Genomic DNA, 57,671 nt, shown 5'->3' with positions numbered 1-57,671 from the left:
TCGTACGCACCGAGCACCCGGGCCACCGCAGCGGCCCCGATGCCGGGCTGGTCGACGAGGCTCACCAGGGCCGCGCGCACGCCCGTGCCCGCGAGCGACGCCAGGCCCGCGCGCAGCGACGACCCCATCCCCTCGGCCCACTCCGGGTTGTCCACGAGCACGCAGCCGCTGAGCTCGGCGCGCCTTCTCACCTCGTCCGCCCGGGCGCCCACGACGACGTGGATCCGCCCGCACCCCGCCGCGCGCAGCACGCCGGCCGCGTGCTCGACCAGGGGCCGCCCCCGGTGTTCCAGCAGGGCCTTGGGCCGCCCACCGAGCCGTCTGCCCCCGCCGGCGGCGAGCAGCAGCCCGGCGACGTCCCCCCGATGATCCTGGTTGACCGTCATGGGTCCTGCATACCCGACGACGGCGGAAGCGTCCGGATTTCCGGCGCCGATTCCGTTGGGCTGAATTTCGGTCCGCGTGGTGGCGCTCCCGCACGGGGTGGCGTTTACTGACCCGCGCACGACGGCGTGTCAGGGGGGAGGGCTGTGTTGCGGAGCTTGGGGCAGAGGCCGGTGACCGGCAGCGGCGAGGACCCGAGAGTGGCGGAACTGCGGACCGCGGTGTCCCGGCTGCGCCGCGAACTCGCCGCGCACCCGGCGGAGTTCCCCGACCGGGCCATAGCCGAGGACGAACTGGCGGCCCTGGCCGCGATGGCCACGGGCGGTATACCCGAGATCCTCCGCCTGCGGAGGTCCCTGTTACTGATCGCGGGTGCGATCGGCTCGGTCAGCGCGCTGGCGAAGGGCTTGTCGGGGGTCCGGCAGGCGGTGGACTTGTTCGGGGGGCCACCGCAGCGGGGCTGAGTGTGCCTGCCCGGGGGTGCGGCGCTGTATCGATGGTGCGGCCCCGCCGCGTGGGCGCGACAAGCCGCAGCGGACCCGCAGCCGCCCGCGCACCGCTGATGGTCCCCCCTCAGGCGCCTGAACCGGCCAGAGCCTGAGACAGCTCAAGAGCGACCTGCTGCAGCACCGGCACGATCTTCTCGGTCGCCGCTTCCGTCACCCGTCCCGCCGGTCCGGAGATCGAGATCGCCGCGGCCGTAGGAGACTCCGGCACGGACACCGCGAGGCACCGCACCCCGATCTCCTGCTCGTTGTCGTCGACGGCGTACCCCATCCGCCGTACGTCCTCCAGCGCCGCCAGGAAGCCGTCCGGGGTGGTGATGGTCTTCTCCGTCGCCGCCGGCATCCCGGTGCGGGAGAGCAGTGCGCGCACCTCGTCGTCGGGCACGCTCGCCAGCAGCGCCTTGCCCACCCCCGTGGAGTGCGGCAGCACCCGTCGGCCCACCTCGGTGAACATCCGCATCGAGTGCTTCGACGGCGCCTGCGCCACGTACACGATCTCGTCGCCGTCCAGCAGTGCCATGTTCGCCGTCTCGCCGGTCTCCTCGACCAGCCGGGCCAGGTACGGCCGCGCCCAGGTGCCGAGCAGCCGGGAGGCGGACTCCCCGAGCCGGATCAGCCGCGGCCCGAGCGCGTACCGGCGGTTCGGCTGCTGACGGACGTACCCGCAGGCGACCAGCGTGCGCATCAGCCGGTGGATCGTGGGCAGCGGCAGCCCACTGGTCGCGGACAGTTCGCTCAGGCCGACCTCGCCGCCCGCGTCCGCCATGCGCTCGAGCAGGTCGAAGGCGCGCTCCAGGGACTGGACCCCGCCTCCGTTGGAGGACTTGGCGGAGTCGGTGGTGCTGGCGCTGGACGTCGGCACGGCGCGTTCCTTTCGGGGCGGGCGGGAGGGCAGAAGCCTACCCGGCAGCGGGTTGACTCCCTGTTTGTACGTAGCTGCATTCTGTCAGCCGGAATTATAATTCCGCCTTGTGGAAAGGTCCAGGGTGGCGCGGGTGGTGTCCCGTCCAGAAGTGTGCCTCTTGACGGCGGGGGAGCGGGAGTGAAGACTCCTTCAACAGAACGTTGAAATCCGTTACGTGGGTGTAAGTCCCGTTTCCTGTGCGTAAACGGCGGTACAGAGAGGGGTTCGGGTGTCCGACGCTGAGCTGGTACTGCGCTCGACGCGCGTCATCACACCGGAAGGGACACGGGCCGCCACGGTCACCGTGTCCGCCGGGAAGATCACGGCCGTTCTGCCGTACGAGGCCGAGGTCCCGGCCGGCGCCCGGCTGGAGGACCTCGGCGACCATGTCCTGCTGCCCGGCCTGGTCGACACCCACGTGCACGTCAACGACCCGGGCCGCACCGAGTGGGAGGGTTTCTGGACCGCCACGCGCGCGGCGGCGGCCGGCGGCATCACCACCCTGATCGACATGCCGCTCAACTCCCTGCCGCCGACCACGACCGTCGAGCACCTGCGGGTGAAGCGGCAGGTCGCCGCCGACAAGGCGCACATCGACGTCGGCTTCTGGGGCGGCGCCCTGCCCGGCAACCTCAAGGACCTGCGCCCGCTGCACGACGCCGGTGTCTTCGGCTTCAAGGCCTTCCTGGCCCCGTCCGGCGTGGACGAGTTCCCGCACCTCGACCAGGACCGGCTCGCCCAGTCCCTGGCGGAGATCGCCGGGTTCGGCGGCCTGCTGATCGTGCACGCGGAGGACCCCCAGCACCTGGCCGCCGCCCCGCAGCACGGCGGCCCCAGGTACGCCGACTTCCTCGCCTCCCGCCCGCGCGACGCCGAGGACACGGCGATCGCGGGCCTCATCGCGCAGGCCCGTCGGCTGCACGCGCGCGTGCACGTCCTGCACCTGTCCTCCAGCGACGCGCTGCCGCTGATCCGGGCCGCGCGCGCCGAGGGTGTCCGCGTCACCGTGGAGACCTGCCCGCACTACCTCACTCTCACGGCCGAGGAGGTCCCGGACGGCGCCAGTGAGTTCAAGTGCTGCCCGCCCATCCGCGAGGCCGCCAACCAGGACCTGCTCTGGGAGGCCCTCGCCGACGGCACCATCGACTGCGTGGTCACCGACCACTCGCCCTCCACCGCCGACCTCAAGACCGACGACTTCGCCACCGCGTGGGGCGGCATCTCCGGCCTCCAGCTGAGCCTGTCGGCGGTGTGGACCGAGGCCCGCAAGCGCGGCCACGGCCTGGAGGACGTCGTCCGCTGGATGTCCACGCAGACCGCCGCTCTGGTCGGCCTGGGGCACAAGGGCGCCATCGAGGCCGGCCGCGACGCCGACTTCGCCGTCCTCGCACCCGACGAGACCTTCACCGTCGACCCGGCCGGCCTTCAGCACCGCAACCGGGTCACCGCGTACGCCGGAAAGACCCTGCGCGGCGTCGTGAAGTCCACCTGGCTGCGCGGCGAGCGCATCACCGCCGACGGCGAGTTCACCGAGCCGAAGGGCACGCTGCTCAGCCGCCCCCAGTGAGCCACCGCCAACCTCTCGGCTTCTCCCCCGCTCTCGGATTCGCTCGAGCGGGGTGGCCCCCCATGAGCAGGGGAAACCCCCATGAGCAGGGGAAACCCCATGAGCAGGGGAAACCCCCTACCGCATCCGCACCCGCCGACTCCCGAAAGGAACCCCTGATCACCGTGACGGCGCAGCAACATCCGAGTTGGGCCGGCTTCACCGGCGACGCGAACCCCTACGGAGGCGGCGACCCGTACGCGGACTACCGCACCGCCGATTTCCCCTTCACCCGGTACGCCAACCTCGCCGACCGGCAGCTCGGCGCCGGTGTCGTCGCCGCCAACGACGAGTTCTTCGCCCAGCGCGAGAACCTGCTGGTCCCCGAACCGGCCGAATTCGACCCCGAGCACTTCGGGCACAAGGGCAAGATCATGGACGGCTGGGAGACCCGCCGCCGGCGCGGTGTCTCCGCCGAGCACCCCTGGCCGACCGCCGAGGACCACGACTGGGCGCTGGTCCGCCTCGGCGCGCCGGGCGTGATCCGCGGGATCGTGGTCGACACGGCCCACTTCCGCGGCAACTACCCGCAGGCCGTCTCGGTCGAGGGCGCCTCCGTACCCGGCTCCCCCTCCCCGGAGGTACTGCTCGGCGACGACGTGCAGTGGACGGCCCTCGTCCCGCGCACCCCCGTCGGCGGCCACGCGGCGAACGGCTTCGCCGTCTCCGTCGAACAGCGCTTCACGCACCTGCGCGTCAACCAGCACCCCGACGGCGGCATCGCCCGCCTGCGCGTGTACGGCGAGGTCGTCCCGGACCCGAGGTGGCTCGAGGCGCTCGGCACCTTCGACGTGGTCGCCCTGGAGAACGGCGGCACGGTGGAGGACGCCTCCGACCTCTTCTACTCTCCGGCCACCAACACCATCCAGCCGGGCCGGTCCCGCAAGATGGACGACGGCTGGGAGACCCGCCGCCGCCGCGACCAGGGCAACGACTGGATCCGCTACCGGCTGGTGTCCCAGTCCCAGATCCGGGCGATCGAGATCGACACCGCCTACCTGAAGGGCAACAGCGCCGGCTGGGCCTCGGTCTCCGTGAAGGACGGAGAGGACGGCGACTGGACCGAGATCCTGCCGCGCACCCGCCTCCAGCCCGACACCGATCACCGTTTCGTCCTGCCGCGGCCGGCCGTCGGCACGCACGCGCGTGTCGACATCTTCCCCGACGGCGGCATCTCCCGCCTGCGCCTGTTCGGCTCCCTGACCGAGGAGGGCGCGACCCGGCTCGCCGCCCGCCACCGGGAACTGGGCGGCTGACCCACCCGCGCGCGCGTGGGCGCCCCGGCCGGACAGCACCGGGGCGCCCGGTGTGCCACTCGCACGGACCCCGTTCCCCCGGTCCGGAACTCTTCCGTCCGTCTCCCGCGTTCTCTCCCACGTGACCCTTCAGCAAGAGATCGTCGGCAACGCCATGCAGATGGCGGTCGTCAACCTGAACCCCGGCCAGACCGTGTACTGCGAGGCCGGGAAGTTCCTGTTCAAGACCACGAACGTGACCATGGAGACGCGGCTGTCCGGCCCGTCGGACAAGGGCGGGCAGCAGCAGAACGGCTCGGGCGCCGGCATGGGCGGCCTGCTGCGTCAGGCCATGGGCACCGCCATGCAGGTCGGCCAGCGCGTGCTCGCGGGCGAGTCGCTGGCCTTCCAGTACTTCACCGCCCAGGGCGGCGAGGGCACGGTCGGCTTCGCGGGGGTGCTCCCCGGCGAGATGCGGGCCCTGGAGCTCGACGGCACGCGCGCGTGGTTCGCGGAGAAGGACGCCTTCGTGGCCGCCGAGTCCAGCGTCGACTTCGGCATCGCCTTCGCCGGCGGTCGCACCGGCAGGAGCGGCGGAGAGGGCTTCATCCTGGAGAAGTTCACCGGGCACGGCACGGTGATCATCGCGGGCGCGGGCAACTTCATCGACCTGAACCCGGCGGACTTCGGCGGCCGCATCGAGGTCGACACCGGCTGTGTGGTCGCCTTCGAGGAGGGCATCCAGTACGGCGTCCAGCGCGTCGGCGGCCTCGACCGGCAGGGGATCATGAACGCCGTGTTCGGCGGCGAGGGACTGTCCCTGGCCACCCTGGAGGGCAACGGACGGGTGATCCTGCAGTCGCTCACCATCGAGAGCCTCGCCAACGCCCTGAAGAAAGCCCAGGGCGGCGACAAGCAGGGCCCGGCCGGCGGACTGTTCTCCACACACGCCGGCTGAACCGATGAGTTGCGGGAGTCTGCGGGGTCTGAGGTGATGACAGCAGACCCCGCACCCGGAAGAAGGCACCCGCCATGGGCAAGCTCGTCTCCACCGTCTTCGTCACCCTCGACGGCGTCTACCAGGCGCCCGGCGGCCCCCAGGAAGACCCCAGCGGCGGGTTCGAACAGGGCGGCTGGAGCTTTCCGTACGGCGACGACGACTTCGGCCGGTTCGTCAGCGAGGTCTTCGACGGCGTCGGCGCGTTCCTCCTCGGCCGCAGGACGTACGACATCTTCGCCTCGTTCTGGCCGAAGGTGACCGACCCCGCCGACCCGGTCGCCTCGAAGCTGAACACCCTGCCGAAGTACGTCGTCTCCTCCACCCTCCGGGCGCCCGAGTGGTCCGGCACCACGGTCGTCAGCGGCGATCTCGCCAAGGAGGCCGCGGCCCTCAAGGAGCGCACGGACGGCGAACTCCAGATCCACGGCAGCGGCGCCCTGGTCCGCTCGCTGGTGGACCTGCGGCTCGTCGACACCCTGCACCTGCTGACCTTCCCGGTCGTCCTCGGCGCCGGCCGCCGCCTCTTCGTGGACGGCGCGGTCCCCACCCGCCTCACGCACAGGGGCGGGCGCGTCACCGGCATGGGCGTCTCCATCCAGACGTACGACGTCGCGGGTGGCCCGGAGTACGGGTCGTACGGCCTCCCCGAAGAGGCCTAGCCCACACGTCCTTCGTGGTGGCCTCGCCCCGCGGCCGAGGGCTGTGTGGTGAACGCGGGGCGAGGATCCGCGGGGCGCGGACGGTGCCGGTCGTACGCCGGACCGGCGGGCCTCAGCAGCCGAAGTCGACGAGCTTGAACGTGGCGTAGTGATCGGACGTGTAGTAGTCCTCCTTGGACTTCTCACCGGTGACGATGCGGCGCGCTCCTCGTGTGGGGCTGTCCGGCGTGATCACGGTGTACTCGTGGTAATAGCCGGACGCCTGGCCGGGCAGGACGCCTTCACGGTTCGAGAAGACGGTGCCGTCCTGCGAGGACGGGAAGGGACCGCCCTGCTCGATCAGATCGAGCGTGTCGTGGGCCTGGGAGGGCAGGGCGCTGTGGCAGATGCTGCCGACCGCGGCGTTCGCCGTGGTGGCGGAGACCGTGCCGCTCACGAGGAGGGCGGACAGAAGAGCGGCTGCGGCGCCGATCCGAGCGGCGCTGTGGGGGATTCGCATGCCCTCATGGTGACGCGCGTAGAGCCTGACATGTCAACGACAACATTGGAGTTTTGCCCGTCAAGTCCGCTCAATTTCCGGGAAGTTCACCTGGGCGCTCGGCGGCTCCATGGAACCTGCACGGGCTGTTCACGATGCGCGACCGTCAGCGGCAGGGCGGCGCACCCACTCAGCCGGACCCCCGGCCCTCCGCGGCGGCGAACAGCGCGAACGCCAGCACCACGAGCGCGACGCTCGCGTAGACCGCGTGGCCGTCGAGGAACCCGAGCCGCTGCACGAGCCCCACATGCCAGTGCGTGAACTCGTGCACCAGGCCCAGTACGCCCTGCACCAGGGCGAGGAATCCGAGAAGTTCCAGCAGCTGTCTCATGGCACGACTCTCGCCCTGCGGCGTCCCCCGGCATATCGGCCGTGGGGCGGTCCCGTACCGCCACAAGGCTGCTTCACCGCGGTGCCGCGCCATCGAAAGTCCATGGTGGTGCGACTTCGGTCGGCGATCCCGTGCGCGCAGCGGCCAAGGGGGCCTGCCCTGCGTAGAGTTGCCCACCGTGAGCAATGACGAGCCGGCCCGGGCGCCGCAGGGATTCGCGGGTCGCCGGTGGCTGTTCCCCTCCGCCCTGGTCCACGAGCTGGACCCGGACGCCCGCGCCTCCGGCCGGCGGCCGAGGCGCACCGCGCGCGACTGGGTCGTCGACTTCTCCTGCTTCCTGCTGGCCGTCGGCCTCGGCCTGGCGGCCGCACAGTCCCTGCCCGACGAACCCGACCTGCCGCACTCCCTCGCCGTCCTCGACCAGGCGCTCGGCGCCCTCGCCTGCGCGGCGGTCTGGGTGCGGCGCCGGTGGCCGGTCGGGCTGGCCGTCGCGATGGTCCCACTCGGCCTGCTGTCCAACACCTCGGGCGGCGTGGCGATGGTCGCCCTGTTCACGCTCGCCGTCCACCGGCCCTTCCGGTACGTGGCCTGGATCGGCGGCGCCGACCTCGCGCTGCTTCCGCTCTTCTTCTGGCTGCGGCCCGACCCCGAACTGCCCTACGCCGGAGTCGTCGCGTTCACCGCGCTGCTCACCGTGTCCATCACCGGCTGGGGGATGTTCGTCCGCTCCAAACGGATGCTGATGCTGAGCCTCAGGGACCGGGCCCACCGGGCGGAGACCGAGGCACGGCTGCGCGCCGAGCAGGCCCAGCGGCTGGCCCGCGAGGCCATCGCCCGCGAGATGCACGACGTCCTCGCCCACCGGCTCACCCTGCTCAGCGTGCACGCGGGCGCCCTGGAGTTCCGGCCGGACGCGCCCCGTGCGGAGATCGCGCGGGCCGCCGGGGTCATCCGGGAGAGCGCCCACGAGGCCCTGCAGGACCTGCGGGAGATCATCGGGGTGCTCCGGGCCGGCGAGTCCGACGATGCGGCGGGCGGCCGGCCGCAGCCGACGCTCGCCGCGCTGGACGTCCTTGTCGCCGAGTGCAGGCAGGCCGGCATGAAGGTCACCCTCGACCACCGTGTCGCCGACCCGGCCGCCGTCCCCGCATCCGTCGGCCGCACCGCCTACCGCATCGCCCAGGAGACCCTGACCAACGCCCGCAAACACGCCCCCGGCACCGAGGTCACGGTCCGCCTCACCGGTGCTCCCGGCGACGGCCTGACCATCACCGTCACCAACCCGGCCCCACCGTCCGAGGTCCCACCGGTCCCCGGCTCCGGCCAGGGCCTGATCGGCCTCACCGAACGCGCGACCCTGACGGGCGGACGCCTGGAGCACGGCACCACGGCCACCGGCGGGTTCGAGGTGCGGGCGTGGCTGCCGTGGGGGGAGGCGTGAGGGGCCCCGTCCGGGACCCGGACCCCGCCTCCGTCCCGGCCGGGACATCGGCGTCCCCTGACCGCTCCGCCGCCCCCATGATTACGTAATCCCATGACTGCGACGCCGATCAGACTTCTCCTCGTAGACGACGACCCCCTCGTGCGGGCCGGGCTCGCCCTGATGATGGGTGGGGCCGAGGACATCGAGATCGTCGGGGAGGCCGCCGACGGCGCGCAGGCCGAGGCGCTGGTGCGGCGCACCCGGCCGGACGTCGTTCTGATGGACATCCGTATGCCGTCGGTGGACGGTCTCACCGCCACCGAGCGGCTGCGCGCGCGGGCCGACGCACCGCAGGTGGTGGTGCTCACCACCTTCCACGCCGACGAGCAGGTGCTGCACGCCCTGCGCGCGGGCGCCGCCGGTTTCGTCCTCAAGGACACCCCGCCGGCCGAGATCCTGGCTGCCGTGCGCCGGGTCGCGGCGGGCGAGCCGGTGCTGTCGCCCGCCGTCACCCGGCAGTTGATGCGGCACGCGGCCGGCGGCGCGGCCGATGCCCGGCACGCACGCGCGCGTGAACGGCTCGCCGTGCTCAACGACCGTGAGCGCGAGGTCGCCGTCGCCGTCGGCCGTGGTCTCGCCAACGCCCAGATCGCCGCCGAACTCTTCATGAGCCTGGCCACCGTCAAGACCCACGTCTCCCGCATCCTCGCCAAACTCGGCCTCGGCAACCGTGTGCAGATCGCCCTGCTGGCGTACGACGCGGGACTACTGGAGGACGGGCACTAAGCGGCCGCCCCGGGCGTTGTCCCGGTACCGGGATGTGCCCGGTGAGCCTCGGGGGAGTCCGGAAGGGGAGCGATGGACAGGCAACTGGTGGTCGATCTGCGGGAGTTCGAGGACGCTTTGCGCCGCGATCCCCATGCGGTGTACGCCCGCCTGCGCGAGCAGGGCCCCGTGCACCGGGTCCGGCTGCCGGGAGGAGACGAGGGCTACGAGACCTGGCTGGTCGTGGGGTACGAAGAGGCGCGCGCGGCCCTCGCCGACCCCCGGCTGGCCAAGGACGGCGCCAAGATCGGCGCGACCTTCCTGGACGAGGAGATGATCGGCAAGCACCTGCTGGTCACCGACCCGCCTCAGCACACCCGCCTGCGCGGCCTCGTCACCCGCGCGTTCACGATGCGCCGGGTGGAGCAACTGCGCCCACGGATCCAGCAGATCACCGACGACCTGCTGGACGAGCTGCTGCCGCGCGGCCACGGCGACCTCATCGACTCGCTCGCCTTCCCGCTGCCCATCACCGTCATCTGCGAACTCCTCGGCGTCCCGGACATGGACCGCGCGGAGTTCCGCAAGATGTCCACCGAGGTGGTCGCACCGACCAACGGGGACACGGAGTACGACGCGATCGTCCGCCTCGCCGCGTACCTCACCGAGCTGATCGAGGACAAGAGGTCCGCCGGATCTGCCGACGACCTGCTGAGCGACCTGATCCGCACCACCGCCGAGGGTGGCGACCGGCTCTCCCCACAGGAGCTGCGCGGCATGGCCTACGTGCTGCTCATAGCCGGCCATGAGACCACCGTCAACCTCATCGGCAACGGCGTCCTCGCCCTGCTCACCCACCCCGACCAACTCGCTGCCCTGCGCGCCGACATGAGCCTCCTGGACGGCGCCGTCGAGGAGATGCTGCGCTACGAGGGCCCGGTGCAGAGCGCCACGTTCCGGTACGCCGCCGAGCCCCTGGAGATCGCCGGCACGGTCATCGAGCAGGGCGAGCAGGTGGTGGTCGGCCTCACCGCCGCCCAGCGCGACGGCGACCGCTACAGCGACCCGCACCGGTTCGACATCCGCCGTGACACCCGCGGCCACCTGGCCTTCGGCCATGGCATCCACTACTGCCTGGGCGCACCCCTGGCCCGCTTGGAGGGCCGAATAGCCATCGGCACCCTCCTGGAGCGCGCCCCCGGCCTGGCACTCGACGGCTCGCCGGGCGAGTGGCTCCCGGGCCTGCTGATGAGGGGGATGCGCAGCCTTCCGGCGCGCTGGTGAGCGGCCGGGGGAGTCAGTCGTACTACGGTCCCGCCCGGTCCGGGATCTCCGCCAGCGCCACCGGCCGCCGCTCACGCCGGGACATCTCGCAGGCCTCGGCGATCCGCAGCGCCTGCAACGCCTCCCGTCCGTCGCACGGGTTGGGCCGCTCGCCGCGCACCACCCCCACGAAGGCGGCCAGCTCGGCCTCGTAGGCGGGCCCGAACCGCTCCGGAAACCCCGCCCACGGCTTGTCCGCGGGCGGGGGCCCGCTGGGCTCGGTGGACGCGAGCGGCGTACGGTCGTCCAGGCCGACCACCACCGTGTCCCGCTCGCCGGCCAGCTCCATGCGGACGTCGTAGCCCGCTCCGTTCAGCCGGGTCGCCGTCGCCGAGACCAGGGTGGCGTCGTCCAGCGTGAGCAGCGCCGCGCCCGTGTCGACGTCACCGGCCTCGCGGAACATCGCGGGACCGCCGGCGGAGCCGGTGGCGTACACGTCGGCCACCTCACGGCCCGTCACCCAGCGCAGCACGTCGAAGTCGTGGATCAGCGTGTCCCGGAACAACCCGCCGGACAGCGGCAGCCACTGGGCCGGGGGAGGGGACTGGTCGCAGGTCAGGGCCCGTACGGTGTGCAGCCGCCCGAGCCGCCCGGTGCGCACCGCCTCCCGGGCGCCGGCATAGCCCGCGTCGAACCGCCGCTGGAAGCCCATCTGCAGCACCGTCCCGGCCGCCTCGACCTCGGCCAGCGCCTGCAGCGTGCCCGGCAGGTCGAGGGCGATCGGTTTCTCGCAGAAGACCGGCAGGCCCGAACGGGCTGCCCGACCGATCAGTTCGGCGTGGGCCGCCGTGGCCGTGGTGATCACCACCGCGTCCACGCCCCATCTGAAGACCTCGTCCACCCCCGGCGCCGCCGTCTCACCCAGCCGGTGCGCCAGCTCCTGCGCCCGCGCCGGGTCCGCGTCCGTCAGGATCAGGGATCCGACCTCGCGGTGACGGCTGAGCGTCCTCGCGTGAATGGTGCCGATACGGCCCGTACCGATGACCCCGATGCGCATGGAAACAAAGTGAGGGCGGACCCCGTACGCTGTCAATGTGTATGTCCGGACAATCGGACTACACAACTTCCCGTCAACCCGTCACGGGACTACGCTCGGGCCCGTGCCGAAACCAGATAACCCGACCGTGTCGCTCGACCTCCGCGTGGACCGTGGCTCCCCGGTGCCGTTGTACTTCCAGCTCTCCCAGCAGCTGGAGGCCGCCATCGAGCACGGCAGCCTCACTCCGGGCAGCCTGCTGGGCAACGAGATCGAGCTGGCCGCGCGGCTCGGCCTGTCCCGGCCGACCGTGCGCCAGGCCATCCAGTCGCTCGTGGACAAGGGGCTCCTCGTCCGACGCCGGGGCGTCGGCACCCAGGTCGTGCACAGCCAGGTCAAGCGCCCCCTGGAGCTGAGCAGCCTCTATGACGACCTGGAGGCGGCCGGTCAGCGCCCCGCGACCAAGGTCCTGGTCAACACCGTCGTCCCCGCCTCCGCCGAGGTCGCCGCGGCGCTCGGGGTCGCCGAGGGCGGCGACGTCCACCGCATTGAGCGGCTGCGCCTCGCACACGGCGAACCGATGGCCTACCTGATCAACCACCTGCCGCCCGGTCTGCTCGACCTGGACACCGGCCAGCTGGAGGCCACCGGCCTGTACCGGCTGATGCGCTCCGCCGGGATCACCCTGCACAGCGCCCGCCAGTCCATCGGCGCCCGCGGTGCCACGCCCGCCGAGGCCGAGCGGCTCGTGGAGGCGGAGGGCGCCCCGCTGCTCACCATGCAGCGCACCACCTTCGACGACACCGGCCGCGCGGTCGAGTTCGGCGATCACGCCTACCGTCCGACGCGCTACGCCTTCGAGTTCCAGCTGCTCGTACGCCCCTGACGTCGCCCGCGGTGTTCGTCGCAATGTCCGGACAAGGGCACCGGTATGCGGTCCCCGGTCGTGTCATGGGTGTTCCCTGTGTTCGATACTGAGGTGTTTGGGGCTGGTGAGGTCACCGCCGGGACGCGCCGACGGTGAGGTCGCCCGCCCCTTGCGCACGTCGGAGCAGACCGAGAGCACAGCAAGAAGGGCACGGCCTCGTGGCACGGTTTCGGACCTGGGTAGGCATAGCGCTGGCGGGGGCACTCTCCGTGTCGCTGGCGGGGTGCAGCAGCACCGGCGGCAAACGGGCCGAGGACGCCCGCAAGGCCGCCGCGGCCCAGGGCAGGTCGGCGGTGAACACGCCCCGCTGGACCTTCGCGATGATCACCCATTCGGGAGACGGCGACACCTTCTGGGACATCGTGCAGAGCGGTGCCAAGCAGGCCGCCGTCAAGGACAACATCAAGTTCCTGTACTCGCACGACGACGAGGCCCAGCAGCAGGCGCAGCTGGTGGACGCCGCCGTGGACAAGAAGGTCGACGCCATCATCGTCACCCTCGCCAAGCCGGACGCCATGAAGGCCGCCGTGGCCCGCGCCGAGAAGGCCGGCATCCCGGTGATCACGGTCAACTCGGGCTCCGGGGAGTCCAAGGCCTTCGGCGCCCTCACCCACATCGGCCAGGACGAGACCATCGCAGGTGAGGCCGTGGGCGGCGCGCTGAACGAGCGCGGCAGGAAGAAGGCCCTGTGCGTCCTGCACGAGCAGGGGAACGTCGGCCACGAGCAGCGCTGCGACGGTGTCGCCAAGACCTTCCACGGCACCCTGCAGAAGCTCTACGTCAACGGCGCCAGCATGCCCGACGTGCAGTCCGCGATCGAGGCCAAGCTCCAGGCCGACAAGTCCCTCGACGCCGTCGTCACCCTCGGCGCCCCCTATGCCGACACCGCAGTCAAGGCGAGGACGGACGCGGGCAGCAAGGCCGAGGTCGACACCTTCGACCTCAACGCCAAGGTGGCCGCCGAACTGAAGGACGGCACCCTCGGCTTCGCCGTGGACCAGCAGCCGTACCTCCAGGGCTACCAGGCGGTCGACCTGCTGTGGCTGTACAAGTACAACGGCGACGTCCTCGGCGGCGGCAAGCCGGTGCTGACCGGCCCGCAGATCATCACCAAGGACCAGGCGCCCGCGCTGGCGGAGTACACCGAGCGGGGAACCCGATGAGCGCCACCCCGGAACGGACGGCCGCCGGGGCGCCTCACAAGACGACCGACGAAAGGATTCTGCGGACCTCGCCGCTGCGAAAGCTGCTTGCGCGCCCGGAACTGGGCTCGCTCGTCGGCGCGCTCGCGGTCTTCGTCTTCTTCGCCTTCGCCGCAGACGGCTTCCTGCGGGCGGCCAGCCTCAGCACGGTCCTGTACGCCTCGTCGACCATCGGCATCATGGCCGTACCCGTGGCCCTGCTGATGATCGGCGGCGAGTTCGACCTGTCCGCGGGCGTCCTGGTGACGTCCTCCGCGCTGATCTCCTCGATGTTCAGCTACCAGATGACGGCGAACACCCGGGCCGGCGTGGGCGTCTCGCTCCTGGTCACCCTCGCCATCGGCGCCTTCAACGGCTTCATGCTCACCCGCACGGGGCTGCCCAGCTTCATCGTCACGCTGGGCACCTTCCTGATGCTGACCGGCATGAACCTCGGCTTCACCAAGCTGATCGACGGCACGGTCTCCACCAAGACCATCGCCGACATGGAGGGCTTCACAAGCGCCCGCGACGTCTTCGCCTCGACCTTCACCGTCGGCGGCGTCGACTTCAAGGTCACCATTTTGTGGTGGCTGGGCCTGGTCGCCCTCGCCTCCTGGATCCTGCTCCGCACCCGGGCCGGCAACTGGATCTTCGCCGCCGGCGGCAACGAGGACGCGGCCCGCGCGGTCGGCGTCCCCGTCGCCAAGACCAAGATCGGCCTCTACATGGGCGTCGCCTTCGGCGCCTGGATCTCCGGCCAGCACCTGCTCTTCTCCTTCGACGCCGTCCAGTCCGGCGAGGGCGTGGGCAACGAGCTGATCTACATCATCGCGGCCGTCATCGGCGGCTGTCTCATCACCGGCGGCTACGGCAGCGCGATCGGCTCGGCCGTCGGCGCCCTGCTGTTCGGCATGACCAGCAAGGGCATCGTCTTCGCCGAATGGAACCCCGACTGGTTCAAGTTCTTCCTCGGAGCGATGCTGCTCCTCGCGACCCTGCTCAACGCCTGGGTCCGCAAGCGCGCGGAGGCGACGGCATGACGCAGACCGAGACGCGTACGGCCCTGGTGGAGCTGTCCGGGGTCAGCAAGCACTACGGCAACGTCCGTGCCCTGGAGGGCGTCTCGCTGGAGGTCCACGCGGGCGAGATCACCTGCGTCCTCGGCGACAACGGGGCAGGCAAGTCGACACTGATCAAGATGATCGCGGGCCTGCACCGGCACGACGGCGGCACTCTGTGCGTCGAGGGCGAGGAGACCCGCCTCGCCTCCCCGCGCGAGGCCCTGGACCGCGGCATCGCCACGGTCTACCAGGACCTCGCGGTCGTCCCCCTCATGCCGGTCTGGCGCAACTTCTTCCTCGGCTCCGAGCCCCGAAAGGGCGTGGGCCCCTTCAAGCGCCTCGACATCGACCTCATGCGCCGCACCACCCGCGAGGCCCTGCTCCGCATGGGCATCGACCTCCGCGACGTCGACCAGCCCATCGGCACCCTCTCCGGCGGCGAACGCCAGTGCGTGGCGATCGCCCGGGCGGTCCACTTCGGCGCGAAGGTCCTGGTCCTGGACGAGCCGACGGCGGCACTGGGTGTGAAACAGTCCGGTGTGGTCCTCAAATATGTGGCGGCGGCACGCGACGAGGGCCTGGGCGTTGTGTTGATCACCCACAACCCGCACCACGCGTACCTGGTGGGCGACAGATTCGTACTCCTGCGCCGGGGCGCGATGGTGGGGAATTACACACGGGACGAGATGACGCTGGACGAGCTGACCAAGCAGATGGCGGGCGGAGCCGACCTGGACGCTCTGGTCCACGAACTGCAGCGGACCTGAAAGGGCGCGGGGCTGTGCCGACTCGGCGGCTCCGCCGCGTGGGCGCGACAAGCCGCCCCACGCAACGGCACCCCGCAGTGCTCGCGCATCCCTGCCCCTGCCCCACACGGCATCCGGGGTCACGGTGAGGCAGAATCGGGGCCGATGAGCACCTACCGCGACCTCACGGCCCCCATCGGCTCCCGCCGAGCCCCCGTCCTGCGAACGGTCGGTACCAGGGAACGCCGGTCACATCTGACTGCCCCCCGGGTCCCCACCGTTGGCATCGACATCGGCGGCACCAAGGTCATGGCGGGCGTCGTGGACGCCGACGGCAACATCCTGGAGAAGCTCCGCACGGAGACTCCGGACAAGTCCAAGAGCCCCAAGGTCGTCGAGGACACCATCGTCGAACTGGTCCTGGACCTGTCCGACCGGCACGACGTGCACGCGGTCGGCATCGGCGCGGCCGGCTGGGTCGACGCCGACCGCAACCGCGTGCTGTTCGCTCCCCACCTGTCCTGGCGCAACGAACCCCTCAGGGACCGCCTCGCCAGCCGCCTGTCCGTGCCGGTCCTCGTGGACAACGACGCCAACACCGCCGCCTGGGCGGAGTGGCGCTTCGGCGCCGGCCGTGGCGAGGACCATCTCGTCATGATCACCCTCGGTACCGGTATCGGCGGCGCCATCCTGGAGGACGGCCAGGTCAAGCGCGGCAAGTTCGGCGTCGCCGGCGAGTTCGGTCATATGCAGGTCGTGCCCGGCGGCCACCGCTGCCCGTGCGGCAACCGCGGCTGCTGGGAGCAGTACAGCTCCGGCAACGCACTGGTCCGCGAGGCCAGGGAGCTGGCCGCCGCCGACTCCCCGGTGGCCTACGGGATCATCGAGCGCGTCAAGGGCAACATCGGCGACATCACCGGCCCGCTGATCACCGAGCTGGCCCGTGAGGGCGACGCCATGTGCGTGGAGCTGCTCCAGGACATCGGCCAGTGGCTCGGCGTCGGCATCGCCAACCTCGCCGCGGCCCTCGACCCGTCCTGCTTCGTGATCGGCGGCGGCGTCAGCGCCGCCGACGACCTGCTCATCGGCCCCGCCCGCGACGCCTTCAAGCGCCACCTCACCGGCCGCGGCTACCGCCCCGAGGCCCGCATCACCCGCGCCCAGCTCGGCCCCGAGGCCGGCATGGTGGGCGCCGCCGACCTGGCCCGGCTGGTCGCCCGCCGCTTTCGCCGCGCCAAGCGGCGCCGGGTGGAGCGGTACGAGCGCTACGAACGGTACGCCCAGGCCCGCCGCGACCAGGACACCGCATGACCGCGTCGCTGCCCCGCCAGGCCGCCCCGCCGGACGAGCCGCGCCGGCCCACCGAGGACCCGCGCCACAAGGCCAGGCGCCGGGCGCTCACCCTGCTGATCATCGTCCTGCTCATCGGCGTACCGGCCGGCTACCTGGTGATCTCCGCGAACCAGAGCCGCGACAGCGGCAAGGACAAGGAGGAGAAGTACTCCGCGACCGGCCTCACCCCCGGCTGGCCGTCGAAGGTGCAGCGCCGCCTCTACCAGGTGACCGTCCCGCACCCCGCCGACCACATCGCCTACTACGAGACGAACAACTGGAAGACCAGCCGCCTCTACGTGCAGTTCCGCACCAACGCGGCAGGCCTCGACAGCTTCCTGGGAGCCATGGGCGTGCGCCGGGACCAGCTGAAGAAGGACGACCTCACCATCAGCGCCCGCGACCAGAAGGTCTCCGGCTGGCACTTCACCGGCCCCGGGCCCTGGTCGGGCCTCACCCACGAGCAGAAGAACCCGGCGCCCACCCAGGACGTGGTCGTGAACACCTCCGACCCGGACTTTCCGATGGTGTACGTCGTCTCCCGCACCGTCCCGTGATCGGTGCCCTGATCACAGGCCCGGCCGGTGCCCGGAGCCGGTTGTCAGACCCCGCCCGTAGAGTCGAAGACGTCTGATCCGACGCACGGGTGGGAGGTGGCAGGACGTATGAGCGGCGGCACGGCTGCGCCGGCCGAGCGCACGCGAGGTTCCGAGCGGAGCGGGAACCCGGTTCCGGTGCGTCTCGCGTCCGTCTACCTGCCCGCGCCCCTCCCACGTGAGGGCCGCATCGCCTTCTGGGACCCCGACGGCGGCCCCGCGCCCGCCGACGGCGGCACCGCAGGCGACCTCGCCGAGCTGACGGTCGTACGGCGCCACGGTGCCGGTGTACGCCGTCGGCAGGTGCCCGCGCTCACCCTGCCGCTCGCCGGGGCCCTGCCGCTGCTGGTCCGGGCCCGGCGCGACCCGGCCGCCCACCCGGCCACGGCCTGCTGGGGTGCCGCCGCCCTGCACGCCCTCCGCCTGGCCGCCCGCGGACGCCTGCTGCCGGGCCTGACTCCGAGCGGCCACGACGCCTGGCGGGCCGGCCCCCTGGAGCCCGACGACATCGCCCATCTGCGCGCGATCGCCGCCGCCCTGCCCCCAGAGGGCCACGCCGTGCCCCTCCCGGGCCCCGGCCCGCTCCGGCTGCCCGAGCCGGAGGCCCTGATCCGTTCCTTCCTGGACGCGGTCGCCGACACCCTGCCCCGCACCCCCGCGGCCCCGTACACCTCCGGCCGGCCCTTCGCCGCCCGCGAGCCCCAGGCCCTGCCGCAGGCCCACGAGTGGGCGGCCGAGGTCGCAGCCGGAATGGACGCGGGCGTGCGGCTCTCGCTCCGCCTGGACCTGGCCGCGTACGACGTCTTCGATGCCGGCGCGAGCGAAGGCGCGCGTGCCGCGGGGGCGGCGATCGTGCAGGTGCACAGCCTCGCCGACCCCACGCTGGTGGCCGACGCGGCGGCCCTGTGGGCGGGGGAGGCCGACACGGGGTTCGGACCCCGCGCCCGCGTGGACGCGGCCCTCGCCGTCCGGCGCGCGGCCCGCGTGTGGCCGCCCCTGGACCGGCTCGCCGAACAGGACGTACCCGACGTCCTCGCCCTGTCCGAGGAGGAGCTGGGCGAACTCCTCGGCGTGGCGGCCGGCCGGCTCGCCGCCGCCGGGGTGGCCGTGCACTGGCCCCGGGACCTCGCTCGCGACCTGACGGCCGCCGCGGTGGTCCGCCCGGCGCCCGGCTCGGCGACCGACGGCACCGGCTTCTTCGAGAGCGAGGACCTGCTCCGGTTCCGCTGGCAGCTGGCGCTCGGCGGCGAACCGCTCAGCGAGGCCGAGATGGACGCGCTCGCCGAGGCCCACCGGCCCGTCGTACGGCTCCGGGACCGCTGGGTCCTCGTCGATCCCGCCCTCGTCCGCAAGGCCCGCAAGCGCGAACTCGGCCTGCTCGACCCGGTCGACGCCCTGTCCGTGGCGCTCACCGGCACCGCCGAGGTCGACGGCGAGACCGTCGACGCCGTACCCGTCGGCGCCCTGGCCGCCCTCCGCGACCGCCTCACGGCAGGCCTCCGCCCCGCCGACCCGCCCGCCGGCCTGGACGCCACCCTCCGCGACTACCAGTTGCGCGGTCTCGCCTGGCTCGACCTGATGACCTCCCTCGGCCTCGGCGGCTGCCTCGCCGACGACATGGGCCTCGGCAAGACCGTCACGCTCATCGCCCTGCATCTGAAGCGGGCCCGCACCGAGCCGACGCTCGTCGTCTGCCCGGCCTCCCTCCTCGGCAACTGGCAGCGGGAGATCAACCGGTTCGCGCCCGGGGTGCCCGTCCGCCGCTTCCACGGGCCCGACCGTACCCTGGACGGCCTGGGCGGCGGCTTCGTCCTGACCACGTACGGCACGATGCGCACCACCGCCGCACAGCTGGCCGAACAGCCCTGGGGCATGGTCGTCGCGGACGAGGCCCAGCACGTGAAGAACCCGTACTCGGCCACCGCCAAGGCGCTGCGCACCATCCCGGCCCCCGCGCGCGTGGCGCTCACCGGCACCCCGGTGGAGAACAACCTCTCCGAACTGTGGGCGCTGCTCGACTGGACCACCCCCGGGCTGCTCGGCCCCCTGAAGTCCTTTCGCGCCCGGCACGCGCGCGCGGTGGAGAACGGCGAGGACGGGGCGGCGGTCGAGCGCCTGGCCCGCCTCGTCCGGCCCTTCCTGCTGCGCCGCAAGAAGTCCGACCCCGGGATCGTCCCCGAGCTGCCGCCCAAGACCGAGACGGACCACCCGGTGCCCCTCACCCGGGAACAGGCCGCGCTGTACGAGGCGGTGGTGCGCGAGTCGATGCTGGCCATCGAGACCGCCGAGGGCATCGCGCGCCGGGGCCTGGTCCTGAAGCTCCTCGGCGCCCTGAAGCAGATCTGCGACCACCCCGCGCTGTACCTGAAGGAAGAGGCACCCACCGAACGCCTGGCGCACCGCTCGGGCAAGCTCGCCCTCCTCGACGAGCTGCTGGACACCCTGCTCGCCGAGGACGGCTCGGCGCTCGTCTTCACCCAGTACGTCGGCATGGCCCGCCTCATCACCGCCCACCTCTCCGCCCGCGCGGTCCCCGTGGAACTTCTGCACGGCGGCACACCGGTCCCCGAGCGCGAACGCATGGTCGACCGCTTCCAGGACGGCGAGACCCCGGTCCTGGTGCTCTCGCTGAAAGCCGCCGGCACCGGCCTCAACCTCACCCGCGCCGGTCACGTCGTCCACTTCGACCGCTGGTGGAACCCGGCCGTCGAGGAACAGGCCACCGACCGCGCCTACCGCATCGGCCAGACCCAGCCCGTCCAGGTCCACCGCCTGGTCACCGAGGGCACCGTCGAGGACCGCATCGCCGAGATGCTGAGCGCCAAGCGGGCGCTGGCCGAGGCCATTCTCGGCTCCGGCGAGGCGGCGCTCACCGAACTGACCGACCGTGAGCTGTCCGACCTGGTATCACTGCGGAGGACGACGTGACGAGCGGCGAACAGCGTCCCGGGGACGCCGCCCGCCGGGCCCTGCGCGCGGTACGGGAACGAGCCGAGGCGGAGCGGGAGGGCACGGCTCCCACAGCGGAGGGTGCTGCTGGGGACGCGGTCTCCGACGAGGCCCAGGCTCCGCAGGGCATCGCCGAGGAGGAGACGGAACGCCCTGCCGGCACCGGGCCGAGGCCCGGTGCCGCGGCGCGAGCGGCACTCAGGGCCGCCGCTTCCACCCGGCGGGGCGACGGCGAAGCGCCGACGGCCGGCGCCGGTATGCCGACGGCCGGCGCCACCGCTCCCGCACCGGCCGTCCGCACCGAGGAGACCTCGCGTCCCGTGCCGGCCGGACCCACGGAGGCCGCGGGCGCTCGCCGTCCCGGCGACGTCGCCCGGGAGGCGTTGCGGGCGGCCCGGCGGGAGGCGCGGCGTGCCGAGGCGACGGAGCACCGGTACGACAAGCGCGTGCCCGGGCGGCCCGGTTCTCCCGCGCCCCGCACCTCGTCCGCATCCGCGGAGGAGACCCGGGCCGCCCGGGTCAAGGCCGCCGAGGACATGCGGCACTACTTGGCGAACGCCTTCCGCTTGCCGACTTGGTCCGAGACGCCCGAGGAGACGGAGGAGCCCGGTCGCGACACCCCCACACCCACCGAGCCGACCCCCTCGACTTCCGGGCCTGCGACCCCGGCGCCGGCTCCCGTACCTGCGGCTCCGGCGCCCGCGCCGTCGGACTCAGCGTCCCCGTCTCCGCCTGCGGCTCCCGTACCTGCGGCTCCGGTGTCCCCGTCCTCGGAGCCGGCGTCTTCGGCCCCGGCTCCCGAGCCCGTGGCTCCGGTGTCCGCGTCTTCGGACCCCGCCGCCGCGGCTTCGGTCCCGGCGTCCGGACCCGCGTCCGCGGTGTTCGCGTCAGTGCCCGCCGTCCCCGCGGCGCCGCAGGTGCCGCCCACCATGGCCACCCCCCACCGCGACACCGAACTCCGGCGCACCTTCCGGGCGTTCGCGCCCCGCCAGGCCGCCGCCGAGGAGTTTTCGTTCGCCGGGACCTGGTGGGGCAACGCCTGGGTCGAGGCACTGGAACAGGGCGCGCTGGACCCCAAGCGGCTGGCGCGCGGGCGCGGTTACGCGGACCAGGGACACGTGGACGCGATCACCGTGACACCGGGACTCGTGCTGGCGTACGTGCGCGGGAGCCGGCCGCGCCCGTACCGCGTGCAGGTACGGGTCCGGACGCTGCTGGACGACGACTGGGAGCGGTTCCTGGACGCGGCCGCCGACCGGCCGGAGTACATCGCCGCGCTGCTCGACAGGGAGCTGCCCCAGGCGCTCGCCGACTGCGGTGTCCCGCTGCTGCCCGGCCCCGGTGACCTCGCCCCACACTGCAGCTGCCCCGACTCCGGGCACCCCTGCAAGCACGCGGCCGCGCTCTGCTACCAGACGGCCCGTCTGCTCGACGCCGACCCGTTCGTCCTGCTCCTGCTGCGCGGGCGGGGCGAGAGGGAGCTGCTCGACGCGCTCTCCCGCCGCAGCGCCGCCCGTGCGGCCCGCGCCGCGCAGGAGCGGCAGCCGCAGTCCCTGCCCGGCGTACGCGCCACCGACGCCCTGGCCCAGCGTCGCCTCCCGCCGCTGCCCCCTCCGTTGCCGATGCCACCGCATCCCGGGCAGCCCCCGGTGTATCCGCCGGTGCCCGGCGGGCCGGACGCCTTCGCGCTGGACCAGTTGGCGACCGACGCCGCCGCCCGCGCCCACGCGCTGCTCGGCACCGGCCGCGACCCGGTCGGCGAGCTGACCCTGTGGCAGGACGCGGTGCGTCTCGCCGCGGCCCGCCCCGGTTCCGGGCTGACGGCGGCCACCCGCACGCTGTACGCCACGCTGGCCGACGCCGCCGGCCGCACCCCGGCCGACCTCGCGCGGGCCGTCGCGGCCTGGCGGCAGGGCGGCCCCGAGGGGCTGGCCGTCCTGGAGGAGCCCTGGGACCCGCCGGCCGGCCGCTTCGACCGGGCCCGTCCGCTGCTGCTCGCCGCCGACCTGCCGGCGTTCCGCCCCTGGCGCAACCGCCTCACCCACCCGCGCGGCCACGTCCAGCTCCGCCTCGGCCGCGACGGCCTGTGGTACGCCTACGAGTCCGAGCCCGGCCAGGACGACTGGTGGCCCCGTGGCACCCCGGACCTGGACCCGGTGGGCGCCCTGACAGGCCTCGGCACCCCGGACGACACCGTGTGAACAAGACCCGCCGTGCACCAGGCCGTTGCACCGACGCCCGTCTCCGTGCCCCCCGCCCAAGGCTCCACGGCGCTGGAAACGGTACTCCACCGTCCTTTCGAAGCGGGCGTGTTGACGAGCATGAGGAGCATCGCTTCGGCCGGCCGGTCCGGCAGTTCTCCCGTCATGAGCGCACCGGACCCTCTTCGCCCCCGGTTGCAGGGCATTCGGGGCAGAGTAGCCTGGAATTGATCGATCCCGCCTGATTCTGGAGCTACGTGATGTTTCTCCGATTGCTGCGGCGTCGTATGCCGCATCGGCTCGTCCTTCTCGGTAACGGCCGTCGCATCCGAGGCTTCAGCGGCGGACTCTACGACGGTCACGGATACCAGTCCTGACACCGTTCACGACCGGTGGAACCGGTGGAATCCTGGAGGATGTGCGGTGGCAGAGGACGCCGATGCCCTGGCAGCCATGTCAAGGATCCTGTCACCGCACTGCCGTGTCACCCGGATGTCCGACGGAGCGTTGATCGCGGACTGGAAGCGGACGCGTTTTCTCGGAATGACGACGTCGGACGTCGAGAAGTTCGCCGACGGAAGCCCTGAGGAACGCGCCGAACTCGTCACCGATCTCCTGCGCGCCGGGTGCGCGAGGGATCGCCGGAAGACGCGTTCGGACGGCGGTGTCGGGCTCTGGTTGCGTGGAGTGCACCTGCTGATCCGGACCATGGGTTTCGGGCGTGTCCTTCGGCTCCTGTCCTTGGCGGCCCCGGGTTACGCCCGTGCGGACCTCCCCTCCGCGGAGGAGGTCGGGCGGCTGAAACGCGCGGTCCAGTCGCACAGCCGCCGAAGCTGGTTCGTCAGCGGCGACTGCAAGTCCGAGGCCGTGACGGCCTTCGTGCTGCTGCGGCGGTGCGGCCTGAGAGCCGTACTCCACGTCGGTGTGCGCGAGCATCCGTTCGCCCTGCACGCCTGGACGGCCTCGGCCGGCCTGTGCATCCCGGACGCCGATCCGCGGGGGCACGCCTTCACCCCGGTGCTCTCGATCGACGGCGGAGGGCAGTGACGTGGAGGCGCTCCGCCTCGAATGGGCCGGCGGCGTACCGAGGCTCTGGACCGCCGAGGCCATGACGCGTCAGGGACTCGTGACGACGGTCTCCTCGCGGGCCGGCACGGCGGCCGTCGCCGGCTGGGTCGGCTCGGCCCGTGACCGACTGGCGGGCGCGCACGGCCTCCTCGACGACTTCGGCCGGCAGGGAACCGCCCCGCCGGTGCCGGCCGGCGACTACGCGGCCGTTCTGGTGTGCCGCGACCGCATCCTTCTGACCCGGGACGAGCAGGCACGCGTCCCCCTGTTCTTCAGGGAGTCCGGTGGCCGCGTGAGCGCAGTGAGCACCTCCGTCCGCTGCCTGGGGGGCGTCACGGAGCCGGAACCGCGCTACTTCTGCCGGTACCTCACCGGGAACATGGCGCAACCGCACTCGCACCTCACCCCGTTCACCGGCGTACACCGCGTCCTCGGCGGCGAGGTGGTGGAGCTTTCCCTCACCGGGCGGATGCGCAGCCGTACGCTGCGACGCGTCCGTCAGGCCCCCGACCCGCCCGGGCCGACGGCACACGGCTCCCACCTCGGTGAGGCCGCACAGGAGCTGCGCCTCGCACTGGAGCACGCTGTCGGACGCCGTATGGGCACGACGACGGCATGCCATGTCTCCGGCGGCACCGACTCCACCAGCGTCGCGCTCCTCGCCGCACGTCTGCTGGCCGCGGGACGGGTCGGCCCCGGGGATCTCGTCCTGCTCGCCGGGCGTTTCTCCCGCGGAGAGCTGGCCGGGGAGCAGCCGTACCTCGATGTCGCGATGGAGGAGATCCGCCGGCACGCACCCAAGGCCCGCCCGGTGATCGTCGATGCCGACGACGTGGCCGACTTCGACGACTTCCAGCACCACGCGGGTGACGCGGACGAGCCGCATGCGCACGCTTTCCGCGCCCCGTTCTGGAGCAGGCTGCACGCCGCGGCCGCGGAACTGGGCTGTGACACCCTCCTGACCGGCTGCGGTGCCGATCCGATCGCGGACGCCAACCCGTTCCACCTGCACAGGCTCGCCCGCACGGGCCGGCTCCGGCAGATGACCCGGCAGGCACGTGCCTGGGCCGCGGGAAGCGAGCGGGGCTTGCGGGACGTCGTCCGCGCCTACGTGGTCCAGCCGGCTCTTCCGCTCGCAGCCGAACGGATCACCGCGCTCGTCCGCGGCGGAACGGTGCTCGGCGGTCTCGGTACCTTCAACCGCCCCCCATGGCTGCGATCCGGATTCGCGCGCGCTCACGGCTACCGGGAGGCCGGCATCGCGGAGAGCCGCTTCGTGTTCGGGCGCGAGCCGGAACGGTCGCTCTACGACGCCGCCAACTACGTCGCCGCTCCCGACCTGCTCTCTTGGCACCGCGCGCCGCAGGACGGGTTCTTCCTCTCCCACCCCTTCCTCGACCCGGAGGTCATCGCCACGATGAGCCGCCTCCCCGCCGCAGCCGCGTTCCAGCCGGGCCGTCCGAAGGCCGTTCTCCGCGCGGCCATGGCGGACCTGCTGCCGGCGCCGATACGGGGCAGGGCGGTCAAGGTCCCCTTCGACGACCTCTACGCCCGCGGCCTGCGCAGACACGGCGACGAACTCATCGCCCTGTGCCGCTCCGCCCGGCATCCGCTGATCGCGGAGATGTTCGACGTCGAGACTCTGTGCCGGGCAGTGCGCGAGGCACAGCTCGGCACAGGGGACGCGCACTCCTGGGATCGTGTGAACAGCTCGCTCGCCCTGGTGGCCTGGCTGGAGCGACTGGACCAGCGCCCCGGCACGCCCGGCGCGGCGGTGCCCGTCAGCGCTGGCCCTTGATGTCCCACAGGTTCCGCTCGACCGGGCCCGTGATGAGGTCGACGAGGCCGTACCGGCTCACCAGCTCGCGTGTTTCCGCCGCAGGGGCGATGCGGTCTTCCTCGCCCTTTCGCGCAATGGATGTCTGCACGATGGAGCCGTGCGCGCCGAACCGCCAGTAGATGGTGACGTTCCGCGGGTCCCTCGTGTGCTCGTCGATCGCGTTGTTCTCGTGGACCCTGGCACGGTAGATCAGGGTGTCGAGGCCCGTCTGTTCTTGCTTCTTCACCCATCCGGGGACCTTGCCCCCACCCCAGGAGTACGTCATGAACTGGATCGGTGGCTCCAGCACGAGCCGGTCCTTGCGCGCCAGGCTCGCGGTGGCGTAGAACGACACCTGGTCGTAGGGCGTGTCGGTGGGCAGTTGCACGACCACTCGCGTGGCGAAGGTGTCGCTCGACTCGATCCACTGTCCATAGGGCATCCACGGTTGTGCCTCCACCAACTCGCCGGGCTGGTGAATCTCCCTCCGGGAGAGCGGGTTCACCTCCGAGGACTTGGTCCACTGCAGGGCATCGGCCCGCCACTGCTGGCGGAGCCGGTCCTTCTGGCTCAGCGGCACCCGTTGCCCCATGGCGTGGAACTCGGTGCCGAGCACGTAGAAACCGACGTCGGCCTGGTTCTGGAGGGTGATGTCGATCGGTACGGCGAATGCCTTGCGATCCTTGCTCAGCACCGCCTTTCCCAGGGACAAGGTGATGAGGGGCCGGGTTTCACGCCGATACGGCTGATAGAGGTTCTGGTAGCCGAAATTGCCGATCGCGATGACCGAGGAGACGATCACTGCGGCGGCCACCCGCTTGGGAGCGGGGATCGTGACCGACGTCCGCCACACCACGAAGGCAGCCCATGCCGAACCAGCCGCGAGCGCGCCGAAGAGCACCGGGTAGACCGTGGATTCGCCGTCCTTCACTGTCTCGGCCAGGAGCATGGCGTTGGTCAGCAGCGCCGCGAACGCGCCGATCAGCGCGACCAGGCCGGAGTAGGGGAAGGAGTGCCGCACCCAGTGGTCCAGGACCGCGGCGGCGCCCACCAGCGTCGTGAACGAGACCGCGAGAAGAACGGCACCGGTGATGCGCCCGGGGAAGGTCAGAGCCTGGACGAAGTCCTCGCGGCCGAACCGGGCCAGCAGCAACGTCGTCATGAGGAGGACCAGCAGGATCACCGCCAGCTCCACCCGCGACCGCCACGTTCTCAGCGAGGGCCGTCGCGCTTTCGGGCGCGAGCCGACGCGGGGCCTGGGGGGAGTCCGCACGCGATCGCCTCCTGAGGCCGCCGGTCGTGCCCTGCACGAGTACAGCGCGGACACAGGAGATCTGCCGCCGCGCCGAGGGTTCGAGCACCATCGTCCGTGGCGATCCAGCGGCTCGCCATCGGGACGCCCCCGGACGTGGACACACGGCCGTGGGGTCGTCGGCCGGCTCCTAGTAGGGAGCCGGTGGACGGTGGGGATCCGCCTGCTGCACCCGCGCGGCGAAATCGGAGCCGGAATGGTTCACGTGATGGCGGTCGCGGACGTAGGCGGCCTTGGTCTGCTCGCCGAAGTGGCCCGTGGGGCCGCCGGGGATGTCGTGGCCCTGTGCGATGAGGGCCTTCTGCACGGTGCGGACGTCCTCGTTGGTCTCCCCGAAGCGGACGCCGGACAGTGCGACCATGACGGCTCGCTTCCTTTCGTGTCGTCAGCCCCAGGGGGCCACGGTGAGCCGGATCCGTGCGCCCTCCCCGAGGATCGGGGCGGCGGCGGGCAGCCGGCCATGCCTCACCCAGACGCCGGGCGCGCGTCGCCTGCGGCAGCTGCGGCTGCACGCCCTCGACGCGCTGGCCGAATCAGTGGCTGTTCACCGCGTGGAAGCTTCCACAGAGTGGTGCGCAGGCTGCCCCTGGCGTGCTCTTCGGTGACCTCGGGCCACAACGTCCCGGCGAGGACCGTACGGCATACACGCCTGCGCAGCGCGACGAATGCCAGCAGGCGCTGCCCGTTGCGGCACAACTCGACGGGCTGGGCATCGCTTTCCAGCCGGAAGTGGCCGAGCAACCGCAACTCGGGAGGGGAAACCACCTTGATCGCCTCGCTCACCGTGGGCGGGTCGAGCACGCCCAGTGAAGGCCGTTCACCTGCCGCGAGCACCGCAACCGAGGCGTTTGCCGGGCCGGAAGCGGTCTGTCGCCGCGTTTGCGGACCCGGGGACCGGCGACCAGACTCGAAACTGTCCCCTGCGGCAGACGCGGGATGGTCACCGTTCCGCAGGTCTTCCAGGTTGCTGGGAGGACGGAACCATGGGAGTTCTCCGAGCGTGTTGCGCCGAGCCGCTCGGCGTCGCCGGACGGCGTTCCCGGAGGTCACACCTCGGCGAAGTGACGTCACGCCTCGTTGAAGACAAGGTCCTCGGGCGGCCGCGTCATCTGTACGGTCTGGCCGTTGGTGATCTCCACGATGCTGTGCAGGCCCGCGCAGCGCTTGCCGGTGGACATGATGGTGAAGTGGTCCTGCACTCCCGCCAGAAAGGCGGGGAAACACGCCAACGAGGGGTTGTCGAGCCTGAGGTAGTCGACGAGGCGCCGGAACAGCTTGGGAAGGATCACGGCGTCGTCGGTGAGCGAGGACAGTGCCGTGATCTTCGCTCCGGTCGTCGTCGCGTCGCTGGGCCACAGACCCTGGCCCGATGCCCGGGCCTGCTGGGTGGCGGCGGTCAACTCCGTGCGCAGGCTCGGGAACAGACCGCGGTAGAACGTCGGGTAGACCAGACCTGCGGTGAGCAGGTGATGGTTCGCCGTCTCCCTCAGCATGTCGACATCGACGTCGACGTCCACGCCGCTGACGCGCTGGAAGGCGCCGCGTCCCACCAGGGCGACACATCGGCCGTGGACATCGGCACCGCTGGTCAGGGCGAAGCCGGGAACGGTTTCGGGGGTCGCGGCGGTCACGGTCTCGTCCGGCCCCCGCTGGACGTCCGTGAATCCGAGCCAGGCAAGCAGTTCGTCGCGTGCGGCATGGGCGAACCGCAGAGGCTGGTGGACACGGTTCGGGCCGTAGTGCGTCTCCAGCGCGTCGATGGCGTCGAGGCGCAGCGTGGCGCGTCCGAGGACGTTGTGCTTGACCGCACGGCCCCCACTCCCGAGCAGGTCCCATTCGCCGGGGTCGTCGGGCGTGAAATGGATGGTGTCTCCGTCCGGCTGCGTTCCCTTCACCTGGAATGATCCCTTGATGAGTAGCATCGTCATGGCAGCTCCCGAAGAACGTGGGCGGATTGCTGGGAGAGGCGAGATGCCGGATGTCTCCACGCTATTCCCGTGCCGCCCGCCCCGCAATGGAAGCTGGCGTTTCGTCAATATGGTTGACCGATTCACGAGTTGACGGCAGGGACCCGAGGTGCCGTGCCGGGTTCCAGTGGTGCGAATCCACCGCCCGGATGAGAATGGTGGAGAGGTGAGCGGCGCCGTCGCGCGTCCGTCAACGATTCTCGCGACCTCGAACGAGGCGTTTTCTCATGGTTTTCCACACCGCCCGTCCTGCCGCCTTGAGACTCTGGGCAGAGCTGCACAACCATCCCGGCGAGGGCCACCACGGTGGGCACGGCGACGATGGAGGAGGCGACTTCCACGGAGGCTTCGGTGGGCGTCGGCGCCACGGCCCGCACGGTCCCGGCCCGGAGAGGCCGCCGGACCCCGGTCCGCAGGACGTCGAGGACGTTCCCGAGGGGCCGTTCCGGGTGGTGCGGTCGGCGGACATGCTCGTCGTCGACATCAGCCTGGTCAATCTGCGCTTCGACGGCCACCGCCTGGTGCCGCGGGATCCGGGCGCAGCGGCGTTCGTCCTGGCCGGACTGCCGCCGCAACATGTCCTGGAGCAGGCCTTCCCCGCGGGGACCACGCCCCCACCCGGTCCCGTCAACGCCTTCACCTCCGGTCCGACGACGCTTGTCTTCTCGGTGCCGGCCGACCTGGACGGCCTCGACCTGTCCCTGGAGGCGTTGCTCGACTGGGGGCGCCTCGTGCCGTTGACGGTTCCGGTCGGTGCGCAGAGCCCGGACACCGCGGGGTCGACGGTCTTCCAGGGAGTTCCCAGAAGCGTCCTCGAATTCCCCACCCGGCTGCTGATCACCTACGACGAGCCCGTGGACTGGTGGACCCGGCCGGAACCCCACCAGGTCGACGGACGTGCCGCGTTGTGGCACGCGCGGCTGCGCGGCACACAGGACGGAGACGTACTGCTGAGGGCCTTTTCGGCGGTGCGGGACCGGCGCGAGCTCCTCGTGCCCACCCCGCTCACCGCCGAGAACCTCGAGGACCTCGTCACGCTCACCAGCCGGGCCGAACTCGTCCCTCCGGGCGGCCCTCCCCTCGACGTCCCGAGCGCGCCGTTGCGCTCCGAGCAGTTCATCGTCACACCGCTCGGCGCGTCGGCCCACCTGCACGGCGCCTGGGAGGCAGCGGACAAAGACGACGAGACCCGGTACCCACTGGTCGGACGGCCCTTCCCGAATCTGGAGGCGTACGACCACATCACGGGTCTGGGACGCGACCAGTACGTGCGCGTGGTCACCCGCGGCTGCTTGTGCACCGGTCACCAGGCGTCACACGTGGCGGAGTTCCGGCGGGTGTTCATGGCGGGCCCGGATCATGAAATCGTCGCCTATCTGCGGCAGGAGGACCGCATCATCGTCAAGCAGCCGGAAGTCCAGTACGGACAGGACACCCGTTACACGTACGCGGGGCGGGAGATGCCTTTCCGCAGCCTGCGCATCACCGACCGCGTCACCCCGCTGATCCGGCCGCCGGGGGACACGGAGCGGCCGGCTGATCCGAGGAAGCCGTTCAGGGACCACCGTGCCTTCTGGGTGAAGCTCCAGAGTTCCGGCGCCGACCACCGGTTCACCCTGATCGGTACGGACCGCGAGGGCAGGAAGGTCAGCTTCAGCATGCCTCTGGTGTTCGTGCCGGACGGACTCTCCGACGCGGAGGCGAAGTTGGAGGCGCTGTACCTGGAAGTCCCCGACCGCATGAAATGCTCGCTGGACGGCCAGGTGATGGCCATGGCGCAACCACCGGCCGACGCTCCCGGCAGCACCAGTCACGCGGTCGGCTCCCTGACCTTCGGCCTCGGAATCATCGGGCGCACCCGGGAAGCGGACGGCACTCGGGAAAAGGACCGCTACGTGGTCGGCCTGCCCCACGTGCGGCAGGCGAAGGTACGCGTCCCCGCCGTTGAGCAGTTCACCCCGAACGCCGGTGATCTCGGCGTCGTGTTCAACGACACCTACCTCCAGCAGACCATGGAGAAGCACCCGGCCGGTGCCTATCTCCAGCTCCAGAGCCCGCTCGAGCTCACCCTCGGGAGGCAGCAGGCCGGGGGAGTCGCCAGCCCCCGGACGGCGCTGAAGCTGATCACGGCTCAGGCGGGCGTCGTCCCGGACCTCTACAAGACGAACCACGCCGGGGCGGTCGTCGGCGCCTCCGACCTCGCCGACATCAAGGCGGCGTTCAATGGAGCCAAGCTGCTCGGCAAGATCCCGCTGGACCAGTTCCTGACCGACATCCCGGCGGACCACCTCGACGCCATCCGGAATCTGGGCGACGAACAGATCGAAGCCATCCTGCATGCCCCCGACGGCCTGTTGCCCGCTCCGGTGCTGCGCATCCGTGACCTGGTGGACGGGCAGGGCAAGGAACTGCGCTATGTCTGGAAGACCAAGCTGGGCAAGCCGGAGGCGGGGAAGGCGGCGACGCTGCCCGTGGTTCTGGAGAACGCCACGCTGATCCTGGACGCCCGGACCGTCCGCTCGCAGGACGCCGTCGACAAAGCCACCGTGGAGGGCAGACTGAGCAACTTCGCGCTGGCCTTCGCCGGGATCGCCCGCGTGGACATCGCCGAGTTGACCTTCAAGACCGGCCCGGGGAAGAAGCCCGACGTCACGGCCAGCGGTCTGGAGCTGAAGTTCCAGGAGGATCTGGAATTCATCAACACCCTGCGCGACGCCCTGCCCGCTGACGTCTTCGGGACCGGCGCGTACGTGGACGTCGATTCCAGCGGTGTGCGTGCGGGCTACAAGTTCGCCCTCCCCTCCATCGTCATCGGTGTCTTCACCCTGTCGAACGTCTCGCTGGCGGCAGAGCTGGTGATCCCCTTCAGCGACGCGCCCGTCTCGTTCCGCTTCTCCGTCGCCGAACGGGAGCACCCCTTCAACGCCACCGTGTCCCTGTTCGGCGGCGGCGGCTATTTCTCCATGCAGGTCGACACGGAAGGTGTACGGCAGGTCGAGGGTGCCATAGAGTTCGGCGGCGCCGCGGCGCTGGACATCGGGGTCGCCAGCGGCGGGGTCTCGATCATGGCGGGGATCCGGTTCACGCTTGCGACAGTGAAAGAGGGAGGGAAAGAGACAGACAACGTCTCCCTCTCCGGCTATCTGCGCTGCCACGGTTTTCTGTGCGTGCTGGGCATCGTCACGGTGTCCGTCGACTTCTACCTGGAACTCACCTACGAGAAGCACGGCCGCCAGTCGGTGGTGCGCGGCAAAGGCACGCTCACGGTCAGTGTGCGGATCGCCTTCTTCAGCAAGTCCGTGACGCTCGAACTCGAACGGAGCTTCTCCGGCGCCCCGGGCGACCCGTCCTTCGCCGAGTGCGTCCCGCTGGAGCCGCACTGGCGCGAGTACTGCGCGGCGTTCGCCCCCAACCCCCACGGGTGATGTCCATGCCCTTCGAACAGCACATCAACTGGACGGTTCTCCCGGCCGGACTGTCGGACGACGGCACCCAGGCGCGGGTGTCGGTCTTCGTGGCCCCCCGACTGCACACGGACGACGGGGGAGACGGAACGCTGACCAGCTTTCCCGACTTCCTCAAATGGCCGGACAAGGTCAAGGCGGCCACTTTCGAGTTCGCGACCGTGGACGGCTCCGCGGCGCCGACCGCACCCGTACCCTTCACCGGTCCGCTCAAGCCGCAAGGCCCGGCGCCCGACACGGACCTGTGGACGAGTCTCTTCCACCACGACACCCCGCTGAAGCCCTACTCCTTCGACATGGGCGCACGGGACATGCGCACCTACTCGTCCGGACAGGTCAGCGACTACACCAAGGGGGTCTACGCCAAGGCGGCCAAGGACTCGCCCGAGACACCGCCTCTGACAAGGGACCTACTACGCCCTGGTCACGTCGTCTCTCCGGATCACCGAAGAGAGGACCGGGTACACCTCACGTCTGACTCCGCGGACGTTTTCGTCCCGCCGGAGCTGAAGGAGATGGACGCGTTCCACAGGCCGCCCGGACGGAGCACGTCCGCGACCGTCGTGGCGTTGGCCGGGAACGAGGCGCCGGCCGCCGAAGAGTCACCGGCCGGCCAGGAGCCGCTTCCGCCGGCGTCCTTGCCGCCTCCCGACTTCCACACGATGCTCACCTCACTCGGTGACCATCCCCGGCTGCTCGAGGGCCTCGGACTGGTTCTTCACTTCTCCCTGCCGATCGACCGGCTCCCCGCGTCCTCCGGCGAGCTGCTGCTGGCCGTCACTCCCCACTGGACCTCCGCACTGGGCGACAACTCGTTCAACGTCTCCTGCCGCACCCGCTATTTCTTCGGCGTGGATCCCCTCCCTTCCGATCCATCCGCGCCCGACCGCCGTATCTTCGTTCCCGCGGCGCAGCCGCCGACCGACGGCGACCCGCTGGCGTCACCGTCCCGGGGCCTCGTCGAGCTGGCGGCGAACTTCTCCGTCGAGCAGGCGGACATCGACGGTGCCGCACTCAAGATGATGTCGGTCCCCGTCGACGCCGTAGGGCTGTCCCCGCTGCGGACCCATGGGATCTCGCTGGTCAGGAAGCGGCGCAGGGACAAGTTGACCACCGAGTTCGACCGGGCGGCCGGGCACGACAGGGCCTTCGCCGAGGCGGTCGCGCAGCAGCGGGCGCAGGCGCAGGACCAACCGGCCGCTCCCGAACCGGCCGCTCCCGTGCTTGCCGCCGAGGACCTGGTCCGGGGCCACCGGATGGACATCTGGGACGAGCATCGCAAGGACTGGTTCTCACTGCACGCGCGCGAGGTGCAGTACCGGCGGCCTCATGACGGGCCGCTCCTGCTGACGGCCTCCGACGAGGGCTTCTTCCAGGCCCACTTGGCCTCACCACCGAACGACACCACGCTCTCCGTACCGGAGGCGCTGGCCGCCTGGCGCGGGTACTCCCTGTCCGCGCCTGTTCCGGGTCTGGTACTGGACACCGACGAGGGATCACTCGAAAGGCACAAGGCCCCCAACGCTCCGGTTCCCCTCAAGAACGAGGCCATGCCGGGAGGACTGCCACTGGAGATCACGATCGGGGTGCGGGGTGGTTCGCTGCCCACGTTGCGGTACGGCCATGCGTACCGGGTGCGGCTGCGCACCGTCGACCTGGCGGGCAACGGCCTCGACCTCGAAAAGGCCAAGACTCTGATGCACCTGCCCGGCGTGGCGCTCCCCGATCACGGGCTGCTGGTCTTCCAGCGGTTCGAGGCCGTCCCGGCGCCGGCGGTGGTGCCCAGATCACCGCTCGCGGAAGGCGCCTCGACCTTCCGGATGGTGATCCGGAGCAGCCCGGGGGCCGGGCCGCCACCAGCCGGTCCTTCGGCCCCCACGGGGGACACGACGACCGTCTCCCTGGCGCGTGTCCAGCCCCACCTGACCAACGACGACATCCGCGTCGTCCAAGAAGCCCTCATGGCCGAGGGCCACCACCTCCTGGGTGGCGCGGACGGGGACTTCGGTGAGCAGACGAGGGCCGCCTATGCCGAAGAACAACGGCACCAGGGCTTCTCCGGGAGAGACGCCGACGGCAGGCCCGGCTGCCAGTCGCTGACCGAACTGGGCCGGAAGCAGGGTTTCACGGTCGACTGCGGCCCCGGCGGGGAGACAGCGCCGCCGGCCGGCAGCACGGCGCAGCAGTACGCCGCGGAGTTCAACCGGTCGGCGCTGGTCACCGACGAAGGACACGTCCCCTACCAGGGTGCCGACGAGCGCCACGTGGTGGCACCGAAAGCACCGCTGCAGTGGGTGGAGTGGCACGGACTGCTGGACGAAGCCATCGGTTCCACCGACCACGCCGTACAGAACACGGTCTACGAGCTGGCCGTACGCGAGAGCGGTTCCCTGGACGACCCCGGCCCGGACGTACGACTGGAGCCCGTCGAATCCCCGGCGGCCGACCCCGACCACCCTGCGGTCCTCGCGCTGCACACGGGCGAACAGGTCGAGATGCGCGGTCTCCCCGATCCCCTGTCCCAGGGAGCCGCCCTGCTGGACCTGCCGGGAATGCCCGCCGGTCAGCCCTTCCTCATCCCCTGGGACGGCGATGTCTGGCACCGCCCCAAGTCCTTCAGGCTGCGGCTGGCCGAAGGAACGGCGCCGCCCCGGTTCGACGAGGCGTCCCGGGTGCTGACCGTGTCGCTGCCCAAGGGCGCCGTGGCCACCGTCCGCGTGTGCTCGAGCATCGACTTCGACGCGCACCTCATGGGCATGGCCTCGTGGTGCCGGAGGATCCCCGAGCCGGCGCCGGGAGTCGCGCCGGAGTCGGAGGCGGACGCAGAGGCGATGAGGGCGGCAGAGCTGCACAAAGCCGACCAGGTGCTGGAACTGGCCGCGGCCAGTCGCCATTGGATGTTCACGCCCTGGCACGAGCTGATACTCGTACACGCGGTGCAACGGCCCCTGAAGACGCCCGTTCTGAACCTGTCCTCCGCCACGGCCCCCCGTGCCGCCGGTGCGACGGCCGAGCACCTCGCCGGCACCATCGCGCTGGACGAGGACAGCACGGGCCGGATCGATCTGGTCGCGGAGTGGACCGAGGTGACGGACGCGGGCCCCACCGGCCGCGAGACCCGGACGATGAACGCACCCGTGTTCGGACTGCTGACCGCGAGGGCCGAAGAGACAGGCGTCCCCGGCACGGAACCCGCCCTCCTCCAGAACGGTGTCCTGACCTTCAGCACCAAGGTCGCCGAGGAGAAGGCCACGACCGAATCCCCGCCCCTCCTCGAGAAACACGAGTTCGGCGACACCAAACACCGCGTGGTGCGCTATCGCCCTCTGGCGGGCAGCAGGTTCGGCGACTACTTCCCTCCGCGGTTCGCCGATCCCGGACAGAGCGCGCTGACCGTGCAGGGCACCGCGCGGGAACACTCGGTGCTCAGCAGCGCACGGCCCACGGCACCGAGGGTCCTGTACTGCGTACCCACCCTCGCCCTGGAACGGACCGACGAGCCGTCCGGCACCATCGTCCAGCGCCGGCTCGGCGGAGGCATACGGGTGTACCTGGACCGCGACGGCTCCTGGTTCTCCTCAGGAGACGGTGAACTGCTCGGCGTCGTCCTCGGTGAGCCGCCCGGCGGCGACCCGGATTCCGTACGCGATGCCTGGGTCACCCTGATGGGCCGCGACCCGCTTCACCGTTCCGCGCCCGTCGTGGCTCCGACCCCCGACATGTTCACCAACGCGGTGCGGCAGTCCGGGAAACTCACTCTGACCCCGCCCTCCGATCCGCCCTCCGATCCGCTCACCGTGACGGTCGTGGGCTTCGAGACGCAGGTCGACGCGGACGAGAAGGACGGCCGCAGGTTCTGCGACCTGCAACTGGACACCGGGGACACCTGTCTGCCCTTCGTCCGGCTCGCCCTGGTCCGGTACCAGCCCGATTCGATCCCTGGAGCCGAGATCTCGTCGGTAGTCCCGACCGACCTGGTCCGCACCCTGCCCGACCGGGAACTGACGGTCAGGCCCGGCCGGCCGCTCTCGGTCAGCCTCACCGGCCCCTCCTGGGACCCCACCGGCTCCTCGCCGCCACAGATCACCGCCACGCTGCAGCGCCGGCACGACGTGGTCACCGACGAAGACCTCGGCTGGGTGACCCTCGACGACACCCGCACCCGGCTCACCTCGGTCGACGCGGAGTCGTCCCACAGGCCGTTCTACACGGGACAGGTCCCGGTACCGCCCGTGCGGCGCGGGGTACCACTGCGCCTGCTGGTCATGGAGACCCAGGGCATCCCGGCTGACGGTGCCACCCAGTCCGTGCCCCCGGGGCCGGTGGTCTACTGCGACACCGTGGATCTTCCGCCGGGACACGGCGGCCATGACCACGACGATGACGACGACGGGCACGACGGGCACGACGGGCACGACGGGCACGACGGGCACGACGGGCACGACGGGCACGACGGGCACGGGCCTCACGGGGGTGGGTTCCACCACCACTGACCGTGATCCAGCCGTTCCCGCCCGACGCGTGGAGCCGAGAAGAGACACGCGGCAACCCGCGCTCGGTGCCGGTACCGCGCGGATGCCGGAGGGCCGGAGCGTCGGTGGGGACGTGTACGTTTCCGGTGACGGGGCCCGTCGGGGCGCTACATGAGCCCTGACCCGTGGACGGAAGAGAGGCGTTCCGGGCCAAGGAATCCCCGGGCGACGGCGTTGAACGCGTGCGGTGCCTCATGGACAAGACGGGCTCATCCACATCGGCGTCGGAGAACCCGGGTCGGCGTAGTGGATGACGCCGACAGGCGCGCGCGGAGCCGTGGCGGATGTCGGCCGCCCGCATCGCCGCGCGCACCTGCCGGCCCGCAGCCGCAGGGACCGGCCTCAGTCGCTGGACCAGGGCTGCACGGTGGTCACCGCCTGGCGCGGCCGCTCGCCGTCACGCGGCCGGCACCGTGCGCGGCGACTCTGGAGTCCGCCGGGGGGAGTTGGCCGCCGCTCACGTCACGCCAGACGGTCTCGGCGAACCTGGCCGCCTGCGGGTGCGAACCGTGCGAGGGATAGGCCAGGTGCAGGCGGACGGTGGGGGCGTCCCGCAGCGGGACGAACCGTACGGCGGGATGGTGGTAGCGGCGCGTGGAGTCCTCCGGGGCGGTTCCCACGCCCAGACCCGCCGCCACCTTCTCGAGCCACTCGTCGTAGTTGAAGCATTCCGCGCCCACGGCCGGGCGCCGATCAGTGGGCCACATGTGAGGGAACGTCACTCCGCTGACCCGGTTGACGATCAGCGGCCAATCGGCCAGCTCCTCCCAGGCGAGTTCGTCCCGCTCGGCCAGCGACCAGTGCGCGGGAACCGCCGCGACCCGCCTCTCCTCATAGAGGAAGACACCGCGCAGATGCTTGGGCAGGGACTCGCCCCGCAGAAGGGCGAGGTCCGCCGCTCCGGTGTCCAGTCCGGCGAGCGGCGTGTCGCAGCGGACGTACTCCACCCGGATGCCGGCCTCCTCGGCGAAGGACGCGGCCATCAGGGACAAGCCGTCGGGCAGTCCCCAGCTGAAGCCCAGCCGCAGCTGCTCGCCCACCCGTATGCCGTCCAGGGTCGCCTGCAACGTCCTGAGCACCGGGACCAGTTCGTCGTGGAGCCGCTGGCCCTTGGGGGTGAGCTGGGTTCTTCGCGTCGTACGGTCGAACAGCCGGACACCCAGGGCGTCCTCCAGGGACCGGATGCAACGGGTCAGGGTCGGCTGGGCCACATGGAGTCTGCGGCCCGCCGCGCTGAATCCGCCGTCCTCGGCAACGGCGAGGAAGTACCGCAGGTGGCGAAGATCTACATCCATGCTTCCAGAGCATAGGTGATACGGCATAGCTATTTCTCCTCCGTGCGTGCCACATCTAGTGTTTTCAGCGGCGCAACGGCCGACCGGACGATACGGCGGCGGAGATCCCGTCCGCAGCCCCATCAATCGTCCGTCCGGACATAGGCGTCGGTATTCCAAGTGCTGGGACGGGGGTCGCAGATTTTGTCTATTCCTTACCTCTTGAGACCGCTGCGCGCGTTGTCGACGGCCGGCAGTGCAGCCGCCGCCGGCCCGAGCGAGGCCGGCCGCGTGGACCGCGTCCGGCGGTCGGACCGATGTGCCCCGGGTGGGAAAAGGCGCAGGTAGGAGCCTTCCTTCGGCGACCCGACCGAAAGCAGTGGGCGCGCTGTGCGGTGCACGGTCGCAAGACTGGACGGCAGTCCGGCGCCGACGCGCCTGGCCGATGCGGCACGCGCCGCGGCTTGGCCACCCGGCTTTTGCCGAGGTTCTCGTCCGAGCCGCGATATCTCCGCGCCACTAGTTGATTGAACGTTGAATCGACTTCGTCCGATTCAGCCCCTCTTCCCGGCGATCCGGTGTGCCCCATTTATTGCCGGAACGCGCCTCCGGGTAATTCATCCTGTCAAAAACCGGGCAGGTACCCTCTTCTCGAAGGAATTGATGTGCCGGTAGCAGACACCCGACACGGCCCGATCGAACATGTCGTGATCGACGGCGACCCGTCCCGTTCACCGCTGGTCTTCCTGCACGGCGGACTCGGTTGTGTCGCCGCTTGGGGGCGCTTCCCCGCCGCGGTCGCCGCCGCCACCGGACGCCGGGCCCTGGTCTACTCACGTCCCGGCAACGGTGGCTCCGGTCCCGCCAAGTCCCCTCACACGGTCCGCTACATGCACGAACAGGGACAGCTGTTCCTGCCCGAACTGCTCGACCTGCTCGGCATCGACAACCCGGTCCTCATCGGGCACAGCGACGGCGGCACCACAGCACTGCTGTACGCATCGGTCCGGCCGGCCGAGGCCGTGGTCGTCATGGGACCGCACCTGTACTTCGAGGAAGCCAACCGCACCGGTATCGAGGCCGCACGCACCGCCTACGAGACCGGACCGCTGTACCGCAAGCTCGCCCTGGTCCACGACGACCCGCACGGCGTGTTCACCAACTGGAGCGAGCTGTGGCTCTCCGACGAGTTCCGCTCCTGGTCCATCGAGAACGACCTGGACGTCACCGCACCGGTCCTCATGATCCAGGGTGACCGTGACGAGTACGGCACGCTCGGCCAGCTCGACGCACTCCAGCGGGCGGTACGCGGTCCGGTGCGACGCCTGGTGCCCGAAGGGGTCGACCACTACCCGCACCTCGTCCGCCCGGACCTCGTCATCGGCGCCATCACCGGTTTCCTCGCCGAGCACGCGACCGGCCTGCCCGCCACCGGACGTACCCGATGACGACGCAGACCACCACACCACGGCTGGACGAACTGCTCGCCGGCACCGCCCGGCGTCACCCCGACCGCCCCGCCCTCGCCGGGCAGGGCGACACCTGGACCTACGCCGAGCTGGAGCAGGCCGTAGCCGCGCTCGCCACCGAGCTGACGGCCGTCGGCGTCTACCCGGGACAGCGCGTCGGCATCTACGCACCGAAGACTCCGGCGACCGTGATCGCGCTGTACTCGGCTCTGCGCGCCGGTGCCGTGGTCGCCCCGATGGACGTCTCCGATCCTCCGCTGCGTACGTCCCGGATGCTGCGCAACGCGGGCATCTCCCTGCTGCTCACCACGGAACGGTTCCGGACGGCCGCCCGCCAAGCCGCGGCCGGGGCCCGCGATGCCGAGCCGGACGACGACCGGCACACCTGTGCGGAGCGCGAGTTCGCCCACGGACTCGCCGCCCTGGAGGTCCTCCGGCCCGCCGGGCAACCGGCCACACTGCCGGCGCCGGTCGACCGCGGCGGCTACATCCTCTTCACGTCCGGCAGCACGGGCTGGCCGAAGGGCGTCCTGCTGTCCCACGAGAACGTCGCGCACTACGCGCTGTGGGCGGCCGGCGAGTTCGGGCTCACGCCCGACGACCGCATCGGGTCGCAGGCCGCGCTCACCTTCGACCTGACCACCTTCGACCTGTACAGCGCCGCCGCGGCCGGAGCGTGCGTCGTGCTGCTCCCCGACATGCTGCGCTCCTTCCCCCGGGACGTCGTCGGCTGGCTGAACGAGCAGCGGATCACCGCCTTCATGGCGGTGCCCTCCCTCTACCACAACCTGCTCCAGCAGGGCGGGATCGCCGACGCGCTGCCCCCCTCCCTGCGGATCGCGGCCTTCGGCGGGGAAGCCTTCACCCCGCACCTGCTGGAGCGGTACCTCGGGCTACTGGGCGACCGGCCCTTCTACAACCTGTACGGCCCCACCGAGACCAACGCCTGCACCTACCACCGGGTGCCCCGTGACTGGACGGCCGACCAGGAACTGACCATCGGCCGGGGCATCGGCGGCGTGCACATCGAGGTACTGGACGCCGACGGCCGTCCCACCGACGGTGAGGGCGAGATCCACATCGCCGGGCCGACCGTCTTCCAGGGCTATCTGCGTGACGGCCGGCTCACCGACCCGACCGTGCGGGTGCCCTTCCGCGACGGTGTCGTGCGCCGCGCCTACGCCAGCGGCGACCTGGGCCGGATCACCGCCGACGGCCGGGTCTTCCTGCGCGGCCGCCGTGACTTCCAGGTCAAGCGCCGGGGCCATCGCATCGACCTGCTCGACATCGAGAGCGCCGCTCTCGAACTACCCCAGGTCGCCACGGCCGCGGCCGTGGCCATGGCCGGCGCACACGCCGGGCAGATCTGGGTCTACGCCCAGACCACCGCCACCGAACGGGAGTTGCTCGCGGAGCTGCGCGCCGCACTGCCGCACCGCATGCTTCCCGACCGGGTCGTTCCGGTGTCCTCCCTGCCCGTCACCATCAGCGGCAAGGTCGACCGTCGCGCCCTCGCCGACAACGTTCCGCCCGCTTCACTTCCGCTCGCGGCACCGGCCGCGAACACCCCTCTCAACGCCTCTCCGGAGAACCCCTCATGAACGCGATCAACAGCGTCGAAGACCTCTGCGCCCTCATCCAGAGCCGCATCACATGGGCGCGCGGCGAGGAGCCGCAGACCCTGGCCCCCGACACACCGCTGCTGGAGAGCGGGCTGCTCGACTCGCTGGCGATCATGGAGATCGTCGCGGCGCTCGACAAGCAGGGCGGCATCGAGCTGCCCGAGACCGAGATCGTCGCCGCCAACTTCCGTACTCCGCTGGCCCTCTGGGCCGTGATCCAGAGCGCACCACGCGGGGCGCAGGCATGAGCGAGGCCCTGACCCGGATGCTGCGCTGTGCCCCGGCACCGGCCGAGCGCGTCGTCGACGAGTTCCGCGCACGCGCCGCGGAGGTGGCGGACAAGACGGAGGGAGACGATTTCCGCGCGCAGTGGCGCTCTCTGGCCGCACTCGGGGTGCTGCGCCGGACCGGCGGCGGCCCGGACGGGCCAGGACCGGTCACCCGCGGGCTCGCGGCGATCGAGGGGATCGGTCTCGCCGGGGTCGACCCCGGGCTGTGCTACTCGGTGACGTCGCAGCTGTTCGGCATGCAACATCCGTTGCACAGCACCCTCTCGCGGCCCGGGCAGGACATCACGGAGTCCGTCGAGGAGGGCCGGACGATGCTGTGCCACGCGCTGACCGAGCGACTCGGAGGCAGCGACCCGCTGTCCATGGCGAGCCGCGCCGAACGGGACCAGGACGGCTACGTCCTCACCGGGGCGAAGACCTTCGTCACGGCCGCGCCGGTCGCCGACCTCGCCATCGTCTTCGCCCGTACGGCAGCAGGACGTACGCCGTTCGCCCTCACCGCCTTCCTGGTCCCGCTGGACACCCCGGGCGTCTCGCGCGGCGAGACCTTCGACAAGACGGCCCTGCGCTCGGCCCCCATGGGTGAACTGCTCTTCGAGGGCGCCCGGCTCCCCGCCACGGCCGTCATCGGACAGGAGGGTTCCGGACTGGGCATCATGACGACCACCACCGCCTGGGAACGCGCCCTGATCCTCGGATACGCGCTGGGGCCGATGCGGTTGCTGCTGGACCGGACGGCGCGATGGGCCCGCGAGCGGGAGCACTTCGGCCGCCGGATGGGCGCCAGTCACCAGGTGGCCGCCCGCATCAGCGACATGGCGATGGCGCTGCACCGCTCGCGGATCCAGCTCTACACACTGGCCGCCGCCCTCGACACGGGCACCAGCGCACGTCAGCTCGCCACCGAGGCGGCCCTGACGAAGATCTCGGTCTCCGAGGACTACCTGCGGATGACCGAGCACGCCACCGCGCTGGCCGGCGTGCGCGCCTTCCTGCCCGACACCGACCTCGCCGCCGACCCCCTCAGCCCGCTGGCGGCCCTCACCTACGCGGGACCCAACGACCTGCTGAGGGTGGGCGTCGCCCGCCGGCTCGGCCTGCCCGTCGAGAACTGATCCGAGGAGAACGATGACACCGATCCATCCGGACGACGTCCTCAAACGGGCCACGGAGACCGGCGAGGCTCTGGCGCCACTGGCCGCCGACGTCGACGCCGGGCGCGCCGACCTGGCCCGCCCCTACGCCGTCCTGCGCGAGTCGGGCCTGCTCGGCGCCCTGGTCCCGCGTGACGCGGGCGGCCTGGGCCTGAGCTTCGGCGAGTACTGGAACCTTCTGGCCACGCTGGGGTCCTACAACGGTGCCGCCGCCGTCGGCTTCAACATGCACCACGTCGTCCTGGGCGCGCTCGCCGACTCGGCCGGTACCCCGCTGCCGCCCGCCGCCGAGAAGTTCCGCACCTGGATGCAGAACGAGGTGGTGCACGGCCGGAAACTGTTCGCGTCCGCCACCTCCGAGACCGGTCGCGGTGCCCGGTTGCGCGGAATGACCACGCGTTACCGGCTCACGGACGACGGCGAGCACTATGTCCTCAACGGGGCGAAGTCGTTCGTCTCGCTCGCCGGCGTCGCCGACTACTACGTGGTGGCCGCCGCGGCCGAGGGGCCCGACGACACGGCGGAGGTCTCCCACTTCGTCGTCGCCGCCGACGACCCGGGCGTCACCTTCGGGCAGGTGCACGGCTTGTCGGCGATGTACGGGACGAGCACCGCACCGATGACCCTCACGGACGTCGTCCTCCCGCGCTCCCGGCTGTATCTGGGGGTGGAGGGCATGTCCCTGTTCAAGGTGGTGCGCGAACCCCACTGGATGGTGGCCGGCTACACCGCCGCCTACCTCGGCATCGCCGAGGCCATCTTCGAGTACACCGTCCGCTGCGTGACCGCGTCGCCGACCCGCGCCGAGTCGCCCGTGATCCAGCAGGAACTGGGCCGGATGTCGGCGCGGTTGAGGGCCGCCCGCGCACTCGTCCACGAGGCCGGTGACGCTGTGGACCGCGAGCGCGGCAGCCTGGAGGCCAACGCCCTGGTCCACGCGGCCAAGTACCTGGTCGGCGAGGTCGGGCCGCAGCTGGCGCAGGACGCGACACGGGTGTGCGGATCCGCCGCGGTCAACCGGTCCCAGCCACTGGAGCGGCTGATCAGGGAGGCCTCCTTCGCCTCCGTGATGCCGGCCAAACCACACGACTGCCTGGAGTACCTCGGCAAGGCGGCCGCCGGGGTCAACCTCTACGACGCCCGGGCCTTCGCATGGTGACACCGGTGGCGGACGAGACCGCCGCGGCCGCCTTTCGCACGCTGATGGCCTCCCATCCCGGCGGGGTGGCCGTGATCACCACCGCCGACGACCAGGGGGTGCCGTACGGATTCACCTGCACGGCGCTGTGCTCGGTGTCGCTGGCCCCGCCCCGGCTGCTGGTGTGCGCGGCCCACAGCGGCCGCACGCTTCCGGTGCTCACCGCACGCGGCGCGTTCGTCGTCAACCTGCTGCACGCGGCCGGCCGCGGCGCGGCGGAGGTGTTCACCAGCCGCACCGCGGACCGGTTCGGCCAGGTGTCCTGGCGATCCGGCCCGATCACCGGGCTGCCGGTCCTCGCCGACGACGCGCACGCGGTCGCGGAGTGCCGGGTGGCCGACCTGCACCCGTGCGGTGACCACACCATCGTCGTCGGCGACGTCCTGCGCAGCGAGGTACGGACCACGGCCCCAGCGCCCCTGCTGTACGGCCGGCGCCGGTTCGCCGCCTGGCCGTCCGAGTCCTGACCGAACGACACGGCTTCCCTTCCCCCCACCACCCACGAGAAAGCGACACGCTGATGCAGCGCACCATGATGAAATCCAAGATTCACCGGGCCACCGTCACCCAGGCGGATCTGCACTACGTGGGGTCCTTGACCATCGACGCGGAGCTGATGGCCGCCGGCGACCTGCTGCCCGGCGAGAAGGTCGACATCGTCGACATCGACAACGGCAACCGGCTGTCCACCTACGTCATCGAGGGCCCCGCCGGCTCGGGGGTCATCGGCATCAACGGCGCCGCCGCCCGGTTGATCAACCCCGGCGACCTGGTGATCATCATCTCCTACGCGGACATGGCCGACGCCCAGGCGCGTTCGTTCCTTCCGAGCGTCGTCTTCGTCGACGGTGACAACCGCATCGTGCAGCGCGGCGACGACCCCGCCGACGTGCCCGCCGGATTCGGGCTGGTGCGCGGAGACGTACCGGCCGACGGGACCAGGGTGTGACAGCGGCTGCACAGCCCAGACCGCTCGCCGTGGTGACGGGCGGCACCCGGGGCATCGGCGCGGCCTTCAGCCGCCGCCTCATCGGACTGGGACACCGGGTGATCGCCCTGTACCGGGGCGACGGCAAGGCGGCCGGCGAGGCCGAACAGGCCGGCCGCGGCGATCTCGTCGCCCTGCGCGCCGATCTGTCCCGTCCCGGCGAGGTCCGCACGGCCGCGGCCCGCATCCTCCACCGGTACGGGCCGCCCGCCGTGCTGGTCAACAACGCCGGCATCAACCGGGACGGGCCCTTCCTGTCCATGAGCGAACAGGACTGGGACGAGGTGCTGGCGACCAACCTCTCCGGCCCGTTCCACCTCACCCGCGCGCTGGCCCCGGCCATGGTGAAGGCCCGGCGCGGCACCATCGTCAACATCGCGGCCACCACGGCCATCAGACCGCGCGCGTCGGGCGCGAACTACTGCGCGGCGAAAGCCGGCCTGCTCCAGCTCACCAGATGCCTGGCGCTCGAACTGGCTCCCCACGTCCGGGTCAACGCGCTGTTGCCCGGTTTCACCGACACCCGCGAGGTCGTCGAACGCTACGGCCTCGACGACCCCAAACGACTCCAGGAGGTGCTGGCCACCATCCCCCAGGGCCGCACCGGCACTCCGGAGGACATCGCCGATGCCCTGGAATACCTCGTCAGCGACCACAGCCGGTATGTCACCGGCCAGCAACTCGTGGTCGACGGCGGCCATTTCATGGGCTGAGCGCGCCCCGCACGCCCCTCGGACGAAGGAACAAGGAATCAGCCATGCGTTTGACCCAGCAGCAGGTGGACGAGTATCACACCAACGGATTCCTGCTCATGGAATCGCTTCTCGACACCGACGAGGTAGGGCGGTTGACCGAGGCCTTCCAGCGTGACTGCGAAGTGCCCGGCCCGCACCTCGTCACCGAGGACGGCGACAGCCAGGTGCGAGCCGTCTACGCCTCGCACACTCGGCAGCCGGAGTACGGTGACCTGGTCCGCGATCCGCGGATCCTCCCGGCGGTCCGGCAGTTGCTCACCGAGGACGTCTACGTCTACCAGTTCAAGATCAACGCCAAGCCCGCGTTCGGCGGTGACAAGTGGGCCTGGCACCAGGACTACCTGGCCTGGCGGATCGCCGACGGCCTGCCGGCACCGCTCCAGGTGAACATCGGGGTCTTCCTGGACGACGTGACCGAGTTCAACGGGCCGGTCCTCTTCCTGCCCGGTTCGCACCGTGCCGGACTGGTGCACCGGGAACGCAAGGCCGACGCCAAGTCGGCGCAGCACCTCGATCCCGACGACATCTCCCTGACCCCGGAGCAACTCGCCGCCCTCGTGGACCGGCACGGCATGACCAGCCCGAAGGGCCCCGCCGGTTCGGTGGTGTTCTTCTCACCCGAGATCGTGCACGGCTCCGCACCCAACATGTCGCCGTGGGCCCGTCGGCTGCTCATCGCCACGTACAACGCCTGCTCCAACGTGCCGCGCCCGCAGGGCGAGCCCCGGCCCGACTACGTGGTGTGCCGCGACACCGCGCCCCTGCGGCCCCTGGCGCACCGCTTCTCCGACGCGCTGGGGATGGTGACCTCGTGACCGGGCGCACCGGACGGGCCGTGGTGCTCGAGGAGTTCGGCGCACCGCCTGTGCTGCGCGAGTTCCCCGTGCCGCCGGCACCCGCCGAAGGCATGGTCGTCAACCGCTTGTACGGCGGGATCTGCGGAACGGACCTGCACCTCCAGCAGGGACATCTGCCCATACCGACGCCCCTGGTCCTGGGCCACGAAGGGTACGGCACCGTCCTCCAACTCGGTGCGGACGGCGGCCGGGACGCCCTGGGCGAGCCACTGGTGGTGGGCGACGCGGTGATGTGGGCCTCGTCCATCGCCTGTGGCCTCTGTCCGCCGTGCCGGCTGCACCGCGAGCCCACCCTCTGCCGGAACCGGCGCACCTACGGCGTCAACCGCGCCATCACCGACGACGTGGCTCTCTCCGGCTCCTGGGCGGACCACATCGTCCTCCAGCCGGGTACCACCGTGGTACGGGCGGCGCCGGGTGTGTCCGCCACGGCGGCGATGGCCCTGGCCTGCGCCGGTCCCACGGTCGTGCACGCCCTGTACGAGCGGCGGCCCGTGCGCCTGGGAGAGACCGTCATCGTCCAGGGCAGCGGCCCGGTGGGGCTGGCCGCGGCGGCCTTCGCCCAACTCGCCGGAGCGGCACGCGTCATCATCGTGGGCGGTCCCGAACGGCGACTGGCCGCGGCGGCCGCGGCCGGCATCGGCGACATGCACCTGGACATCGTGGGCGGCGCGGATCCCGAGGCGGTGCTGCGCGAGGCACGAGCCGCCGCCGGCCCGGACGGCGCCGACCTCGTCATCGAGTGCGCCGGAGTCCCCGACGCGGTGGCCCAGGGCCTGACCCTGGCCCGCAGAGGCGGCTCCTACCTGGTCATCGGCCAGTACACCGACGCCGGTGACACCCAGCTCAATCCGCACCAGATCGTGCACCGGCAGCTCGACGTGATCGGGTCGTGGGCCTTCACCGGCGCGCACCTCGTCGAGTATGTGCGACTGCTTCCCGCCCTCACCGCACGCTTCGACCTGGAGAGCATGGTGACGGCCTACCCGCTGGAGAACCACGCCGATGCCCTGGCCGACGTCGCGGCGGGCACCGTTCTGAAGGCCGTACTGACCGGCTGACCGGCCGTGCGGTGAGAGCCCCGCTCACCGGATGCCGAATGGCACGTCTCCCCCTACGTGCCCAACGCGTCGCCGGCACGCCGGGGTGAGCCCCGCGAGTCCATGTCCCGGAACGACCGGGTTCGCGGGGCTCACCCGCTTTCCTGCAGGCGTCGCAGGGCGCCTTCGGATTCCCGGTCGTCGGGCAGGTAGGCGAGGAAGTGATGACCGGGCTCGTCCACGGCGGCCAGCTTCACGTACCGCAGGCGCAGTTCGCCCACGGCCGGATGCCGGAAACGACGTACCGAGGGCTGGAACCCGGCTGTCTCCCGGCGCTCGTACCAGCGGGCCGCGTCACCGTCCGACAGCAACTCGCCGATGATTTCGGCGAACCGCGGATCGTTCGGGCGGCGAACGGCACGGGACCGGAACTGGCCGAGCAGGGCGCGAGCCTCGTCCTCCCAGTCGGCGAGCAGGGCGCGGGCCGGCGGCCAGCGGAACACCAGCCAGAGCAGGTTGCGCTGCTTGGGGTGCAGCCGCGCCGGATCGGTCAGCAGGGCGGCGTACCCGGAGTTCCAGGCCAGCAGGTCCCAGTGCGGGTCGAGCACCACGGCCGGGTGTGGTGCCATGGCCTGCACCAGGCTGAGCAGGTTGCCTGACACCCAGGTGGGAGCGTCGGCGGGCGGCCTGCTCTCCTCCACGAAGGACAGTACGTGCGCGGTTTCCGCGGCATCCAGCCGCAGTACCCGCGACACCGCGCGCAGCACCTGCTCCGAGGTCCGCACCCGGCCCTGCTCCAGCCACGTGTACCAGGAGACGCTGATGCCGGCGAGTTCCGCGACCTCGGCCCGCCGAAGCCCCGGTGTCCGGCGGCCCGGGGCGTCGGACAGGCCCACGTCTTTCGGTGTCAGCCGTTCTCGGCGGGAACGCAGGAAAGCGCCCAGTTCCCGGCGTGGGGAATCGCCCGGGGGCGTGGGTGCGGCGCTCACCGACCGTCGCACCGACGGCCGGCCGTGGCCGGCGAGGAACCGCGGTCCGCAGTGGGCGATGCGCAGGTGTCCGAGGGCGACGGCCCGCCGCGCGTCATCGTGCCTCTCCTCTGCATGGCGGGCGTCCGCCCGAACGCGGGCGCCCTCTTCTCATGCTGCCGTCACCGGACGCGACGCCGGCCCGGCAGGCTGTGAGTGATGGTAATAGCCAGCGGTCTCCGCCCCGAGGTACCCGGTGCTGAACTGGTGGCGGACCGCCTCCGTCCAGGGTCGGTCCCCTCTGTCACCCGTTCTCGTCGAACCCCCACGGAAGGGAGCGTCCCCCCGTGACCACCACCGCGTCGACACCGGTGGCGACCTTGCCCGCGTCCTCCTTGCGGCTGTTGCGCACCGCTGGATTCGTCAGCAACTTCGACCGCTTCTGCATCGCACCCATGCTGGTTCTCATCGGCCCACGACTCGGGGCCCCGCTCCCCACCGTGGTGCTGGCCGCGAGCGGTTATTACCTCACCTACGGGCTGATGCAGCCGGTGTGGGGGGTGGCCAGTGACCGATGGGGGCGCGTCCGGGTGATGCGGGTCTCACTGACCGGCGCGGCGTTGGCCGCCCTGGCCTCGGCCCTCGCTCCCGACGCTCCCGTGCTGATCGGAGCCCGCGCCCTGGCCGGCGCGTTCTTCGCCGCCTCCATCGCCGCCTCTTTGACGTATGTGGGCGACACGGTGCCCGCCGCGATCCGGCAGCGTCCCCTCAGCGAGCTGATGACCGCCTTCGCGCTGGGCACCGCCGTGGCCACGGTCGTCGCCGGGGCGCTGGCGCACTACCTCACGTGGCGACTGGTGTTCGCGCTGCCCGGTGTCCTCGCTGCCTACCTGGCGGTTGCCCTGCGCCGCCTGCCCGAGCCCGAGCGGACCCGCTCCGGGTCGCTGCTGGCGCCCTTCCGCGTGGTCCTGTCCTCTCCGTGGCAGTGGTACGTCATGGGGGTGGCGATGCTGGAGGGCGCGGTGCTGCTCGGCTTCCTGACCTATCTGGCCCCGGCCCTGGAAGCGCATGGCGTTCCCACCACCCTGGCCGGCGCGGTCGCGGCCCTGTACGGGGTCGGCTCCATGGCCGCGGCGCAGGCGGTCAAGCGGCTCGTCGGGCAGTGGTCTCCGGCAGCCCTGATCGTGGCCGGCGGGGTGCAGATGGCTCTGGCATACCTGCTGGCCGGGTACAGCCAGTCGACCGGGGTGCTCGTCGTGGTCGCGCTGCTCCTCGGCGGCGGCTGGTCCTTCATGCACTCCACGATCCAGTCGTGGGCGACGGCCCTGTCCCCGAAGGCCCGTGCGACCGGCGTGGCCATGTTCGGTGTCGCCCTCTATGTGGGCAGTGCCCTGGCCAGCGGGCTGGCCGCGTCCACCGCTCAGGCGCACGACTACCGCCCCCTGTTCTGGCTGGCAGCGCTCCTGACCGTGCCCCTGACGGTGGCCGCGGCGGCGGGCCGGGCACGCTACCGCTGAACGGGAGTGCGGGTGGCGGCAGACGTGACAATACGACACCTGCATCGACCTGAAGTCGACCCTCTGCCGCAACGGCCGTGTCAGGGTCAGGGCGTTGCTCTTACTCGGTGCCTGCCCGGTTCATCGGGGCGAAGGTGCGGGTGAAGCTGAAGGGGAACGAGGCGTGGGTGTCCGACGGCCGGCAGGTCATCGGACGAGGCTCCGTCGGGCGCGACGGTGATCTCCCTAAGGGTTGGCCTAGTGATCGGTCCCTGGGTTATTGGCCGGCGGCAAGGACGGATTCCGCGACGGACGTGCGTGCGTACAGCACTGAGCGGCCAGCCCGGTGGGCGGTTACGAAGCCGGCATTGCGCAGTGCTGTGAGGTTCTGGGAGACCCCGGCCTTGGAGATCCCGGTGCGGTAGGCCAGTTCTGTCGTTGTGGCCGGAGTATCCAGTTCGGTGAGCAGGAGGGTTCGTGTACGGCCGAGCACGGCGACGATCGCCGCGGTACTGGTGATGGTGCGGCGTTCCCACAGCGCGCCGGTGCCGCGGGCGCGGTAGGCGAGTTGTGGCGGCTCCGGCGGGGCGACCCGCGTGGACAGACCCGGCCCCTTGAAGGCGGAAGGAATCAGAAGCAGCCCTGCGCCCGCCGTCTCCCGGGACAGGGACCGTGGCCAGCGGACCAGCCGCAGTACGTCGTCGTTCCATCTGACCTGTGGATGCAGTTTGTTGAAGAGGTGGTCGGCTCCGTACTGCGAGACCTGCCGGGCACGGTGGAAGACGTCGGCGTCCAGCACCGTGCGGATCCGCGCCCAGTAGGGAGCGAGTGCCAGCTCCCAGTAGGCCTCGATCTCCTCCGCGACCCGTGCCAGGCGGGTGCGCGGATCGGCATACAGGGAACGCAGCCGGGCTCCGATGCCGCCCTGGTGGTATCCGAGGTGGTCGAGGTCCTTGCGAATGCGGTCGGCAGGAGAGGCCACCATCGCGGCTAGCTCCTCCGCCAGCGTGGGGGCCGGCCCGGTGGGTGCCGGGTTGAGGAAGTCCGGGGCGTAGCCCGAGGGCGGGATCAGTTCGGCGAGCCACGCCTTGTCCAAGCCGGCAGCCGCGACCCTTGGCCGCACCTGCTCCAGCCAACGTCGGTGCACGGGATCCGCGGCGCCGGAGGCCAGCAGCCGGAAGCTGCTCCCGACCTGCCACATCGGCGAGACGGCGAACCGCACCTGCGCCACATCTCTCGCCGAGAACGCAAGCTCCGCCAGGAGTCCCCCCTCAAGGATTCACGTATACCTGAATCAATGGCGGCCAACATACCGGGCGGAAATCATTCCGGCATGACCTCAGAGACGATCACCGCCTCCGCATCGGGTACCTGGAAGCTGGGAGACCTGACGGTCAACCGGATCGGCTTCGGGGCGATGCGCCTGCCACAGACCGGCAGGGCGCTCGTACCCGACGCCGTCCCGCGCGACCGCGAGCAGGCGATCAGCGTGCTTCGCCGCGCCGTCGAGCTCGGCGTGAACCACATCGACACCGCTGCGTTCTACTTCTCCGGGCTGCGCTCAGCCAACGAACTGATCAACCGAGCCCTGGCCCCCTACCCGGAAGACCTCGTCATCACCACCAAAGTCGGGCAGCCACGCGACCCGTCGGGAGCATGGTTGCCCCACGCCGGGCCACAGCAGTTGCGCGGACTGGTCGAGGAGAACCTGCGACAGCTCGGCCGTGACCACCTGGATGTGGTGAACCTGCGCATCGTCGGCACCGATTCGATCGCCGAGCGCTTCGGTGCGCTGGCCGAACTGCGCGAGGCCGGACTCATCCGCCACCTTGGCCTCTCCAACGTCCACCCCCATCACCTCACCGAGGCCCAGGCCATCGCGCCCGTGGTCTGCGTGCAGAACATGTACGGCCTCGGAGTGCGGCCCGACCAGGACGCGTTCGTCCGCACCTGCGGCGAGCAAGGTGTCGCCTTCGTGCCGTTCTACGCGATCGCCGCCACCGGAGGCCAAGCCGGGGCGAGCGACAGCGACCATCCGGAGATCCTGGCCGTCGCCCGGGCACAGGGAGCCAGCCCCGCCCAGGTCCGGATCGCCTGGACCCTGCACCGCGGCCCGCATGTGCTGGCCATCCCAGGTACCGGTGACCCCGGCCACCTGGCATCGAACGTGGCCGCAGGCGGCCTCCGGCTCTCCGAGGATGAGGTTGCCTTCCTCGACTCCTTGCACCGCCGGAATCTCTGAGTGACTCTCAGCGGCCACATCGAGGAGTGAGCGGACCGCTCACCGCCGTCGCGCTGGGCCGCAACCTGTGGCCGCCCAGCGCTGGTCACCACCCCCTCTCCCGGGAGACATTGATCCTCGGCCGGGTCCGCCCCAGCGACCGGGCGACCGATCGTTTCGTTGCTACGTGTCGCGCGTGCCGGACCGTGCGGTGATCTCGGTCTTGACCGTCTCGTGCAGTTCGTCCGGCGTGAAGCCGAGGTTGCGCAGAATCTGCGCGGCCGGGCTCGCCTCGACGCGGATCAGGCCCAGCAGCGTGTGTTCCGTGCCGACCCAGTCGTGGCCCAGGTCGGCCGCCGCGCGAGATGCCTGCTCGATGGCCTCCTTGCTCTCCGGCCGGAATGCGATGTGACCCCGCAGCGCCTTCTGCCCGGCCGGCGGCATCGCTTCCTCGATCGCGTCGCGGATGCGCTGCTCCGACTCGGTCTTCGCCAACAGCACCTCGTACGCCAGGCCCCCCGGTTCGCCGAGCAGGCCGAGCAGGATGTGTTCGGTGCCGATGGAGTCGTGCTTGTACGTTCGGGCGGCCTCCTGCGCCAGCACGATGCTGTGCCGGTTCCGGTTGGTGAACCCCTCGAACGCGTTGGGTGTGTGGCGTTGCTGGGCGGCCTGTTTGGTGACCCCGATGGCGTCGCCGATCTCGCTCCACGACGCGCCGGCCTGCTTGGCCTTGCCGACGTAGTGGTCGACGAGCTGGTTACCGAGGTCGGACAGGGTCAGGTTGCGCAGCTGCGCTTCGCTGATGCGGGCCAGGTGGTCGGCGTCGGGGAGTTCCTCGTCGAGGCGGGTGATCAGGTCGGCGAGACTGATGTTGAGTGGGCTCATGCGTCAACCTTAAATTGACGCTCCGCCTTCGTCAACATGTAATTGACGCCTGTTCCCGGTGTGTTCGAGACGGGCCGCGAGTTCGTCGTCCGGCGTGGTCGACGCCGAGCGGGGCCATGCGGTGGGTCAACGGCGACAACCGCCTGGACTTCTCCCGCGTCACCGTTGACGCCTCTACGTGCAGGCCAAGCGGGTCGAAGCAGCCCGAAAGCCGGCCCCAGCCGGGGTTGACCGTGCATGGCCGGGCTCGAAGCACCACGTGCTGACCGACGCGCACGGCACCCCGCTGCGGGTGTCGTCGTCGGGCGGGCACCGCAACGACGTCACGCAGCTCCTACTGCTGGTCTACGGCGTACCGCCGGTGCGCCAACCCTCTGGAGCGGCTGAACCGGGAGATCAAGCGGCGGGCCGACGTCGTCCAGCAGGGCGTACAGCCAGACCATGACCAAGGCGGGAGACGTCCAGATCACGCCATTGATAGCCGGACCTCGCTCGGCATGCGGGCGATATTTTGACGACTTAGCATAAAAAATGGCCTGCGAGTCGATTGCTGCTCGAGCAGGAAAGCAGGGTGACGTCATGTACATGATGCGCGAGGTCTACCAAGCTGAACGCGGGAAGGCGCCGGAGATCGTGGCGGCGTTCAAGACCCTCACCAAGGTGTTTGAAGAGGCGGGGTACGCGAACCGGCGAATCTACGTCGATTACGCCGGGTCCATGGATACGGTCGTCTGCCAATGGGAATTCGACAGCCTCGACCAGTACTTCACCATGGAGCGAGCGTTCTTCGTGAATCCAGATGAGAACGCCCAGTCACTGATCGATGCGTTTAACAGCAACGCGGTATCCGGCTACAAGGAGATCTACGAGGTCATCCAGTAGCGGATCGCCTGGGCGACAGAGGCCACCGTCATCCGCGCGTTCCCGGGCCACGACCGACACCACTCAGCGGCGCGCCATCCGCTACAGGGGAAGACGGCCCTTGTCCATCGTGTTGTCCAAGCCGCTGGTGGGCGAGAGCCCGAAGGTTTGCAGGTGAGTCACGCCGGGCCTCGGTGGCCCATCCCACGCGATGCTGCAACCCGAACCACTGGGAAGCGGTGACGAGGGCGGAAGCTCTTGGTCGAAGCGGCTGGGACCGGGCGCGCGCCCCGCAGGACCCCGCTGTCGACACGGTCACGGGTGCATGCCGGAGAACGCGTACCTGGACCCCAGGGGCTTCCGGCAGCGCCGGGCCTGTCGTAGCGAGAGGCACAGGAGCCGTTAGGTGGGGACCGGCCATGTGAGATCCCGTGAGGGATGAGAGGGTCTGACGGGTGAGCGAGACACCACCGAACACCCTGCAATACCGCTTCGACGGGCCGGAAGAGGCCCCCGTCCTGATCCTCGGTCCCTCACTGGGCACCACATGGCACAGGTTGTAGAGACCGTCCGTGAGCGTCCATGCCCGTCCAAGATGAGCGCGTAATGCCGGGTCAGGGCGTTCTGGTCCCAGGGAGTCGACACAGTCGGTGATAGGCGCGTGAGAGCGGTGTGCGACGAGAAGCCCCGCGGGTGCGGCCTCGCGGGGCTTCCGAACAGGTGGGGTTACAACGCCGGCGCGGGCGCCGTTGCACTCGGTTGTCCTCTTGGGAGCCACCCGAAGCAAGGGCACAGCGACGGCACGCGTTACGGCCGATGCGCAACACACGCCCCAGGGACTTGGTGCGATCAACCAGGACACATTCGTTTGCTGGGCAAAGTCCGATGTCTCCTGGTGCGGCTCACGAGGCCAGCCTGAAGTCGTCCTGCACAGGCTGGCCCTCGCTGCGGCAGGCCCAGGGGAAGTGTTCAAACCTGCCGGGCCTTCCTCGGTACGTTCCCTTGCGGAAGGCTGTTTATGAAGCATTCCAATGACTCCGGCATCGCTCACGGCAGTCCCGCCCAGCCTGGGACAACGACCCCGGCGCTGCTCCCGGCCGTCACCTTCGCCGGTCTGGAACTGCCGACGGAGGTGCTGCGGACACTGAGCGAACTCGGGGTGCGCGAACCCTTTCCGATCCAGGCAGCCACACTGCCCGATGCCCTGGAGGGGCGCGACATCCTGGGACGCGGCGCACCGGATCAGGCAACACGCTCGCCTTCGGCCTGCCGCTACTCGCACGGACGGCCGGGCGGCGCGCGGAACCGAAGCAGCCCCTTGCTCTGATCCTGGTGCCTACCCGGGAGCTGGCCCAACAGGTCACCCAGGCGCTGGCGCCGTACGCCGAGGCACTGCGGCTGCGGATCGCCGCGGTCGTCGGCGGAACGTCGATCGGTCGGCAGGTCGCCGCGCTGCGCCAGGGAGCCGAGGTGGTCGTCGCCACCCCCGGACGCCTGCACGACCTGATCGAGCGCAACGCCTGCCGCCTGGGACGGGTGAGAATCACCGTGCTGGACGAGGCCGACCAGATGTGCGACTTGGGATTCCTGCCGCCGGTTGCCGACGTGCTCGACCAGGTGCACCCCGACGGTCAGCGGATGCTTTTCTCGGCCACTCTCGATCGCGACGTCGATCAGCTGGTCCGCCGCTACCTCCACGACCCCATCGTCCACTCGGTCGACCCCGGCCGCGGGCACAGTCACGACGATGGAGCACCACGTTCTGGTCGTCCACGGCCCTGACCGCTACGCCGTCATCACGGAAATCGCCGCCCGCGACGGCCGCGTACTGCTGTTCCTCGACACCAAGCACGCCGTCGACCAGCTCACCCGGCATCTGCGGGCCAGCGGGGTTCACGCCGGGGCCCTGCACAGCGGCAAGTCCCAGCCACAGCGCACACGGACCCTGGCGCAGTTCAAGAACAGCCAGATCACCGTTCTGGTGGCGACCAATGTCGCGGCCCGTGGCCTGCACGTCGACGACCTCGATCTCGGGGTCAACGTCGACCCGCCCACCGATGCCAAGGACTATGTGCACCGGGCGGGCCGCACCGCCCGCGCCGGTGAGTCCGGCAGCGTGGTCACGCTCGTGCTGGCGGGCCAGCGCCGTGAGACGAGCCGCATGATGGCCGGGGCCGGCATCGAGCCGACCGTCACCAAGGTGCGCTCGGGCGAGGCGGAGCTGAGCCGGATCACCGGCGCCAAGACTCCCTCCGGGATCCCGCTCGACGGCGAGCCCGCCGTCCCCCGACCCAAGAACACCAACGCTCCCTTCCGCGGCCTCGGCACCAGCAAGGGCACCTCCCGCGGCGCCGGCGGCAAGTCCCGAAAGGCGGGCGAGGCCCGCAAGCTCGCCGAGGCCCGCAGGGCCGCCCTCGTGCGTCGCAACGGCTGAGAGTCGTTGCCTTGGCAGCCTGGCCACGGGATCGACAACCCTCGGCCCGGCCCGAAGCCGTCCTGTGTGCCTCACCTACGAAGTCAACGCCTTCGGCCGCGAGAGGGATGCCCGCCGAAACGGAGCAGGATGATGTTACCGGCGCCTCGAACTGCGCCCAGCATGACAAGCTGTGCTTGCCCACCCCCCCCGAACCCAGGAGGTCACCATGACCGCAGAGCCCGTACCTACGGAAGGTTCGGAGTCGGCTGCCCCCGAGACGTCCCCTCTGGAGCCGGACAGCGACGGCAACTACGACCTCAAGCGCAAGTTCCGCGAAGCCCTGGCGCGCAAGCGCGGTGCGCAGGCGGATGCCGCTGATGTTGCCGCCAAGTCCGATGCATCGAAGGTGCGTTCGGCGCACGGCCCGGCTGCGAGCCAGCGGTCGTTCAGGCGCAAGAGCGGCGGCTGAGTCGATGAGTCCCGCGATCTAACCGCTTCACCGGCACTCGCGCTATCGACTCACGCATCCCGTGCTGTGGCCCGCGACGTGCGCATGACCGTGCGCGCGTCGCGGGCGGGGCGTAGCCGGAGGACTCGCCTGGGGGAATGGCCCAGATGCGGTTGGCTCGGGTCGGTGGCGCCGCCGAACTGGAATTCCGGGATGAGGGCACTGCCTTGTCCGAGGGGACGCGGCCGGTTTTGCGCGCCTCGCGTGCCCCTGTACCGCTGTGAAAATCGACTGCGGCCGTCCGGGGCGACGGTAGGCATCCGCGTGGCAAGGACATTCGTTCCCCGTCCTGCTGCGGCTGAACGACGCACAGACGGTCGCGTTCCGGGCAGCGGTCGCCTCGGTGCCCAGCCACGACGTGCAGGTGCCGACCTGCCCCGAGTGGACGCTGTCCGATCTGGTGCAACATCTGAGCGGGGTGCATGGCCGCCATGTCACCGGTTCCTCCCGCGGCTTCGGCCGCGAGTTTGCGCAGGCGGCCCTGGAGCGCGGCGACAGGGCCGTCGCCCGCAACACCGACTCCCTCGCGGACCTGCCGGCCGCCCACGGCGAGGCGATCCGCCTCGTCGAGCCCGGCGGCTTCGCCACCGTCCGGTCCGGGCGTGCCCGACCTCGATGCTCGCAGGGCCGCCACCGGAACCGCGGACGTGCTGCCGGGCTGCGGCTCAGGCGTCGATGATGACGGGGATGATGAGGGGCTTGCGGCGGTGGGTGCGGAATGCCCAGTTCGCCACGGCGCGGGCGAGGAGCTGTTCGAGTTGGCGGGCGTCCCCGACGCCTTCCTCGGCCGCGGTGGCCAGGGTTTTCTCGATGACGGGGATGACCGGTTCGAAGGTGGCGTCGTCGTGGACGAAGCCGCG

The 57,671-nt window shown here is 71.1% G+C and carries 48 protein-coding genes and 5 pseudogenes (1 of these 53 running past the window's edge); 38 read left to right on the top strand and 15 right to left on the bottom strand.

The features are described from left to right. A protein-coding gene (locus ABZ079_RS34605) for a nucleotidyltransferase family protein (protein WP_356943418.1) crosses the window boundary here: on the bottom strand, window positions 1–386 show its 5' portion. 223 nt of this gene lie to the left of the window's left edge; 386 of the gene's 609 nt are visible here — the first part of the coding sequence; the start codon lies at window positions 384–386; the stop codon falls past the left edge of the window. A 144-nt stretch (window positions 387–530) separates the two neighbouring features. Between ABZ079_RS34605 and ABZ079_RS34600 the strand changes: the two genes are divergently transcribed. Beyond that, window positions 531–848: a DUF5955 family protein gene (locus tag ABZ079_RS34600; RefSeq protein ID WP_356943417.1), complete on the top strand. Its 318-nt coding sequence runs from the start codon at window positions 531–533 to the stop codon at window positions 846–848. Between the two features lie 109 nt (window positions 849–957). On the opposite strand, the gene ABZ079_RS34595 is transcribed toward ABZ079_RS34600, so the two are convergent. Continuing rightward, the gene (locus tag ABZ079_RS34595; protein ID WP_356943416.1) at window positions 958–1,752 is read right to left on the bottom strand and encodes an IclR family transcriptional regulator; all 795 of its coding nucleotides are present in this window, start codon (window positions 1,750–1,752) and stop codon (window positions 958–960) included. Window positions 1,753–2,023: 271 nt separating this feature from the next. On the opposite strand from ABZ079_RS34595, the gene allB reads away from it, so the two are divergent. From allB to ABZ079_RS34575, 4 genes are all read left to right on the top strand, one after another. Next, on the top strand, window positions 2,024–3,361 hold the full coding sequence (gene allB, locus ABZ079_RS34590; RefSeq protein WP_356943415.1) for an allantoinase AllB: 1,338 nt from the start codon (window positions 2,024–2,026) through the stop codon (window positions 3,359–3,361). A gap of 164 nt (window positions 3,362–3,525) precedes the next feature. Further along, entirely contained in the window at window positions 3,526–4,656 is a 1,131-nt protein-coding gene (gene alc, locus ABZ079_RS34585; protein ID WP_356943414.1) for an allantoicase, read from the top strand. Window positions 4,657–4,777: 121 nt separating this feature from the next. Beyond that, window positions 4,778–5,593 (top strand): AIM24 family protein, encoded by an 816-nt coding sequence (locus ABZ079_RS34580; RefSeq protein WP_356943413.1) that lies wholly within the window; start codon window positions 4,778–4,780, stop codon window positions 5,591–5,593. 74 nt (window positions 5,594–5,667) lie between these two features. Next, the gene (locus ABZ079_RS34575; protein ID WP_356943412.1) at window positions 5,668–6,294 is read left to right on the top strand and encodes a dihydrofolate reductase family protein; all 627 of its coding nucleotides are present in this window, start codon (window positions 5,668–5,670) and stop codon (window positions 6,292–6,294) included. Between the two features lie 112 nt (window positions 6,295–6,406). Here ABZ079_RS34575 and ABZ079_RS34570 read toward each other — a convergent pair whose 3' ends face one another. Together ABZ079_RS34570 and ABZ079_RS34565 are read right to left on the bottom strand one after the other, a co-directional pair. Beyond that, complete coding sequence (locus ABZ079_RS34570) at window positions 6,407–6,793, bottom strand: ribonuclease domain-containing protein (protein ID WP_356943411.1); 387 nt, start codon at window positions 6,791–6,793, stop codon at window positions 6,407–6,409. A gap of 169 nt (window positions 6,794–6,962) precedes the next feature. Further along, entirely contained in the window at window positions 6,963–7,163 is a 201-nt protein-coding gene (locus ABZ079_RS34565) for a hypothetical protein (protein ID WP_356943410.1), read from the bottom strand. A 169-nt stretch (window positions 7,164–7,332) separates the two neighbouring features. Between ABZ079_RS34565 and ABZ079_RS34560 the strand changes: the two genes are divergently transcribed. The 3 genes from ABZ079_RS34560 (at window position 7,333) to ABZ079_RS34550 (ending at window position 10,635) form a co-directional block, all read left to right on the top strand. Beyond that, entirely contained in the window at window positions 7,333–8,604 is a 1,272-nt protein-coding gene (locus tag ABZ079_RS34560; RefSeq protein WP_356943409.1) for a histidine kinase, read from the top strand. Window positions 8,605–8,697: 93 nt separating this feature from the next. Then, entirely contained in the window at window positions 8,698–9,372 is a 675-nt protein-coding gene (locus tag ABZ079_RS34555; RefSeq protein ID WP_356943408.1) for a response regulator transcription factor, read from the top strand. Between the two features lie 72 nt (window positions 9,373–9,444). Further along, window positions 9,445–10,635 carry a cytochrome P450 gene (locus tag ABZ079_RS34550; protein ID WP_356943407.1) on the top strand — a complete coding sequence of 397 codons (1,191 nt, stop codon included), beginning with the start codon at window positions 9,445–9,447 and terminating at the stop codon, window positions 10,633–10,635. A 22-nt stretch (window positions 10,636–10,657) separates the two neighbouring features. Here ABZ079_RS34550 and ABZ079_RS34545 read toward each other — a convergent pair whose 3' ends face one another. Next, window positions 10,658–11,671 carry a Gfo/Idh/MocA family oxidoreductase gene (locus tag ABZ079_RS34545; RefSeq protein ID WP_356943406.1) on the bottom strand — a complete coding sequence of 338 codons (1,014 nt, stop codon included), beginning with the start codon at window positions 11,669–11,671 and terminating at the stop codon, window positions 10,658–10,660. 127 nt (window positions 11,672–11,798) lie between these two features. Here ABZ079_RS34545 and ABZ079_RS34540 point away from each other — a divergent pair, with 127 nt between their 5' ends. The 10 genes from ABZ079_RS34540 to ABZ079_RS34495 all read left to right on the top strand — a co-directional run bounded on the left by ABZ079_RS34540 (window position 11,799) and on the right by ABZ079_RS34495 (window position 25,513). Then, window positions 11,799–12,536 carry a GntR family transcriptional regulator gene (locus tag ABZ079_RS34540; RefSeq protein WP_356943429.1) on the top strand — a complete coding sequence of 246 codons (738 nt, stop codon included), beginning with the start codon at window positions 11,799–11,801 and terminating at the stop codon, window positions 12,534–12,536. Window positions 12,537–12,736: 200 nt separating this feature from the next. After that, window positions 12,737–13,741: a sugar ABC transporter substrate-binding protein gene (locus tag ABZ079_RS34535; RefSeq protein ID WP_356943405.1), complete on the top strand. Its 1,005-nt coding sequence runs from the start codon at window positions 12,737–12,739 to the stop codon at window positions 13,739–13,741. After that, a complete protein-coding gene (locus ABZ079_RS34530) occupies window positions 13,738–14,802 on the top strand; it encodes an ABC transporter permease (RefSeq protein WP_356943404.1) in 1,065 nt (354 codons plus the stop codon). Before ABZ079_RS34535 ends, ABZ079_RS34530 begins: the two co-directional genes overlap by 4 nt. Then, on the top strand, window positions 14,799–15,590 hold the full coding sequence (locus ABZ079_RS34525) for an ATP-binding cassette domain-containing protein (protein ID WP_356943403.1): 792 nt from the start codon (window positions 14,799–14,801) through the stop codon (window positions 15,588–15,590). Before ABZ079_RS34530 ends, ABZ079_RS34525 begins: the two co-directional genes overlap by 4 nt. 144 nt (window positions 15,591–15,734) lie before the next feature. Continuing rightward, a complete protein-coding gene (locus ABZ079_RS34520) occupies window positions 15,735–16,880 on the top strand; it encodes an ROK family glucokinase (RefSeq protein ID WP_356943402.1) in 1,146 nt (381 codons plus the stop codon). Beyond that, window positions 16,877–17,458 (top strand): sugar kinase, encoded by a 582-nt coding sequence (locus ABZ079_RS34515; RefSeq protein WP_356943401.1) that lies wholly within the window; start codon window positions 16,877–16,879, stop codon window positions 17,456–17,458. The genes ABZ079_RS34520 and ABZ079_RS34515 overlap by 4 nt, the downstream gene beginning before the upstream one ends. A gap of 108 nt (window positions 17,459–17,566) precedes the next feature. Beyond that, window positions 17,567–20,425, top strand: a complete 2,859-nt coding sequence (locus tag ABZ079_RS34510) for a DEAD/DEAH box helicase (RefSeq protein ID WP_356943400.1) — start codon at window positions 17,567–17,569, stop codon at window positions 20,423–20,425. Then, window positions 20,422–22,647 (top strand): SWIM zinc finger family protein, encoded by a 2,226-nt coding sequence (locus ABZ079_RS34505; protein ID WP_356943399.1) that lies wholly within the window; start codon window positions 20,422–20,424, stop codon window positions 22,645–22,647. Before ABZ079_RS34510 ends, ABZ079_RS34505 begins: the two co-directional genes overlap by 4 nt. A gap of 453 nt (window positions 22,648–23,100) precedes the next feature. Further along, window positions 23,101–23,694, top strand: coding sequence for a lasso peptide biosynthesis B2 protein (locus ABZ079_RS34500; RefSeq protein ID WP_356943398.1), 594 nt, complete (start codon window positions 23,101–23,103; stop codon window positions 23,692–23,694). A 1-nt stretch (window position 23,695) separates the two neighbouring features. Beyond that, window positions 23,696–25,513 carry an asparagine synthase-related protein gene (locus tag ABZ079_RS34495; RefSeq protein WP_356943397.1) on the top strand — a complete coding sequence of 606 codons (1,818 nt, stop codon included), beginning with the start codon at window positions 23,696–23,698 and terminating at the stop codon, window positions 25,511–25,513. Here ABZ079_RS34495 and ABZ079_RS34490 read toward each other — a convergent pair. The 4 genes and pseudogenes from ABZ079_RS34490 to ABZ079_RS34475 all read right to left on the bottom strand — a co-directional run bounded on the left by ABZ079_RS34490 (window position 25,497) and on the right by ABZ079_RS34475 (window position 28,774). Continuing rightward, entirely contained in the window at window positions 25,497–26,717 is a 1,221-nt protein-coding gene (locus ABZ079_RS34490) for a hypothetical protein (protein ID WP_356943396.1), read from the bottom strand. The two genes, ABZ079_RS34495 and ABZ079_RS34490, sit on opposite strands and share 17 nt — an antisense overlap. 259 nt (window positions 26,718–26,976) lie before the next feature. Then, the gene (locus tag ABZ079_RS34485; protein WP_356943395.1) at window positions 26,977–27,207 is read right to left on the bottom strand and encodes a peptidoglycan-binding protein; all 231 of its coding nucleotides are present in this window, start codon (window positions 27,205–27,207) and stop codon (window positions 26,977–26,979) included. Between the two features lie 167 nt (window positions 27,208–27,374). Beyond that, a pseudogene (locus ABZ079_RS34480) lies at window positions 27,375–27,629 on the bottom strand (SARP family transcriptional regulator); the annotation flags it as partial. Between the two features lie 284 nt (window positions 27,630–27,913). Then, entirely contained in the window at window positions 27,914–28,774 is an 861-nt protein-coding gene (locus ABZ079_RS34475; protein WP_356943394.1) for a nuclease, read from the bottom strand. Window positions 28,775–29,070: 296 nt separating this feature from the next. Here ABZ079_RS34475 and ABZ079_RS34470 point away from each other — a divergent pair, with 296 nt between their 5' ends. Together ABZ079_RS34470 and ABZ079_RS34465 are read left to right on the top strand one after the other, a co-directional pair. Then, window positions 29,071–32,238, top strand: coding sequence for a hypothetical protein (locus ABZ079_RS34470; protein ID WP_356943393.1), 3,168 nt, complete (start codon window positions 29,071–29,073; stop codon window positions 32,236–32,238). A gap of 5 nt (window positions 32,239–32,243) precedes the next feature. Next, a complete protein-coding gene (locus ABZ079_RS34465) occupies window positions 32,244–36,770 on the top strand; it encodes a peptidoglycan-binding domain-containing protein (protein WP_356943392.1) in 4,527 nt (1,508 codons plus the stop codon). 410 nt (window positions 36,771–37,180) lie between these two features. On the opposite strand, the gene ABZ079_RS34460 is transcribed toward ABZ079_RS34465, so the two are convergent. Beyond that, on the bottom strand, window positions 37,181–38,104 hold the full coding sequence (locus ABZ079_RS34460) for a LysR family transcriptional regulator (protein ID WP_356943391.1): 924 nt from the start codon (window positions 38,102–38,104) through the stop codon (window positions 37,181–37,183). A 644-nt stretch (window positions 38,105–38,748) separates the two neighbouring features. Between ABZ079_RS34460 and ABZ079_RS34455 the strand changes: the two genes are divergently transcribed. From ABZ079_RS34455 to ABZ079_RS34410, 10 genes are read left to right on the top strand one after another with little or no spacing between them, the layout of a single operon-like run. Further along, on the top strand, window positions 38,749–39,531 hold the full coding sequence (locus ABZ079_RS34455; protein WP_356943390.1) for an alpha/beta hydrolase: 783 nt from the start codon (window positions 38,749–38,751) through the stop codon (window positions 39,529–39,531). Next, window positions 39,528–41,153 carry an amino acid adenylation domain-containing protein gene (locus ABZ079_RS34450; protein WP_356943389.1) on the top strand — a complete coding sequence of 542 codons (1,626 nt, stop codon included), beginning with the start codon at window positions 39,528–39,530 and terminating at the stop codon, window positions 41,151–41,153. The genes ABZ079_RS34455 and ABZ079_RS34450 overlap by 4 nt, the downstream gene beginning before the upstream one ends. Next, window positions 41,150–41,422: an acyl carrier protein gene (locus ABZ079_RS34445; protein ID WP_356943388.1), complete on the top strand. Its 273-nt coding sequence runs from the start codon at window positions 41,150–41,152 to the stop codon at window positions 41,420–41,422. The genes ABZ079_RS34450 and ABZ079_RS34445 overlap by 4 nt, the downstream gene beginning before the upstream one ends. Continuing rightward, on the top strand, window positions 41,419–42,579 hold the full coding sequence (locus tag ABZ079_RS34440; RefSeq protein ID WP_356943387.1) for an acyl-CoA dehydrogenase: 1,161 nt from the start codon (window positions 41,419–41,421) through the stop codon (window positions 42,577–42,579). The genes ABZ079_RS34445 and ABZ079_RS34440 overlap by 4 nt, the downstream gene beginning before the upstream one ends. 13 nt (window positions 42,580–42,592) lie before the next feature. Beyond that, a complete protein-coding gene (locus tag ABZ079_RS34435; protein ID WP_356943386.1) occupies window positions 42,593–43,777 on the top strand; it encodes an acyl-CoA dehydrogenase family protein in 1,185 nt (394 codons plus the stop codon). A 5-nt stretch (window positions 43,778–43,782) separates the two neighbouring features. Beyond that, window positions 43,783–44,283, top strand: a complete 501-nt coding sequence (locus tag ABZ079_RS34430; RefSeq protein WP_356943385.1) for a flavin reductase family protein — start codon at window positions 43,783–43,785, stop codon at window positions 44,281–44,283. A 53-nt stretch (window positions 44,284–44,336) separates the two neighbouring features. Then, a complete protein-coding gene (gene panD, locus ABZ079_RS34425) occupies window positions 44,337–44,765 on the top strand; it encodes an aspartate 1-decarboxylase (protein ID WP_356943384.1) in 429 nt (142 codons plus the stop codon). Beyond that, window positions 44,762–45,517 (top strand): glucose 1-dehydrogenase, encoded by a 756-nt coding sequence (locus ABZ079_RS34420; protein ID WP_356943383.1) that lies wholly within the window; start codon window positions 44,762–44,764, stop codon window positions 45,515–45,517. The genes panD and ABZ079_RS34420 overlap by 4 nt, the downstream gene beginning before the upstream one ends. A 44-nt stretch (window positions 45,518–45,561) precedes the next feature. Further along, the gene (locus tag ABZ079_RS34415) at window positions 45,562–46,374 is read left to right on the top strand and encodes a phytanoyl-CoA dioxygenase family protein (protein WP_356943382.1); all 813 of its coding nucleotides are present in this window, start codon (window positions 45,562–45,564) and stop codon (window positions 46,372–46,374) included. After that, a complete protein-coding gene (locus ABZ079_RS34410) occupies window positions 46,371–47,477 on the top strand; it encodes a zinc-binding dehydrogenase (RefSeq protein ID WP_356943381.1) in 1,107 nt (368 codons plus the stop codon). The genes ABZ079_RS34415 and ABZ079_RS34410 overlap by 4 nt, the downstream gene beginning before the upstream one ends. Window positions 47,478–47,608: 131 nt before the next feature. On the opposite strand, the gene ABZ079_RS34405 is transcribed toward ABZ079_RS34410, so the two are convergent. Both ABZ079_RS34405 and ABZ079_RS34400 read right to left on the bottom strand, forming a co-directional pair. Next, window positions 47,609–48,445: a helix-turn-helix transcriptional regulator gene (locus ABZ079_RS34405; protein ID WP_356943380.1), complete on the bottom strand. Its 837-nt coding sequence runs from the start codon at window positions 48,443–48,445 to the stop codon at window positions 47,609–47,611. Between the two features lie 283 nt (window positions 48,446–48,728). Beyond that, window positions 48,729–48,872: a hypothetical protein gene (locus ABZ079_RS34400; protein ID WP_356943379.1), complete on the bottom strand. Its 144-nt coding sequence runs from the start codon at window positions 48,870–48,872 to the stop codon at window positions 48,729–48,731. A 7-nt stretch (window positions 48,873–48,879) separates the two neighbouring features. Between ABZ079_RS34400 and ABZ079_RS34395 the strand changes: the two genes are divergently transcribed. Further along, a complete protein-coding gene (locus ABZ079_RS34395; RefSeq protein WP_356943378.1) occupies window positions 48,880–49,941 on the top strand; it encodes an MFS transporter in 1,062 nt (353 codons plus the stop codon). Between the two features lie 256 nt (window positions 49,942–50,197). Here the strand turns inward: ABZ079_RS34395 and ABZ079_RS34390 are convergent, their stop codons facing one another. Then, window positions 50,198–51,142: a helix-turn-helix domain-containing protein gene (locus tag ABZ079_RS34390; RefSeq protein WP_356943377.1), complete on the bottom strand. Its 945-nt coding sequence runs from the start codon at window positions 51,140–51,142 to the stop codon at window positions 50,198–50,200. 111 nt (window positions 51,143–51,253) lie between these two features. Between ABZ079_RS34390 and ABZ079_RS34385 the strand changes: the two genes are divergently transcribed. Continuing rightward, window positions 51,254–52,162, top strand: coding sequence for an oxidoreductase (locus ABZ079_RS34385; RefSeq protein WP_356943376.1), 909 nt, complete (start codon window positions 51,254–51,256; stop codon window positions 52,160–52,162). A gap of 162 nt (window positions 52,163–52,324) precedes the next feature. Here ABZ079_RS34385 and ABZ079_RS34380 read toward each other — a convergent pair whose 3' ends face one another. Further along, a complete protein-coding gene (locus tag ABZ079_RS34380; RefSeq protein WP_356943375.1) occupies window positions 52,325–53,026 on the bottom strand; it encodes a Clp protease N-terminal domain-containing protein in 702 nt (233 codons plus the stop codon). Between the two features lie 217 nt (window positions 53,027–53,243). On the opposite strand from ABZ079_RS34380, the pseudogene ABZ079_RS34375 reads away from it, so the two are divergent. From ABZ079_RS34375 to ABZ079_RS34350, 6 genes and pseudogenes are all read left to right on the top strand, one after another. Further along, window positions 53,244–53,393 (top strand): annotated as a pseudogene (locus ABZ079_RS34375) (IS5/IS1182 family transposase); the annotation flags it as partial. Between the two features lie 164 nt (window positions 53,394–53,557). Further along, the gene (locus ABZ079_RS34370) at window positions 53,558–53,908 is read left to right on the top strand and encodes a hypothetical protein (protein ID WP_356943374.1); all 351 of its coding nucleotides are present in this window, start codon (window positions 53,558–53,560) and stop codon (window positions 53,906–53,908) included. Between the two features lie 434 nt (window positions 53,909–54,342). Further along, window positions 54,343–54,441, top strand: a pseudogene (locus tag ABZ079_RS34365) (3-oxoadipate enol-lactone hydrolase); the annotation flags it as partial. A 464-nt stretch (window positions 54,442–54,905) separates the two neighbouring features. Continuing rightward, window positions 54,906–56,321, top strand: a pseudogene (locus tag ABZ079_RS34360) (DEAD/DEAH box helicase). A gap of 208 nt (window positions 56,322–56,529) precedes the next feature. Beyond that, window positions 56,530–56,772 carry a DUF5302 domain-containing protein gene (locus ABZ079_RS34355; RefSeq protein ID WP_356943373.1) on the top strand — a complete coding sequence of 81 codons (243 nt, stop codon included), beginning with the start codon at window positions 56,530–56,532 and terminating at the stop codon, window positions 56,770–56,772. 331 nt (window positions 56,773–57,103) lie between these two features. Further along, window positions 57,104–57,490 carry a maleylpyruvate isomerase N-terminal domain-containing protein gene (locus ABZ079_RS34350; protein ID WP_356943428.1) on the top strand — a complete coding sequence of 129 codons (387 nt, stop codon included), beginning with the start codon at window positions 57,104–57,106 and terminating at the stop codon, window positions 57,488–57,490. Here the strand turns inward: ABZ079_RS34350 and ABZ079_RS34345 are convergent. Continuing rightward, window positions 57,477–57,671, bottom strand: a pseudogene (locus ABZ079_RS34345) (RNase J family beta-CASP ribonuclease); the annotation flags it as partial. The gene ABZ079_RS34350 and the pseudogene ABZ079_RS34345 sit on opposite strands and share 14 nt — an antisense overlap.

The sequence above is a fragment of the Streptomyces sp. NPDC006314 genome, assembly GCF_040613075.1.
Classification (GTDB): Bacteria; Actinomycetota; Actinomycetes; order Streptomycetales; family Streptomycetaceae; genus Streptomyces.
The sequence above is the reverse complement of the archived record's forward strand: the minus strand, read 5'-3'. Positions and strand labels throughout refer to the sequence as shown.

Excerpts from the sequence above, each read along its gene's own strand:
- ABZ079_RS34575 (WP_356943412.1), top strand. The coding sequence starts at position 5,668 with ATGGGCAAGCTCGTCTCCACCGTCTTCGTCACCCTCGACGGCGTCTAC.
- ABZ079_RS34570 (WP_356943411.1), bottom strand. The coding sequence starts at position 6,793 with ATGCGAATCCCCCACAGCGCCGCTCGGATCGGCGCCGCAGCCGCTCTT.
- ABZ079_RS34565 (WP_356943410.1), bottom strand. The coding sequence starts at position 7,163 with ATGAGACAGCTGCTGGAACTTCTCGGATTCCTCGCCCTGGTGCAGGGC.
- ABZ079_RS34555 (WP_356943408.1), top strand. The coding sequence starts at position 8,698 with ATGACTGCGACGCCGATCAGACTTCTCCTCGTAGACGACGACCCCCTC.
- ABZ079_RS34550 (WP_356943407.1), top strand. The coding sequence starts at position 9,445 with ATGGACAGGCAACTGGTGGTCGATCTGCGGGAGTTCGAGGACGCTTTG.
- ABZ079_RS34545 (WP_356943406.1), bottom strand. The coding sequence starts at position 11,671 with ATGCGCATCGGGGTCATCGGTACGGGCCGTATCGGCACCATTCACGCG.
- ABZ079_RS34530 (WP_356943404.1), top strand. The coding sequence starts at position 13,738 with ATGAGCGCCACCCCGGAACGGACGGCCGCCGGGGCGCCTCACAAGACG.
- ABZ079_RS34525 (WP_356943403.1), top strand. The coding sequence starts at position 14,799 with ATGACGCAGACCGAGACGCGTACGGCCCTGGTGGAGCTGTCCGGGGTC.
- ABZ079_RS34520 (WP_356943402.1), top strand. The coding sequence starts at position 15,735 with ATGAGCACCTACCGCGACCTCACGGCCCCCATCGGCTCCCGCCGAGCC.
- ABZ079_RS34515 (WP_356943401.1), top strand. The coding sequence starts at position 16,877 with ATGACCGCGTCGCTGCCCCGCCAGGCCGCCCCGCCGGACGAGCCGCGC.
- ABZ079_RS34510 (WP_356943400.1), top strand. The coding sequence starts at position 17,567 with ATGAGCGGCGGCACGGCTGCGCCGGCCGAGCGCACGCGAGGTTCCGAG.
- ABZ079_RS34500 (WP_356943398.1), top strand. The coding sequence starts at position 23,101 with ATGTCAAGGATCCTGTCACCGCACTGCCGTGTCACCCGGATGTCCGAC.
- ABZ079_RS34485 (WP_356943395.1), bottom strand. The coding sequence starts at position 27,207 with ATGGTCGCACTGTCCGGCGTCCGCTTCGGGGAGACCAACGAGGACGTC.
- ABZ079_RS34475 (WP_356943394.1), bottom strand. The coding sequence starts at position 28,774 with ATGACGATGCTACTCATCAAGGGATCATTCCAGGTGAAGGGAACGCAG.
- ABZ079_RS34465 (WP_356943392.1), top strand. The coding sequence starts at position 32,244 with ATGCCCTTCGAACAGCACATCAACTGGACGGTTCTCCCGGCCGGACTG.
- ABZ079_RS34460 (WP_356943391.1), bottom strand. The coding sequence starts at position 38,104 with ATGGATGTAGATCTTCGCCACCTGCGGTACTTCCTCGCCGTTGCCGAG.
- ABZ079_RS34450 (WP_356943389.1), top strand. The coding sequence starts at position 39,528 with ATGACGACGCAGACCACCACACCACGGCTGGACGAACTGCTCGCCGGC.
- ABZ079_RS34445 (WP_356943388.1), top strand. The coding sequence starts at position 41,150 with ATGAACGCGATCAACAGCGTCGAAGACCTCTGCGCCCTCATCCAGAGC.
- ABZ079_RS34440 (WP_356943387.1), top strand. The coding sequence starts at position 41,419 with ATGAGCGAGGCCCTGACCCGGATGCTGCGCTGTGCCCCGGCACCGGCC.
- ABZ079_RS34435 (WP_356943386.1), top strand. The coding sequence starts at position 42,593 with ATGACACCGATCCATCCGGACGACGTCCTCAAACGGGCCACGGAGACC.
- panD (WP_356943384.1), top strand. The coding sequence starts at position 44,337 with ATGCAGCGCACCATGATGAAATCCAAGATTCACCGGGCCACCGTCACC.
- ABZ079_RS34415 (WP_356943382.1), top strand. The coding sequence starts at position 45,562 with ATGCGTTTGACCCAGCAGCAGGTGGACGAGTATCACACCAACGGATTC.
- ABZ079_RS34400 (WP_356943379.1), bottom strand. The coding sequence starts at position 48,872 with ATGCAGAAGCGGTCGAAGTTGCTGACGAATCCAGCGGTGCGCAACAGC.
- ABZ079_RS34395 (WP_356943378.1), top strand. The coding sequence starts at position 48,880 with ATGCTGGTTCTCATCGGCCCACGACTCGGGGCCCCGCTCCCCACCGTG.
- ABZ079_RS34385 (WP_356943376.1), top strand. The coding sequence starts at position 51,254 with ATGACCTCAGAGACGATCACCGCCTCCGCATCGGGTACCTGGAAGCTG.
- ABZ079_RS34380 (WP_356943375.1), bottom strand. The coding sequence starts at position 53,026 with ATGAGCCCACTCAACATCAGTCTCGCCGACCTGATCACCCGCCTCGAC.
- ABZ079_RS34370 (WP_356943374.1), top strand. The coding sequence starts at position 53,558 with ATGGCCTGCGAGTCGATTGCTGCTCGAGCAGGAAAGCAGGGTGACGTC.
- ABZ079_RS34355 (WP_356943373.1), top strand. The coding sequence starts at position 56,530 with ATGACCGCAGAGCCCGTACCTACGGAAGGTTCGGAGTCGGCTGCCCCC.